A 57,671-nucleotide genomic window follows, 5' to 3' on the forward strand; every position below is an offset into this window, starting at 1 on the left:
TTCAGGGTCTTCCTCGGCAGTTACGGAAGATGCACCCGACGGTAAAAAGGTTACCGAACTTATCGCCAACAACTGTACAATCGGCAACTTCACATTGCCTGTGGTATATCCCGGCACCACAGCGACACCGTGGCGGGTAGTGGTGTCTGCCAAGAGCGTGGATGTAAACCCGGGCTTTAATTATACTGCTTCAGGTACCAGTGAGCTGGATCTGACTACTATAGAAACGTACACACGTAGCGCCACCAGCCGGCTGGCAGATGCTGCAGATACAGCTTCCAATACATCTGTTGCCGGTTCGGGTGCGGCACCTGGCTTTAAGCTGTACCCGAATCCAAGTCCGGACGGGGTGTTCTTCCTGGAGCTTCCTTCAGGAGAAAAAGACATTGTTTACACCGGTTCGGTAATGAGCGCGGATGGAAAACTGGTGCAGCGGCTGGATCACATGCAGAGTGGGGCGAAGGCAAGCTTCAACCTGTCTCAGCAACCACACGGTATGTATCTGCTGAATGTGCATGATCCGGAAGGCAGGCTGGTGTTTACAACGAAAATCACATGGTAATAAATTTTTCTGTTCCGCAACATTTATTTTATGAGAAATAATTACTCTTTCCGTTATCTCAGAATCACTTTTTGTTTCATGCTGGTATTACACGGTCGCAGTGTCTTTGCCCAGCTCCCTCCCTATTATATGTCTCCGAGATCCTGGCCCGATCTGTTCACGTTTTATGAAGACAATAATGCGAATATGCCTGCCGGATCGGACCTTGTCAGTAAGTCGGTTATTTTCATTCATGGTATCAATCCCGATTTGCCTAACCCGGACGGAGATGCAAGCTCCACGGCATTTGTTATCCGCACGTTCCGGGATGATGATCTTGTATGCGTCTGTATGACCGGCCACCAGGCGAAGATTTTCAACGGGCGGCAAACTCCAACTGTCCCAAGTGACATTGAAATTAAAAATCAGATATCCATGAATTATAAAGCGAGAGACGTCGTTAGTGCTACCGATGGCGAACATCGTGTTGGTCCTCACGAAGCAGTCACCAGCTATCTGGACGAGATGCAATTAGTTGCTTATTTCGGAGACCCTATAAATTTGGGAACTGGTAACGACGCTGCTTTATTCCTGGTTGATAAACGCAAACTGCCACTTGCGAGTTTTGGTGCTTTGGGATATGGATTCCGTGTAGTTTCACCTTCGGCCACCCAAAAATATTTCACCATCGGACACCCCTGGGGTTATCCGCAGCGCTTGTCGGATAGTCTTTTTTATGATGATGACGACAACAACTGGATGGATTTTTCTACACGAAAGCCATATTGCGTGGGACGAGGGAGTTCCGGATCTCCGTTAATCCGTTCCGGTAGCGTAATGGTAGATGGAATTCTGTCAACTTCGGTCAATGGTGTGGAAATTGATGACGTTTCGATTGATGGACGATTAAGAGGCTATTTGTATTCAACAGATGTGCGTTTTACGAGGATGGCGATTCTGGCACCGGCAATTAAACAGCATTGCTGGAAAAATGTGAGTGAAGCGCAGATGACAACTTCCCTTGTTTACACGCAATCTGTGGAGGTATCCAATCCGGCCGCGTCTTTACGGAATACAAACCAGAGTATCACCTCTGCAACAGGTATCAGCGGATCGTCTGCGGCATTTACCGAAACCGCGCTTAATGGTAAAAAAATCACACGGCTTACGGCCAACAACTGTACGTTTGGCAGCTTTGCATTACCGGTGGCATATCCCGGCACCACAGCAACACCCTGGCGCGTGGTAGTGTCTGCTAACCAGGTGGATGTAAATGCGGGCTTTAGCTACGCTGCTTCAGGAATCAGTGAAATGGACCTGACTACTATAGAGACGTACACACGTAGTGCCACCAGCCGGTTGGCAGATGCTGCTGCGGATACTGCTTCCAACTCATCTGACGGAAACTCCGGCGTTGTATCCGGCTTTAAGCTGTTTCCGAATCCGAGTCCGGATGGTATTTTCTTCCTGGAGTTGCCAGCAGCGGAAAAAGACGTTGTCTATACCGGCTCAATAATGAGCGCGGATGGGAAACTGGTGCAAGAGCTAAATCATATGCAGGGAGGCACAAAGACAAGCTTTAACCTTTCTCAGCAACCACGCGGTATGTACCTGTTGAGCGTTTATGCTCCGGGTGGAGTGAAGGTGTTTACGATGAAAATCACATTGCAGTAAATGGTATGCATCTGCCGCAAATATTTTCTATGAAAAACCGGTACGCTTTTCGGTGTGTGTTGGTCACGCTCAGCACTTTGCTGCTGATAAGCAGCACGAGTCTGCGGGCACAATTGCCTGCAGCTTCGATGCCTCGGAAATCGCGGCCTGATCTGTTCACATTTTATGAAGATAATAATGCCAATATGCCCGCCGGCTCTGACCTTGTCAGTAAGTCGGTTATTTACATGCGGGGGATCAATCCTGATTTGCCGAATAGAGACCCGGCGAGTGCCGGTACCACTGCATTTCTTATCCGTACATTCCGCGACGACAATTTTGTTTGCCTGTGTATGACCGGTCATCAGGCGAAGTCTTTTAACGGAGAACAAACGCCAGCCGTTCCCAAAGATATTGAGGTTAAAAACTTTATAACCATGAATTATAAAGCCAAAGACGTTGTCAGCAGTATCGATGGCGAGCATTGTGTCGGTCCTCACGAAGGAGTGTCGAGCTATCTGAGCGAGATGCGACTGGTTGCTTATTTTAATGATCCTCTGCCGGAAGGAACAGATGACGACGCGGCTTTATTTCTTATCGATAAAAGAAAGCTGCCACTTGCCAATTTTGGTGCTTTGGGATACGAGTTCAGTAAAGCCACACCGTCGGCCACACAAAAATATTTCAGCATCGGACATCCCTGGGGGTATCCGCAGCGCTTGTCGAATAACCTTCTATACGATGTGGATGTTTATAACTGGATAGATTTTAATACGCAAAAGCCATATGTTTCCGGACATGGTGCTTCCGGCGCTCCGTTGGTCCATTCGGGTACCTTATCTGCTGAGGGAATTATGGCGGCGGTGTGCAATGGCGTAACAATTGATGAAATGTCAATCGAATTTCGAACGTTGAATTATATGTATTCAACGGAAATGCGCTTTACCCGGATGTCGCTGCTGGAATCTGCCATTAAAGAGCACTGCTGGAAAAATGCAAATAAAGCACAGATACTGAGTTCCGGTATTTATAAACAATCAGTGGAGGTATCCAACGCGAATACGGCACTTTTACGGAATACAAATCAGAGTATCAGCTCTGCGGCTGATATCAGCGGATCATCCGCTGCATTCACCGAAGATGCGCTTAATGGTAAAAAAGTTACCCAGCTCACGGCCAACAACTGTACGATGGGCAGCTTCATATTGCCTGTGGCATATCCCGGTACTACAGCGACACCCTGGTGGGTGGTGGTGTCTGCCAACCAGGTGAATGTAAATGCGGGCTTTAGTTATACAGCTTCTGGCACCAGTGGGCTGGACCTGACTACTATAGAGACGTACACACGCAGCGCCAGCAGCAGGCTTGCTGATGCCGAGGATACAGCTTCCGCTTCATCTGACGCAAACTCCGGTGTTGCATCCGGCTTTAAGCTCTATCCAAACCCGAGTCCGGATGGTATTGTCTCCCTGGAGCTGCCTGCAGCCACCTGGCCAATGGTATACCGGGGCGCTGTTCTGAGCATAGATGGTAAGGTGGTGCAGCAACTGGATGATATGCAATCCGGAACGAAAGCAAGTTTTAATTTGTCTCAGCAGCCGCGCGGCGTATATCTGCTGAATGTATACGGTTCGGACGGGATGAAAGTGTTTACAACGAAAATCACACTGCAATAAGCTATTCTTTATCTGAAAGAAATAATTTTCTATGAAAAATTGTAACTCCGTTCATTACCGCACAGTCGCGTGTTGCGTAGCACTGTTATTAAACAGTACCTGTGTCAGGGCACAATTACCGCTGGGTATGTCGCCCGTTATGGCCCGTCCGGATCTGTTTACATTTTACGAAGATAATAATGCCAATATGCCTGCCGGGTCGGATCGTGTCAGCAAGTCGGTTATTTTGCTGCAGGGTGTTAATCCGGCTCAGTCCAATAGCGGGGACGGGCAGTCTACAGCATTTATCATCCGCACATTCCGGGACGATGATCTTATGTGTGTATGTATGGCCGGCCATCAGGTGAGGACATTCAATGGAAATCGTATACCACCAAGTGTTCCCTTTGATCTGGACATCAAAAATCTGATATCTATGGACTATAAAGCTAAAAACTATATCAGTCCCACAGATGGTGCAACGTACGTCGGGCCTCACGAGGCAGCTTCTTCTTATCTGAGTCAGGCGCAGGTGGTTGCTTATTTTTGGGATCCCCCTTCTTCAGGAACCGGTAACGATGCTGCTTTATTGCTGATCAATAAGCGCAAATTGCCTTCCGGGAATTTTGTCGCTTTAGGTTATGATTTTGGCGCGATCAATATGTTTAATTACCAGAATTATTTTACTATTGGTCATCCATGTGGGTATCCGCAACGTTTGGCGAAAGATCTTTTATATTACGACGATGGAAATAACTGGATCGAATTTGAGGTGGCCAAGCCTTATGCGACGGCACCGGGATCTTCCGGAGCGCCTTTGATCAACACTACCACGCTAGCTGTACAGGGTATCCATTCGTATATATCCAACCCGGTAACATTTTATGCAACTTCTGTTGCGGGATGGATAGCGCCCTATAGCTATGCATTGGTTTTGGGCTTCACCCGGATGTCGCTGCTGGAGTCTGCCATTAAAGAACACTGCTGGAAGAATGCCAACAAAGAACAGATACTGAGTTCCGGTATTTATAAGCAATCAGTGGAGGTGTCCAATCCTAAATTGAATCTTCTACGGAATACCAATCTGAGTATATCTTTTTCTGCGGATATACCCGGGTCCTCGTCTGCATTTACGGAAGATGCGCTTGACGGTAAAAAAGTTACCCAGCTTACGGCCAACAACTGTACAATCGGCAGTTTTACATTACCGGTGGCATATCCGGGGACCACAGCTACACCCTGGCGGGTGGTGGTGTCTGCCAACAAGGTAGATGTAAATGCGGGCTTTAATTATACTGCTTCCGGAACCAGTGAACTGGACCTGACAACGTTAGAAACATATACACGCAGTGCGACCAGCCGGTTGGCTGATGCTGCGGATACTGCTTCCAATTCATCCGTTGCAGGGTCTGGCAATACACCCGGCTTTAAGCTGTACCCGAATCCAAGTCCTGATGGTGTTTTCTTCCTGGAGCTGCCTGCCGCGGAAAAGGACATTGTTTATACCGGCTCAATAATGAGTGCAGATGGAAAGCTGGTGCAACAGCTGGATCATATGCCGGGCGGTCAGAAGGTTAGCTTTAATCTTTCACGCTTTCCCAAAGGGATGTATGTGCTGAATGTGCATGATCCGGAAGGAAAAAGAGTGTTTACCGTAAAAATAGTGCTGTAACGGAAACCCGAAAATAACATCTATATCATTATTTCTATATTCAATTTTTATGAAAAACAATTACTTATATCCATTCGTCGCAGTCGCGTACTGTGTAATGCTTTCATGCTGCAATACCAGACTATGGGCTCAGGCCCCGCCTGAAATGCCGGTAAAGGCAAGACCTAACCTTTTTACTTTTTACACTCAGGGGGCAGCAACTATGCCTTCCGGTTCGGATCTCACCAGTAAAGGCATTATTTATATAAATGGGGTGAGCCCGAGAATAAATCCCGACCGTGTAAATTCCGGCTCTACGGCATTTATACTCCGCACCTTCCGCGACGATAACATTATCTGTGTATGCATGACCGGCCACCAGGTGAGTGATTTAGTGGGTGGCCGAACAATGACGGTTCCTATGGCGATTCCGATCGGCAATAATGTTTCGATGAATTACCGGGGAGAAGACAACACGATTGAAGACGTTGATTACGTCAACGTTGTAAGTCGTTCCACCGCCTTTTTACCTTATGGGGTGTTGGCCGGATTGGCTTTTGATGAGTCGAATGGTAAGGACGCAGCTTTGTTGCTCATTAACAAACGCATGTTGCCATTGACAGATTTTGCAGCACTGGGATACGATTTTTCTGCCGACAATGCGCAAACGGGTGGTAGCTATTATAGCCTCAGTCATCCGTGGAACTATCCTATGCGATTATCGGATAATGGTACATATGCAAGCGGAGACAACGATTGCATGGACGTATCTTTCAGCCAGCCTTACGGTATGGGAGATGGAAGCTCAGGAGGGCCGGTATTCCGGAGACCGTCTTCGGCTTCAGATCTTTCACCGGTAAAAGGCATTGTGTCGCTGGCACGCGAACCCATCTCCTCCTATTGGGAGTTTACAGCAGGGGCATTGCAGGTCGCTCATCTTTATTCTACCCGGGAACGCATTTCGAGAATGTCTTTACTTGAACCGGCTATCAAAGAGCATTGCTGGAAGAATGCTGATAAAAATGCACTGATGCAATCAGGCGCCTACAAACAAACGGTAATGGTCTCTAATCCTAAACCCGAATTGACCGTGAACCAGATAATAAATGCCGCAACAGATGTGAGCGGCTCTTCTGCTGCATCTACCGAAACAACTTCGGACGGAAAGAAAGTTACGTACTTTATGGCCAACAACTGCACAGTTGGCAGCTTTACGATGCCAACCACCTACCCCGGCACCGCAACGACCTGGCAGGTGGTGGTGTCGGCGAAACAGATAGATGTAAATGCTGGCTTTAACTACTCCGCTTCGGGAAGCAGCGAGTTGGATCTTACTACTGTTTCGTCTTACAGCGTGAGTGCTACCAGCAGGCTCGACGGCGCATCCGATAATTCTTCCTCCACCTCTCCTGAAGCCGGATTCGATACTGCGGCCGGATTTAAACTGTATCCCAATCCAAGTTCCGACGGCATATTTTACCTGGAGCTACCAGCGGGTAAACAAACAATTACATACAGAGGTTCCGTTTTCAGCGTAGATGGTAAGCTTGTGCAGCAACTGGGAGATATGCCGGGCGGAGGAAAAATAAATTTCAGCCTTTCGCAGCAGCCGCGTGGTATCTATATACTTAATGTACAAACGGCGGAAGGGAACAATGTGTTTATCACGAGAATAACGCTTCAGTAAAACTGTCGCATAAAGTAATGGATGATGATGTTGTTTGTCGAAGTAAAATTCCGTTTGACTGTAGCAAACTTTTACAGGGTCTCCCGGTTAACTATGGTTTTGCATCTGTTTTGCATCTCTCAGGTTTGGGCACAACGTCCCGACAAAATGCCGGTAAGATCAAGATCCGAATTGTTTACGTTTTACAGCAATGATATTGCAAACAGGCCGCAGGGGGCGGATATTGCCAGCAAAGGTATTATCAACATCGCCGGTGTAAATCCGGAATTTACAAATAGTACAGACCTGGGCGGATCCACTGCATTTATCATACGTAGTTTCAGGAATGATGATCGCTTTTGTGTTTGTATGACGGGGCACCAGGTAAAGACATTGTCAGGCGGGATAATACCGCCGGTGCCAGGCTATATCTATTTGAACAACAATATCCGCATGGACTACCTTGGTGAAGACAGTGCGTCTCATGGAACGAATTACGTCAGAATTAATAATTACTCGTCTTCTTTCCTGAGCCACGCAGAATTGGTCGAGCATTATCTGGACATTCCGATCAACCAGGATGCCGCATTGTTGCTGATTGACAAAAGTTGGTTTCCTTCAGAAAATTTTGCTGCCCTGGGATACGACTTTAGTCCCGTTAATGAACAGGCCGGAGGCAATCATTACGTATTAAGTCACCCCTGGGACTATCCAATGCGTTTGTCTGATTATGGCATTTTCCAGGAAGGGGATGAGCATTCAGTGGATATATCGGCGAACCTTCCTTTTGCATGCGGGGCAGGGAGTTCAGGAGCCCCTTTGCTCTCGCGGCCTTCCGGCGCTACAGTAAACGCTTTAGTAAAAGGAATTCTCTCAAGTGGCGTTGATCCCGTATCCGTAAGAGAATACGCCGCGGACGGAGTACCGCGTTTCTATAGTTATTCGACAGAAGCACGATATACCCGTATATCGTTATTGGAATCTGCGATCCGGAAGCATTGCTGGAATAAACAGGATAGTGCTGAAATCTCCCGCTCCGGTATGTATAAGCAAACGGTACTGGTGTCGAATGCTAAACCTGCGCTTAAACAGAACCAGTCTTTGAACAACGTTGCCGACGTGAGCGGTTCGGCTGCAGCGAAAACGGAAAGCAGCACAGATAAAAGAGTAACGATTACAAAGATCAGTGCCAATAATTGTTCCGTCGGCGGCTTTACGCTGCCTGTTACATATCCCGGTGGAACAGCTACATGGCGGGTGGTGATAGCTGCTAACCAGGTGGATGTAAATGCGGGCTTTAGCTACGCAGCTTCAGGAACCAGTGAACTGGACCTGACTACTATAGAAACGTACACACGCAGCGCCACCAGCCGAACGGCAGATGCCGCAGATACGGCTTCCAATTTATCTGACTCAAGCTTCTTTGCTACACCCGGCTTTAAGCTGTACCCTAATCCGAGTCCGGATGGGGTTTTCTTCCTGGAACTGCCTGCAACGGAACAACCCATTACTTACACTGGTTCGATAATAAATGCAGACGGAAAGCTGGTGCAACAGCTGAATCGCATGCAGAGTGGTCAAAAAGTAAGTTTCAGACTTGCATGTGTGCCTCAAGGAATTTACTTCTTGAATTTATATGTTCCGGATGGGAGAATAGTGTTTACTGTAAAAATTTTTACCTAATACAAACCAACGCTTCAAACGATCAATTAGCAGCTTGTACGACTTTATTGGTGTCTTATAATTAAAAATATGAATCGTCACTTAAGCATACTTTTTTCCTGCATGCTGACATTGAACATAGTTCCAACACTGGCTCAGGATTTCTATAAAATGCCAGCCCGGTCCAGACCGGATTTGTTCACCTTTTACAGCAGTAATAACGTTAACAGACCGCCGGGATCGGATATCGCAGGTAAAAGTGTTATCCATATTGCGGGTGTAGATCCGACTTTGCCTATGGAATCATTTGGCTCTACAGCATTTATCATCCGCAGTTTCAGAAATGATGATCGCTTTTGCGTTTGCATGACTGGTCATCAGGCGGAAATCTTTAATGGAGGACAGTCTCCAACCGTTCCTGGCTATGTTTCTTTTAATAATAACATCCATATGGATTATCTGGGAGAGGATGATTACGCTAATGGAACAGGTTATGTAAGAATTAATAATTATTCGTCTGCCTATCTGAGCCACGGGGAGTTGGTCGAATATTTCAATGATCTTCCTGTCGGCAGAGACGCAGCTTTGTTCCTGGTAGACAAGAGTTGGTTTCCTTCTGAAAATTTTGCTGCGCTTGGGTACGACTTTACCCCAATTAATGAACAGTCGGGAGGGAATCATTATGTTTTAGGTCACGGCTGGGATCATCCACTTCGCTTATCTGATTACGGCGTTTTTCAGGGAGGCAACCAAAACTCAGTGGATATATTTACGAGTCTGCCTTTTGCATTCGGAAGCAGCAGTTCGGGCTCACCTTTACTGACAAGGACTTCCGGTACAACAGTAAACCCCTTAGTAAAAGGGATCCTTTCAATGGGTCTGACTCCCACATTTGTTAATGAATATGCGGTCGACGGTATACAGCGTTCGTATGCATACAGTTCCGGAGGCGTATTTACACGTATATCATTGCTGGAGTCTGCTATCCGCAAGCATTGCTGGAACAAGCAGGATAGTACAGCAATATCCGGTTCGGGCATCTATAAACAAACGGTAATGGTGTCGAATCTAAAGCCTCAGTTAAGTATAAATCAGACAGTAAGTGCAGCAACCGATATAAGCGGATCTTCTGCCGCTTTTACTAAAACTGCTGTAGACGGAAAAAACATTACTCAATTTATTGCAAATAATTGTGTAATGGGCGGTTTCATATTACCCGTGATATATCCCGGCACCACGGCGACGCCTTGGCGTGTAGTAGTTTCTGCTAACCGGGTGGATGTAAATGCCGGATTTAGTTATACAGCTTCAGGAACCAGTGAACTGGACCTGACCACTATAGAAACGTACACACGCAGCGCGACCAGCCGGCTGGCAGATGCTGCAGATACGGCTTCCAATACATCTGTTGCCGGTTCGGGTGCGGCACCTGGCTTTAAGCTGTACCCGAATCCGAGTCCGGATGGAGTTTTCTTCCTGGAGTTACCTGCAACGGAAAAAGACATTGTCTATACCGGATCAATAATGAGCGTGGATGGAAAGCTGGTGCAGCAGTTGGATCATATGCAGGGTGGTGCGAAGGCAAGCTTCAACCTTTCTCAGCAACCACGCGGTATGTACCTGTTGACTGTGCATAATGCGGAAGGCAGGCTGGTGTTTACAACGAAAATTACATGGCAGTAATTTATCTGAATCTGATTAAATGTCTTTCTATGCAAAAGCACTATTCCATTCGTTTCCCGGCAGTCTTTTTTTGCGCAATGCTATTATTGAGCAATTCAGGTCTTTGGGCACAGTTGCCTTCACCCAATATGCCCTTGAAATCGCGGCCCGATCTGTTTACTTTTTATGAGGATAATAACCCAGCCATGCCGTCCGGCGCAAACAGCGCAAGCAAAAGTCTCATTTATCTGCAAGGAGGTGATCCGAATATTCCGGGCAATGATGGAGCCGGTTCTACAGCATTTATTATCCGCACATTCCGCGACGACGACTCTGTCTGCGTTTGTATGACCGGCCATCAGATAAGTGATTTCACCGGAGGCCAGAGTCCGACCGTTCCTGGTGAAGTTACCCTTAATAATTACATATCCATGAATTTTAAGGGGACAGATCTGGTGGATCTGGATGATGGAGTTCATTACGTAGGCGCCAATGAAGGAGCATCCTCATATCTGCATACGCTTAGAGTGGTTGCTTATTATCAAGATCCGCTAAGCGCCGGAACGGGCATCGATGCCGCTCTGGTTCTGATCAGAAAGCGACAGCTGCCTTCCGCGAATTACACCGCTCTGGGGTACGACTTCAGCGCAATAAATGCACTTAACTACCAGAATTACTTTACAATGGGGCACCCCTGGTGCTATCCTCAGCGTTTAGTCACTAATCTTGTATTTGATAACGATGCAAATAATTACGTATGGTTAAGAACACAACTGCCATTTGCATCGGGGCCGGGTGCCTCCGGATCTCCGTTGATAAATTCTGTAACAACGGCTGCACAGGGAATTCTGGCATCCTCAAGACTTAATTCAGCCATAAACCCGGAGCGCACAGTAAGCGGACGTACGTTAGAGTATAAATACGCAACGAATATACGTTTTACCCGGATGTCTTTGCTGGAGTCGGCCATTAAGGAGCATTGCTGGAAAAATGCTAACAAAGAGCAGATTCTCAGTTCCGGCAGTTACAAGCAAACCGTGCAGGAGGCCAACCCCGGTGCCTCTTTTTTCCAGGAATATAGCCTGAGTGTATCGCAGGTTGCTAATATATTCAGTTACTCCCGGACATCTACCGGAGATGCAAATGGTAAGAAAGTCACAGACTTTGCTGCCAAAAATTGTACGTTCGGAAGTTTTACGCTTCCTGCTGTATATCCCGGAACCACATCCACTCCCTGGCAGGTGGTTGTGACAGCAAAGCAGGTAGATGTGACCGCCGGATTTAGCTATACGGCTTCCGGTAGCAGCGAACTGGATCTGAACACAGTGGCAATATATGGCTCGCAAAGTGCTGCCAGCAAACTTGCAGGCGCCACAGATACTGCTTTTGCTTCGTCTGTTGCGGGTACTGATGCCGCATCCTGTTTTAAACTATACCCGAACCCAAGTACCGACGGTACTTTTTATCTGGAATTGCCGCATTCGGAAAGAGCGGTTCGTTACAAGGGTACCATCCTGAGCATAGACGGGAAAGCCGTCCGGCAGCTGAATGATATGCAGAGCGGGCAGAAGGTGGATATCAGTCTTCCTCACTTACCGAAAGGCTTCTATCTCCTGAATGTGCAGAATGAAAAAGGAATACGTGTGTTCAGCACTCAATTGATTTATGAATAAAGGCAATATTAAATATGCTGAAAACTAAGAAAATGCTGCGAATTGTGACGGTATGCGTTTTACTGATCTTTATAGTGGGGAAACTGTTTGCGCAAGTACCGCTATCTATGCCGGTCAGGTCCAGGCCCGATTTATTTACGTTTTACACACCCGGAAATCCTTTTTTTCCTCCGGGGTCGGATCTCACGAGCAAGAGTGTTATTTTCCTGAGCGGTCAGGATCCAGAGGTCAACGTTAATAGTTTACACAATGGTTCAACGGCATTTGTAATCCGTACGTTCAGAGACGATGATTTTGTCTGCGTCTGCATGACAGGGCACCAGATAACAGCGCGGATGCCCCTGGTCATTCCCATACCTTCAACCATACATTTTAATACTACAATCGCGATGGATTATCTCGGTTCGAACAATACTGTTAACGGAACGGACTACGTACGGATCAATAATTTTCCGACCTCGTTTTTGAGCACAGGATTATTGGTTGGCTATTATGATGATCAAATAGCAGGAAAAGATGCCGCTTTAGTGCTTATTGATAGGCGCAGATTGCCGTCTGTCGATTTTGGCGCGCTTGGGTATGATTTTACTCAGATTACTGCTTTCACAGGCTGGAACTATTATAATATCAGTCATGCCTGGGCTTATCCTCAGCGTTTGTCGGATCATGGGATATACCAGAACAGCAGTGTCAATTCAGTTGATGTGGCATTTAATCTACCAATGGGCATAGGGGGGGGCAGTTCCGGATCTCCTGTTCTGAATATTGCATCTGCAAATGATATCAATTCTTCTGTAAAAGGAATAGCTTATTCCATATTGAATGCCGTGTTTTACCCGGAGGTAACTGCCGGAGGAAACTTAACCAATAACGCTTATTCCACAACCGTACGGTTCACCAGGATATCCGCTCTGGAATCGGCGATCCGGGAAAATTGCTGGAAGAATTCAAGCAGGGACGAAATATCGCGGTCGGGAATATATAAGCAAGCCGTCCGGGTACCGAATCCCAAGCCGGCTTTAGATATCAATCAGACCATAAGCACAGCCACCGATCTGCTTGGTTCTATCGCTGCATTTACCGAGACCACTACTGATGGTATGAAGGTCACGCAGCTCACAGCCAATAATTGTAATATCGGCAGTTTCACGCTGCCTGCAAGCTATCCTGCCTCGGCGACAAGCCCCTGGCAAGTGGTAGTGACAGCGAAACAGGTTGACGTAAACCCGGGATTCAGCTATACGGCTTCAGGAAGCAGTGAACTGGATCTTACTATAGTAGGAAATTATGGTACAGAGAGCGCCACGAGCAGATTAGCTGATACGGCCGGATCATCCGCTACCGATGCCACCACCGCCGGACAAATGCCTGGTTTCAAAGTGTATCCTAATCCGAGCCCTGATGGTCTCTTTTATCTGGAATTGCCGCAATCGGAACAGCCTGTTGTTTACAGGGGCGCTATTGTAAGCATAGACGGAAAGCTCTTACAGCAACTGACTGACATGCGGAGCGGCGGGAAGGTGAGCTTCAATTTGTCTCAATTGCCGCAGGGAATCTACATTCTGAAAGTGCAGACCTCAGAGGGTGCAATCGTATTCACGACGAAAATTACGCTGTAGCGTAGAAGCGGAATGGCATGTGTCCATTGATTGCGGTTACCGGTAACTGTTCAATTGCCGCAAGGGTAGCATGAGACCGACGTGGTTAATGTAAAATGCAGGTCGCGATGTATGAAAAGAGAGGAATGTCTGTATTCCTCTCTTTTTTTTTAAACTCATTGGCGGGAAAGGTACTGATCAATATAATCTTTCACTCCTTCTTCGAGTGAATAGAAAGGCTTATCGTAACCTGCATTCTTTATTTTCTGCATATCCGCTTCGGTAAAATACTGGTATTTATCGCGGATATCTTCCGGAGTGTCGCGGAATCGGATGTCTTCCGGAATGCCAAGCGCATGAAACACCGCTTTTGCCAGGTCGATGAACGTCCTTGCCTTACCTGTGCCCGCATTGTACAGCCCGCTCTCCGGTTGCGTTTCCATCAGCCATTCCACTATATTCAGAATGTCTTTTACGTAGATGAAATCGCGTAATTGCTCTCCGTCTTTGTATTTGGGATTATGCGACCGGAACAGGGTAATACTGCCTGTATTGCGGATCTGATGGTAAGCATGAAAGATCACTGAAGCCATACGCCCTTTATGGTACTCATTGGGACCATAAACATTGAAAAATTTCACCCCTGCCCAGAAAGGAGGATGGTGCTTTTGCTGCAGCGCCCAGATATCAAATTCGTTTTTGGAAATGCCATATGGATTGAGCGGCTGTAATTGTTCCACGATGTCGTGCGTGTCCTTATAGCCAAATGCGCCGTCGCCGTATGTGGCCGCAGAAGATGCATACACCAATGGCAGCTGCTGTTCGTAACAGATTTCCCAGAGGTTTTTGGTGTATTCGAGATTCAGGCGTTTATGAATCTCGTAATTCATTTCGGTGGTGTCCGTACGCGCGCCAAGGTGGAATATATACTGCACTTTCCCGGGATGTTCTCTGAGCCAGTTGAAAAACTGATCGCGGTGTATCTTCAGCGCATATTTCCGGCCTTTAAGATTAGGAGCTTTCTGTTCATTGCCAAAATCATCGACCAGTACCAGGTTCCCGAATCCTTTTTCGTTAAGATTTTCGGCGAGTTTGCTGCCGATAAATCCTGCTGCGCCGGTAATGGCAATCCAGCTGTCCTGTTGCATCATGTATAAGAGACTTTACTCAAAAATAAAAGCAATACCCGGTGGTATTGCTTTAAGATAATTTAAAATCGGTCATTGCCCGGTTATTAGTGGTGAGCTTCTTCTGCAGCAGGAGCTTCGTGTGCCGCTTCTGCTTCGTGATGCTCAGCCGCGTCTGCATGTTCTGCTTCGCCTGCTTCGTGCGACTCGTGCGTGGCTTCGATTGCATGGTGACCTGCGCCGTGGCCGCTTTCGTCGTGGCTAGTGGATTTTATAAAGCCAATTGCGCAGAGAAACAATCCCGCAAGAATAAATACGAAGTAAAAAGCAGATTTAAACGCAATCACCGGTTTATCCGCTTCCGCGTCATGATGGTGATGTCCGTGGCTGTTATGATCGTGTGACATATATCGTTTTCGAAATTTTTTATTACGCTGCGAAGATAATTGTTTCAGCTAAAAAATAAAGTAGGCCTCTCTAATTTATTTGCGCGGTGTAGGTGGTTCCATAACCGCACCGCACTTTTTACAGGTACGTTTATCCTCGTCTGCATAGAAACGCGCCATCAGCGGCGGGAGATCCTTCACTATATCTTTCACTCCGATGGGTTCTTCATAAAGTTTTTCGTGACAATTTTCGCAAAACCACATAAACGCATCCATCTCTCCTTCGTCACGCACTTTTTCCACCACAATGCCGATCGTATTCGGACCGCGCTGGGGAGAGTGGGGTACTTTACCGGGAAGCAGGAACATGTCGCCCTCTTTTATTTCGATGTCTCTGATCACACCCTCATCCTGTATACGTACCACAATATCGCCTTCCAGCTGCAGGAATAATTCTTCCGTACGGTTGTAGTGAAAGTCTTTACGGTTGTTCGGCCCGCCAACCACCATGACGATAAAATCGCCGGTGTTGTGGTACACAGATGCGTTGCCTACCGGAGGTTTCAGCAGGTGACGGTGTTCGTCGATCCATTTTTTTAGGTTGAAAGGAGCGGTAACTGCCATTAGTTGAAGAATTAAAACAGGTAAAAGAATTTGCTGTCAAACATACGATGGAACGATCAATCCATCACAATCATTTTTACGGTCTCGATACGCGTGTCGCTCACCAGTAACACCACAAACTGGTAATTGTCGATCAGTATCTTTTCATTTTGCCGCGGTATGGTTTCATGCCGGTCGATAATATAGCCCGAAAGCGTTTCTGCCTCGTCTTCCGGAAAATCAAACCCGTATTTTGCATTCAGGTAGTCCAGCTCCAGGCGACCCGAGAAAATATATTCATTGGAGGAGAGTTGCTGCTCCACATATTGCTCTACATCATATTCGTCATTGATGTCGCCGAATATTTCTTCCAGCACGTCTTCCATTGTAGCGATACCGGCAGTTCCGCCGAATTCATCGATCACCCAGGCAATGCTTTTGCGTTCGCGCGTAAACTGGTTCATCAGGTCCACTGCGCTCATTGCTTCCGGGACCGGTGAAATGGAGTGAAGTACAGACTGGATACCGGATGGATTTTTATGCAGATCGAGGTGATGCACGTAACCGAGCACATTGTCGATAGAGCCACTGTAGACAATGATCTTGGATAATTGTGTTTCGATAAATTTCTGACGCAGCACGGAAAGCGGTGTATGCAGCTCCACTGCTTCCACTTCGTTACGCGGAATCATAAACTTGCGCACTTTGATATTCACCAGTTCCAGTGCGTTTTCAAACAGTTCGGTATTCAGTTCGCCGGAGTCGCCCTGATGGCCGTGCAGACTCTGTTTGATGAACTGCTCCAGGTCTGTGCGGTTAAACACTTCCTTGCCGCTGCGGATACGCACATTAAGCAGGTAATGCAGGATGAACTCCGATACGCTCACAAAGAATTTTGCAAGCGGGTAGAATATCCAGTAGGTAAGCTGCATGGGTATCGCAAACAGCGTGAGGAGACGCTCCGAGTTGGATTTGAAAATAATCTTTGGCAGGAATTCGGCCACAAAAAGGATCACCAATGTTGCAAACGTGGTGTCTGCAATGAGGGATACATATTCAAATGCACTGTGACTGACGCCTTTTTTCAGGAAGCCGAATAACGCTTCCCACCAATGTTCCGTAAGACGGGTCATCAGTAATCCGTAAATCACGAGAAAAACATTTACGCCTATCAGGCTGGAGCCGATAAATTCTTCCGGGTGGGCCGAGAAATTTCCAAGGATTTTTCCGGTAAGTGAACCTCTTTTACGCTTAAGCTCAATATTCAGTTTGCTTGCAGAGATAAACGCAATCTCCGTACCCGCAAAAAAAGCGATCATGAGTACGCAAATCGATATATAAACTAATAAATGGCTGTGGTCCATACAACTCAAAAATAAGCGGAAACGCGGAATTTCAAATTTTTTATCTGCGGACTTCCGACCGTAAAATTCAATACCTGCGCACTTTTAAGGTGATTTTACCCACGATTATGGAAAACTTTAAAAGACTTTTGGGAAAATTCTAGGTAAATCAACGGATATTTGGCACGAGAATTGCTTAGGATAATCAAGAGACAATTTACTAAACATCGAATTATCAATGAATGAGCTCCCTTTACCGGATTATGCTGCTGCGCATCACAGGCTTGCACTGCCGGTTCTGAACGCGGAAGGTAATCCGATATCCGGAGCCTGGGGACTTATCCACTTTGAGTCGGACCAGGAAATTTCCGAATCGATGATCACCTTAAGCCTGCTTTATCCGGGTACTTTTAAAACAGCATTCTTTATTTTTTCAAATGATCAGGAATCGTTGATTCTGATCCCTTTTGATCAGGCGAAAAGGATACGTCAGAGCGCCGATGCAGAATATATGGGCAGGCATGCATATCATTTGCAGGAAGTGACCTACCATGCGGGTATTCTGTACAGTCCGGCAGCATAATGGTTTACCGACTCAGTTGCCGCTTTTACCGCCGTTTAACCTAAATTTCTTTAACACATCGCACGAATTACCTAGGTTTGCCTTGTTTTAAGCCCCATTTAAAATCCGGTAAATCGTAGGTATATGACTGCCACACGCGCCACCATCCTCCTGTTCAGGACCAATATCCGCAGCCTGCAGCAACAGTTGCGCCTTAAATTTCTGCTTGATCAGATGAAGCAGATAGAACGCTGGTGTATTGATACGGAAGACCGCGACCGTGTACTCAAGATCATTTCCCCTACGCTGAAACCCCAGGAAGTGATCCTCTCGGTACTCTCCCTGGGGTTTGAATGCAGCGAACTCGAATAATATGTCAGGCTTTTAGCAATTCTTCTTCAAGGTCTTTTTCAATCACCAGGTTTTCGATAATAAACGTCTGGCGCTGAGGTGTGTTTTTGCCCATAAAGTATTCCAGTAATTTCTGGATCTGTGTATCCTGGCTCAGCATTACGGGTACCTTACGCATATCTTCCCCGATAAATCCAGCGAATTCTTCCGGAGAAATCTCTCCAAGTCCTTTGAATCGCGTGATTTCCGGTTTGTTGCCCAATTGATGGATCGCGCGCTGACGTTCCTCATCGGTATAGCAATAAATCGTTTTCTGCTTGTTACGCACACGGAAGAGTGGTGTTTCAAGGATAAACACGTGACCGTTACGCACGAGATCCGGGAAAAACTGCAGGAAAAATGTCATGATCAGCAGGCGGATGTGCATACCATCCACGTCGGCATCGGTTGCGATCACAATATTGTTGTAACGCAGTGTGTCCATGCCTTCCTCAATATTCAGCGCATGCTGCAATAAATTAAACTCCTCATTTTCATATACCACCTTTTTAGTCAGGCCGAAACAGTTGAGCGGCTTACCGCGCAAACTGAATACTGCCTGCGTTTCCACATTGCGGCTTTTTGTGATGGATCCGCTTGCCGAATCCCCCTCAGTAATGAATATGGTCGATTCGTTCTGCTTCTGAACAAACTCTTCTTTAGTTTTTGCCGGAGGCTGATCGTTATAGTGAATACGGCAATCGCGCAGCTTTTTATTATGCAGGTTTGCTTTTTTCGCACGCTCATTGGCCAGCTTACGGATACCGGATAACTCTTTCCGCTCACGTTCACTTTGTTCTATACGCTTCTTAAGCGCTTCGGCAGTGGACGGATTTTTATGCAGGAAATTGTCCAGTTCTTTGGCCAGAAACTCCAGCACAAAAGATTTCATGCTTGCGCCACCTTCTGAAACCGTCTGTGAACCGAGTTTTGTTTTCGTCTGACTTTCAAATACCGGTTCCTGTACCCTTACGGCAATTGCGGCGCAGATACTCTGACGGATATCGGATGCATCGTAATCTTTCTTAAAGAAATCGCGGACCACCTTTACAAAAGCCTCGCGGAATGCGCCCTGGTGCGTACCACCCTGAGTGGTGTGCTGACCGTTTACAAACGAGTAGATATCCTCCCCGTAATCGCCGGTATGCGTAAGCGCGATCTCAATATCAGTACCCTTCATATGTATGATGGGGTAACGGATGGTTTCCGGATTGGTTTTACGCTGCAACAGGTCCAGTAACCCGTTTTTTGAGACAAAATTCTTCCCGTTGAAGTGGATCTGTAATCCGGCATTCAGGAAGCAGTAGTTCCATATCTGGTTTTCTACATATTCCAGTATGAATTTATAATGCTTGAAAATAGTGTCGTCGGGCGTGAAAATCACCAGAGTGCCATTTGCCTGATCGGTGCTTGCCTCTTTGTGTTCTTTCAGCAGTTGTCCGCGCTCGAAGTCGGCAGTTTTCATTTTGCCGTCTCGGAAAGAAGTGACGCTGAAGCGCGTGCTGAGCGCATTCACGGCTTTTGTACCCACACCGTTCAAACCCACCGATTTCTGAAAAGCTTTACTGTCGTACTTCGCACCGGTATTGATTTTGCTTACCACATCCACCACTTTTCCGAGCGGGATACCCCGTCCGTAGTCGCGGATAGTTGCGATTCCGTTTTCAAGTGTCAGCTCAATTTTTTTGCCATAGCCCATCATGTATTCGTCGATACAGTTGTCCATCACCTCTTTGAGCAGCACATAAATGCCGTCGTCCACACTGCTTCCGTCGCCGAGTTTCCCGATATACATACCGGGGCGCAGGCGGATGTGTTCCCGCCAGTCGAGCGACCGTATACTGTCTTCGTTATACACTACTTCTTGTTCTGCCATCTCTGCGTTGCCTTGGTTTTTCTTTTGCGCAAATGTAACTGGTTTTCATTTTTCCGGAACTCATTTTCCGGAAGCAACGGCTTTGAGCCGCAATGCCGCCTCTTTCAGCGTTTCCTCTTTTTTGGCAAAGCAAACCCGGAGTATCTTATGATCGGTGCCGTCGCTGTAAAATGCGCTTACAGGGATAGATGCGACACCGAATTGCTCCGTCAGGAAGCAGGCATAGTCTTTATCACTCATATCGGATAATCCTTCATAAGAATATAGCTGGAAGTAGCTGCCTGATGCCGGTGCCAGCATCCGGAACGGAGTGTGTTGCATAAGACTGTTGAAATAATCACGCTTTTGCTGTAGTAATGCTGCAGGCTTCGCCAGATTTCCCGAACCGATAAACTGTGCCAATGCCCATTGAGCCGGTGTGTTTACGCTGAAGCTCAGAAACTGATGCAGCCGGCGAAAAGCCTTACTCATAGCCGGAGGAGCAACCGCAAAGCCGATCTTCCAGCCGGTATTGTGAAACACTTTTCCAAACGAATAAAGCGCAAAACTGCGTTCGCGGAGACCGGGGTGCTGTAACACCGAATAATGCTGCCGCCCGTCGAATAATAATTGCTCATATACTTCGTCGGACAATACATATACAGGCCGATCTTTGAGCAGTTCCCATAAGGTATTCCAATCTTCCGCAGACCATACGCTTCCGGTAGGGTTATGAGGAGTGTTAACAATGATCGCTTTTGTGCGTTCGGTAATTGCAGCGGCAATTGCATTCCAGTCCGGACGGAAAGAGTGGGGGAGCAGCTTCACCGGTACGGGGATCGCTCCCGACATTTCAATATTCGGAATATAACTGTCGTACGCGGGTTCGAGTACAATCACTTCGTCACCAGCCTGCAGCAGGCTGGTGAAAGCCGTGTAAATGGCATAAGTGGCTCCCGGTGTGATGGTAATCTCGGTTTCCGGGTCAATTGCAACCCCGTAACGCGTGAGAAAATCGGCGGCAATGGCCTCTCTCAATGCGGGGAGACCCGGCATGGGAGCGTATTGATTCAGTCCGGAAACGGACGCTTCGTGCAGCAGCGTAGATAATTGTCCCTCAATCGGAAAGTCCGGAAAACCCTGCGAAAGGTTAATTGCATTATTTTTTTGAGCTAAAAGGCTCATCACGGAAAATATTGTTGTGTCTGCAGCGTTATGTTTAGCAGGTAGCTGTCCGGGAAACATGATTACGGATATGTCGGGTTGGGAGTTTGATGAATAAGAATGGCTGAAAATACAAAAGCCATGTGTTTTCCGTAACATTTTTTCCCCGGCAGCTGTCTTTTTTTGATCGGATTTTTTTGCTCAGCAACAGAAACAAGTGTTTATGAAAAAGACACACCAGGTCACATTAACGCCATTGACGAAGGACACCGCTCCGGAACCTGATTTTCAGGTCTGTAAAAAATGCGGCGAGAAAAAAGAGAAAGACGCGTTTCGCAAAGCCAATCTCTGGCGGGCGAAGGTGTGCATCGAATGCGATTATGCTACAAAAAAGGCGAAGACAGATGCGCTTCGTAAGGAAAAAGATATTTACGGATTTTTTTAAATACAAAAGGCGCTGATTGCAGCGCCTTTTGTATTAATATTTATATAGTTACACTGCTACATTAAAATCGCGCAGTGCATCGTTCAGACTTGTTTTGAGATTGGTGGATTCCTTGCGCTGGCCGATAATCAGGGCACAGTTCACATGGTAGGTGCCGGCGGGGAATTCCTTGGCATAAGAACCCGGGATCACCACGCTGCGTGCGGGAACACGACCTCTGTACTCAACGGGCTCCGCTCCGGATACGTCGATGATCTTTGTCGATTGTGTGAGTACTACATTCGCTCCGAGCACAGCTTCTTTTTCCACGTGCACACCTTCCACCACGATACAGCGGGAGCCGATAAAGCAACCGTCTTCGATAATCACCGGAGCCGCCTGTAATGGTTCCAGTACACCACCGATACCCACGCCCCCGCTCAGATGTACATGCTTTCCTATCTGAGCGCAGGAGCCCACGGTAGCCCATGTGTCGACCATCGTACCCTCATCGACATAAGCACCGATATTTACATAGGAAGGCATCAGCACCACACCGCGTGCAATGTATGCTCCGTAGCGCGCTACAGCGTGCGGCACCGCACGTACGCCGAGTGCTTCGTAATTCTTTTTAAGCAGCATTTTGTCATAAAACTCCATAGGGCCGGATTCCCAGGTCTGCATTTTCTGAACGCCGAAGTACATCAGGATCGCTTCCTTCACCCATTGGTTTACCTGCCAGGAGCCGTCTGCAGCAGGGGCTGCCACACGTAAAGTTCCTTTATCGATCAGTGCAATCGTATCATGAACAGCCTGTTCGTAGGCTGCGTCTTTCAGCAGTTCGCGGTTGTCGTAGGCTGCGCGAATCAGCCCCATCAGTTGGTCCATTATCAGTTGTTTCTTTGTGCGAAAATAGAGCCGAAAAACTTTTTTCTTAAAAAAATTTGGAGAATCCGAACCATCTTCTATCTTTGCACTCCCAAAGCGCTGAAAACGATGCGTGAAAGGGTAAAAGTTCTTAAAATCGGAAGCATAGCTCAGCTGGTTCAGAGCATCTGCCTTACAAGCAGAGGGTCCGCGGTTCGAATCCGTGTGCTTCCACTAAAGCTTCGCAATTATGCGAGGCTTTTTTATTTCGATTTCAGGAAGCATAGCTCAGCTGGTTCAGAGCATCTGCCTTACAAGCAGAGGGTCCGCGGTTCGAATCCGTGTGCTTCCACAGACAAAAGCCCCGCATCAGCGGGGCTTTTTTATTGTTTATTTTTTCAGACAGAAAGGCTATTCCTTGCAAAGCAGCACTCAGTTTTTTATAAAAGAAGCAGTTGCACGCTGATTGCCACCTTCCAGCCGTACAATATAATTCCCTGCAGGAAGCGATTCCGTATCAATGCTGACTTCACTGCTGTTTTTATCGAGGTGCAGCGCTTTTGTTTTCACTGCCGTGCCCTGCATATCGTATAACACAATCCTGTACAGGTCTTCCGTGGCATCTGAAATCAGCATATACACCTGGGAGCCTGCCGGATTGGGGTAAAGTTTTATGGCGAAATAGTCTGATGTGTCGGCCACATCTTCCATCCGGTATCCTCTGGTGCGGACAAAACTTGCAAACGGATCATGGAATGTGCAGGCGTTATTTTCGACGATCCATTTTTCATTTTTGGTAAACGCAACATGACCATCGTCCTGACAGTCGGCATAACCATCGCCTGCGAGTTCGTTGCCTATCTGGCGCAACAGGTTCCTTTTAAATAGTACGGCGTCCATATTTAAATCCGAAGGTTCTTTCGCAATTTTATACCCCTGGTACAATATGTTGCTGAAACAACTGTTTTTTGTAGCCGATAAGGCCAGAACGCCCGCCATATAATGGTCTACATGATCTCCGTTGTTTCTTGTTCCTGCGATATCCGGCATATTTATTTCCTTCAGGTCAGTGATGCCGGCGGTTTCCGTCCGGATGATTGAGGAGATCGTTTCAACTATATCCTGCCAGCCTGTATACTGGTTCTGGTTGTCTACCGAATTCAACGTAGTTATCTGGTTTTTATACAGCTTTTTCAACGCATGTTGTCCTTGTGCCTCGACGCCACCGTCCGGGAGCCGGAGATAATAAGATACCGTATTTTTATAGCGCCTGACAACGATACTGTGACTATTGACAGCTGTTATACTGTATGAATCACGGTTGCTGTCGGAAACTGACTGACAAAGAAAAATGGTGCTTTTCATTGCGGCAAATTCCCGTGCCATAAAATAGGGAATCTTACCCATGTCTCTGATGCTGTTGCCAGCCCCGGCATCGCCTGCTGTAACATAAATAAAAACCATCTTGCGCGATGGAATACCGGCTACTTCATTGGCATGCTTTCCCATGAACAATTGCCAGTCATCGGGATGTGCCACAACGAAGAAAGAAACGCTGTTGTAGCCGTCTGCATATAATGTGTACGGTGTTGTAAAAAATGCAAGGAACGCGAGGAGCGTTTGCAGTGATTTGGTCAGATGCCGGTGCGGGATCATAAGGTGGATCGGAAGGACTGCTTTCATTAACGCAAGCCGTAGTCGTCGCATTGTGTATCTGCCCGAAGTCAGGCGTACTTTTTTTCAGTTCTTCCGTCCTGCAAAGGTATACAGCACCTGTTTCCTATATATTAAATTTGAACTGGTAATGAAAAATTCGCTTTAGCGACTCATTATCAGTTTGAAAGATCCTTTTGATCGGGAGTTTCTGCGCTTTGCGTGCCGACCCGATCAGGTTTGCCTGACAACTTATCCAGAATGGCTTTTCTTTTCCGGAGCGCCGGTTCCTCAATAGCCGTAGTCATAATTACTGCAATCAGGAACGTGAGGGATATAAAGCATAAAAGGCCAATGGGAGTATTGCCGAATTGCGCTGTCAGGAACAATACAAACAACGGATGCCATAAATACCAGTTATAGCTGTAATAAGCGATAAACCGTAGCGCTTTCCATTTTGAAAAGTCCACATAATACAATCCCAGCAACATCAGGAAAAAGCATAACGGAACGATTGAATGGAAATAGACCCGGTTGAACAGCACACTGCCACAGTTTATGTTCGTGTAAAGGGCTGCAACGAAGAGTAATACGCCCAGGCCAAAAAACGGTAACTGTAATGTTGCCGACCGAAGTCTGTCTTTATAACGGGTGACCGCCATGTGCAGCAATACACCCCAGGCTAGTGCATCTATCCGATTATGCGTCGCAGAGTAGGTGTCTTTGCTGCGCGTAAAGAAGAACGAACAATATTTGAACAGCATGCCGGCTGCAATGGTAAGTATCACAAAAACGAGCAGCATTTTTTTGCGATGCTCCAGGGCCACAAAGCGCTGTAATACAATAAACATCAGAGGCAGCAATATATAAAAGTGTTCCTCGACACACAGTGACCAGACGTGATCAAAGCTCCAGTGGAACGGTTTGCCCGTATAATTCTGATAAAAAAATACATACCGTTTCAGATCCCACAATGGAATGATCTGCTCCGGGTGAGTATTGTGGTATAAAATCCATGCAATGCCATTACCTAACAGGAGGAAGACGTAATAAGAGGGCCAGATTTTAAAACCCCTTTGCAGAAAAAAGCGCCCGAAATGCACCGGTTCATTTCTTTCCAGCTGCCGGACGAGCATTCCTCCCACCAACAAACCGGAAATCAGGAAAAACAGGTCTACGCCCAGGTATCCGTAGGGCAGACTGAAATTGAAATGAAATAAAACAACGGTAATAATCGCGATACTTCTGAAAATATCTACGCTGGATATCCTGTCCTTACTGTTGATAATTTCTAGCGACTTAAATTTCATTAATTAATCTCCGGTGGAACAATGGTCCTTTAATTCCGACAAGATTGGCGTGCGCAAATGTAGCGCAAACGAAATAAGTAAATCAGGAGAACGGACATTATTTTATAATGGCAAGTGTAATTCGCATAAAATTGTGTGCTACAATATACTTTTGCCGCATGGGTAAATGCTGCAGTTATATTGTGCTGCTTATGAGTGTGCTGTTCTTCGTTGCGTGCAGGACAGCCCGTCCTGTTTCAAAAGAGGAAACTCATAACGGCGTAACCAAATTGCGCAGCAGGCATATGAAGCGACTGGTGGAATTTGCCGCTTTACAGTTGAACGCGCCTTACAAATGGGGAGGTTCTTCTCCAAAAGGATTCGACTGTTCGGGATTCACCTGGTATTGCTTTAATCATTCAGGGTTAACGCTTCCGCGTACAGCGCTGGAACAATCCACTTCCGGTAAGAAAGTACGGGGAAGAAAGGCAAAGACCGGGGACCTTATTTTTTTCAAAGGCCCCGATCACCAGCAAAAGAAAGTGGCCCACGTAGGTATTGTGGTTTCCGGCAGGAAGCAGAATATAAAATTTATCCATGCAGGCAGCAAAGGCATAACCATAAGCATGTTGCGGGAAGATTATTTCCGCAAACGCTTCAAGGGAATTCGCCGCGTGCGCAGGTGACTTCTTTCTAATTCGCGCTTATCTTGTCATCTTTTACCGGTGAATAATCGTGCTGTTTGTTCCCGTTTACGTTCAGGTTGTCAAAAAAGCACTTTATGCCGGTTGCGGTAGTCATATCTTCCATATTCTGAAGATGGAAGTGCAGATGCGGTTCTGAGGAGTTGCCGGAGTTGCCGCAGCGACCCAGCAATTGTCCGCGTTTAACTTTCTCACCTTGTTTTACCGAAATGGAATGCTGTTTAAAATGCGCGAAGAATACGTATTCGTTTGCCGCAGTACGTATAATAACGGTATTGCCCGGAACATAAACCGGGTTCAGCACTCCCGGCACGTTGTCTTTAATACCGTCGACAACTAATACCACTTCACCGTCACACGTAGCGAACAGTTCTTTTCCGAACGCATAATAATCCTCGTTTTTTGTACCGTCGTTTTTGTGTGAACTGCCGGAAGCGTCTGTAACGACAATATCAAAGGCATTTTTTTGAGCTTCGCTTTCCACATGATAATTGAGTTCTTTCGTGTCGCCGCCCCAGATCACCGTCCATTCACCTTTGAACGGCAACGCCATTTTCGTTGTATTGCGTTCCGGGCGGGCGATATTTATTTCCGTAAAGGGCTTTACAAGCAGACCATTGATTTGTCCGGCATCGTTAAGGGAGAGATTCACAGACAGGAGTGCGCGTTCAAATTGTGTTTTATACACCGCCATACTTTGGTCGTATCCGGCAAAGCTCTTTTTAATAATAGTACCTGCCTGCTCTTTTAATCCGTTCAGGAATGTACGCGTTTGTCCGACAGGCAGGTGCTCCTGCATTTCCGGGGAGAAGGACGCGTAAATTGCTTCGAATTGTCCGGTATTATAGCGGGCTTCAAAGCTATCAGCTGCAATTTTATAATGCGGTGGTTCCTGTTGGGAGCGTGCAGGTAATGCAATGATGCCGGCGCTTAAAAGGGAAAGTATTGTTTTCATGTCTTGTGTTTAACGCTGACCATTCAGCGAACACGAATGTAGTTAATTGTATAGCGAGCGATACCGTTACCGTTTATATTTCGGTAAGGAGGCGGTATACACCGCTAAAGTTTCGGTGAATGCAAATCAGAAAATCAAGCAGATTACATCCTGATCAACGTATACCCTTCAACGAGTCCGGCTACGCGTATTGTTACAATGTATGTTCCCGGTATCAGTGCTGAGAGGTCCATGGTAAATGAGCTGCATAACTGACTAAGCGTTAGTGTTGCTACGGCGATACCTTCCATGCTGTTTACTTCAATAAAGGCACTGCTTACCGGTTCATAAAATGTGCCTGTGACGAAGCCGGAGGTTGGATTCGGATTTAATCCGGATAGAAGTTTGTGTGTTTGCTGACCGGTATTGTCCCAGGGGGTGGGGTGCCGCATCACAATTGAAGGAACGCCTTATGCGGTTTCCTGCAGCATCGTATGCATAGGAAATGCGACAGTCTGAGGATTGTGCCGCCGCGTTGGTTAATGCCGTTACGGAACAGCACAGCAACAGGGATAATTTCGTAATTAAATTCATCTGTATGTCATTTGTCGTTTGATAATTTTTTATGGTACTGGTATTGATTCCCTGTTTAAAATGGCGATGCTTTTACGTCTGCGTCACCTTAATTTCAAACAGTAGTCATTATGCTGAATGCCTATACGTTCTAATATCCTGTAACCCGGTCGGAAATTGGCCTAGATATCTGCATTATTAATTTCGTATCTAATCAAGTGTATAGCTTTGCTTTATTTCCCCTATTCTGAGCCGTCTTTGCATTTATTAACTGTAAGGTGAACGGTTACATTTGTTGGTATTCCCTTATCCGACCCATCATCATAAACCGACTTGTAGGAGATTATATAAGTGTTGGGGTGGATGGCAGTGGTGACCGTTAGCGATTCGGGCGGTACTATTTTATATGGATTTTCGTTTGTTAGCAAATCGAACCCCTGAGTCTCATAGATTTTTTTAGCTTTTAGCCGCAATTCCTGCGTGCAGTACTTCCGGGCCAGGGAATCCAATTTTTTTCCGATGCTTTCTGGTGGTTCAAAAGTCCATACATAGCTTACAGCCCGGTAGAAATCTTTTAGCATAGTTTCTGCCTTAATCTGCGCATAGGTATTAGGGGAGCCATGGATATCAGTAATGCCATTCCCTGTATCGCAATATATTTCCTCACGAGAAGTTCTTTTCGTTTTTAGTGTTGTAGGCTTTGTTCATTAATGTTCCCGTCTGTCTCGTCTGACTTTGTTTTTCAAACTCCGGGACATGTCATTAAATCTCAGAATGCGGCTTTTGTGAACATAGCCTGTCAGCGCTTTTAGGTTTTCAGTCCTCGCGACCTGCCACCAGTCCGTATTGCCATTGGGGATATAGTAGAAGTAATCCCTGTCGGTTAAGGTGCCTGTAACTTTTGCGGTTGATGACGGACCGTTCCTGATATTGACATAACCGTCCTTATCGTTCACGCTACCAACAAGGAAAAGTTTTTCGTGAGGAACATTATTATTAATGATTGAATTCAGAGAAGTACCATCGTTAAGCCAGATGTATTCAATAATGGACGGACTATCACAACTTAGTTCGAAATAAATGGTGTTTGTCGCGGAAACATTTACAGGTATGATCAATCCAAACTCCAGCCCTTCTTCACTTACTTTGGCACTGTCAATAAGCTGAAACAGTTTTTTTTCGGGAAGGCCTGCGGAGAGCTCTGTACAAAAGGATTTCAGTTTTCCAAAGATATTAGTATCTCGTTGCGCATCCCAAAACACCTCTTTTAATAGGCCAATATCTGTTCGGGATGCGCATACAATAACGTAAAACTTCTTAATGAAACTTTTATAATAGTGCTCCTGCTGCTTCAACCATCGCTCGTGGGCATTGACTGTCGATTGTGCTCTTGCCGGAGATATGAAGCAGAAGCAAATTATTGCTGTCGCTGATAAGAGTTGTTTTTTGAACTTTTTCAAAATGTCGTATTCTTTCATCATATTCTTCAAGTCGCGTTATAGTCCCTTTGCTGCCTATTTATCTCGGAGGCTAATGCCGTTTACCTGCTTCGCTTTTTTAAAAAGTAGCTTTCTCGTGAGTGAGCGTTGATATTTACAACACATGCCTGATATGTTTCAATATCTAGGCGGATTTTGGTGCTGTTTTTTTTACAGTAGTAATCAGCGGAAAAATAATCGCCCCCATCCACTTCGTCCGGATCAGAAAACGACTCGTTATTACTGGACAGAACAGCAACTCCACTGATTTTATCAGACGGGTACTTGCCGGTAAGTATAAGTTCAAATTCCAGACTGTCAGGCATTTCTTTTCGATGAGCTAAAGACTGCTTTTTTATTGCGAGCTTTGCCATAGGTGAGCTGCCGGAACTACAATAATAAAATGAGTCAGGTAAATTGAAATTCCTTGTGGACGCTGCTGTTTCAGTAAGTATCGCTGGCTCAATATTTGTTTTTAACGCCTGTTTCTTTCCTGTGGAGCAGGACGCCAACGGGAGTATCATTAACAATCGCATCAATTGATTGCGTGACATAATTGTACGTTTAACACTATTCATTGTTTGCCGGAGAGATTTTATATAATGTGTAGTCCGAGTCTACACAAGATGGAATTTTAGAATGCCAGATCAATAGATGAAGCCTGTTGCCCGGACGTCTTTCAATGCCGAACGATAGTTCTACTGTTTCTGAATTGTAATCGTACGAGGAGTCACATATATAATCCTCACCGGTATTTTCGTCCAGAATAAGCGAGCTTTCCGGTACCCACGGATTACCGTTTTCATCATCCAGGACCAATAGTGATGCCTGGCCTTTGAACTTTATTGAATCTTCTGAGTGTGTTATTATACTCAATTGAAAATCTTTTTTATGTTCTGATGCGGAATATATTTTCAAATAGATAGTTAAGCCTGCCGTTTTTTTGGTGTAGGTAATCGTCGAATCCTGATGCGATCGGATATTCGCTGAAACCGACGCGGATTTCAACTTTCCGGCTGTCTGATACTCTTTGGTATCTGAATGGCAACCTGCCACCATTAATATTGTTGTAAGCAGTGCAATACGTTGTAATATTTTCATGTAATTAGGCTCATTTAACGTTAGACTGATGCGCATGCAATTTTCAAATTCCTATAATCGCATAATACTGTCCGCTACTTTATTTCGCTTATTCTGTAGCCGTCTTTGCACCTGACTACCACTACATGCAATGTTACTGCTGTCGGGATGCGTTTGCCTGATGCATCCTGGTCTATTGATTTGTATGACACGATGTATGAGTTGGGTCGTGTATCATTAATAACTATTAATGATTCCGGTGGCACTATTTCATAGGAATTTTCATTCATCAACAAGTCGAAACTGGTAGTTTCGTATGTTTTCTTCGCTTTTAATCTCAGCTCACGTGTGCAATATTTTTGTGCTAAAGAATCCAATTGGCGACCTACCATACTTATACTTACATCCGGTGTGGCGTTAGTCCATACATAGCTTACAGCCCGGTAGAAATCTTTTAGCATAGTGTGAATGTATATGCTTGATTGATTTGTTTGTGCCTTACATAAATTGCCGACGAGCACTAGTGAAATGATTACTGTTGTTTTTTTTAACATGTTTATATTTTTTAAAAGGTTGTCCATCTGAAAATTTGAAAACTTGGATTACATCTCCTGTAGTTGGCACCGGGCCAGAAAGGTTGATTTTGTTTAAAGTCAGAGATCCATTGTCGGCCATTATACATTTGTATGTGCCCGTAAGGTATGCCGGTTTTAGGATCAAACGCTCCTCCTGGTGGTCCTTTAATTACTGCAATGTCACCTTTCATGTAGAGGTTTGTATTGACAATTGAAAATCCTAATTTGGGGAGAAAAGCTCCATATTGCCACGCCGCTACCGGATGCCCATATGTATTAATGCCGCCAGCTTCTAAAGCTAATCTAACGTAGTATGCACATTTTCCTGTAGAATGGTTCAGCGCATTGTTATTTAGCCAATTTACTGAATTGTCAATATCGAATTTTCCGCGAGTTTTGTAATTAACTTCTAAAGAGGTATTAATTCTTGCTACTGATGTCGCATTTCGCGATTGTGTAAGCACAGATTTACCATAAATAACGAACTCCCTGGTCGTGTAAATATCATCATCATCTTCTCCGCCTCCCTCAACATCAATAGAGTAATCGTATACCAGTGCCTGTGAATAGGAAAAGGAAACCCCAAACCCGATTCCCTGCGAATTTATCCCAAAGGGACCAATGGTAGCGTACATTCCACCGTGTTCACTTACGCCGACTCCAATTCCGGTTACATTAGTGGAGAATCCATTGTATCCTCCCGGCCCCCAGCCAACATTCGCGAAAAATCCGCTTTTAGTTCCCCAGCCCGCATTGGCGGAAAATCCTCCACCTCCGATGCCCGCGGACGCATAAGTATTTCCACTGCTGAAGTCATGGCCCACTGTCAGGTTTAAACTTAATGGCGTATTCGGAATACCTACGCCCACGGTGAGCCCCACATTAGCCTTCCCATCATTACCCATACTGTAATTGGGCATGAAGTAAATGATGTCTCCGCTCGGATCTGTGTATTTGAGCGGATTGTTCCAGCAATAGGAATACCTGTTGTAACTCTGTGTGTTCCCGGGATCCTGAACATAGTTGTCTGGTCTGAGCATTCTCCCATTTAAAGGATCGTACAGCCTGCCGTTCATGTTAATGAGACCATATTCCGGAAACATTTCATGGCTGGTGTAACCACGGAACAGCCAGTCCGGCTTTTTATAGGCACTAGCAGTATAATCCCATGTGTCAGGGTTGCGTTCTCTTCCCCATGGATCAAAAGCCTGCCGGTGAACCACATTACCCGTTTCGTCTGTAATCGCTACAATTGACCCCAGATGATCGGTGTAAATGCCATAATAGTCAAAGCGTCCTGAGACACCGTCAGCCACTACCACGCCGCAGATGTTTCCATCAGAAGAATAGATATAATGAAGCATTTGCAGACTTTTTCCGGTAATTCGCTGCGCCTCGAATTCATTGAAGTAAACTCTTTGTCTGGAAAGGGCGCCTCCCTGCTTTTGCTCACTGTAAGCCCTTTGTTCATCCGGACCGTAATAAAAGTCTTCTTCGTAAGGAATTGAGGTAATGGTTTCTGTAATCTTTTCCACTTTGTTGAACCCGGTATACGATATGTTCTGTGTTTCATGGCTGACGAGGCGGCCGGGATCAGATATGCTTGTTACAGCGTTACGAATAGCCCCTCCGTACTTAAAATTGCCGGCATCGGTCTTACTGATAATCTGCCCGAAACTGCCATAGAAGCGCGTATCGTAACTTACGTCAATTGATGGATGGGATCCTGCGGGCAGACTTCCTCCAGGGGTAATTGCGGCGGCAGAACTGGTTAGTCGTTCCGCTCCGTCATAACTGAAGGATTCTCTTGTATTACTTATCTTATCACTTCTGTCAGTCAGATTTCCGTTTGCATAATTATAATTCATAGAAAGAGATAACACTCCCAATGCATCGATAGAAGTTGGGTGTCCATTAGTGTAATCATATCTTGAATTGATTCCATCTACTCGTTTAAACGCCGTAAGTTGGTCATCTCCGTTTGCGGATGACGCTTCAAACAGTGTTTTTTCTTTAAGCCCCCCGGAAAGATAAGTCGTAACCTTTTTCAGGTAGCCATTTACGTCATAATAGTTAAGGGTTTTAAAGCCGCTGTTTAAATAGCTGGATACAAGCGGGCGTCCGTAGTTATCGTAGGTGTAAGACTTTTCAAAAATGCCTATCGGCGTAGTTCGGGTATGTCGCGTCAGTCCGCTACCGGTCGTATAGTCAAATTCATCCGTTATAGAAACACCTCCATGGCTGCTGGTAACCTTTTTTAAGCGATAATCCTTATCAATACCATAATACTCATAAAACGTTGTGCTATAACCTGAGATGTTCTTTGAAACCGCACGCCCAAGCAAATCATATTCGAACGTTGTCACTTTGCCATTAGGGTCTTTCTCGGACATTAGTTGACCATACACGTTATAGTCGTAAGCAATGGTTCCGGCGTCGGGGTCAATCATTTTTTTCAAATTGCCCCAGTTATCATATTCTCTTCTTATGAGTGTCGCGTAGGGTGCGCTTATGGTGCCCATTCCACTCGATATTTCATTGCCCCGGCTATCATATTCAAAGTGAATGGTACCTGTTATGTTGTCGGAAATTTTAATTGTCTTGCCGGTACCATCTGTTACATTTGATTTAACTCTGCCGTCGGGATAATTTACGGTTGTAGTCGCCAGGCCGTCTCCCTGAGTGTACGTATATGTTGTTGTACCACTGAAATCTGTTACTGAAGCAAGTCTGTTCAGCGCATCGTAAGTCTTTGTAGTTATCCTCGGCGTCTCTGTATTATAGAACTCGTTAGTTGCGGTACTTGTATTTCCTCTCGCATCAAAAGTTTGAACTGATTGTTTCCATCCGGAAAAGCCTTCAGTTTCCCTTCGCAAAGTCCTGCCCAAAATATCATAGTACGTTTTTGAATCCGGAGCCGCCGGATGACTTTCTGAAGTATAATAAACCTCATTTCCCGAACCTCCGAAACCTCTGGAATAATTAATGGTATAATAGATTCCCGGTGCAGTATATATGCGCTTGGATATAAGAACTCCAAACTGATCGTAAGTAAACCATGTTTCCAATCCGTTAGCCGCAATTGTTCTTGTCGGTTTGCCCCAAAAACTGTGCCATTGAGTTTTGGTGTAGCCGCCAAGAGGGTCAGTTTCCTTAATGCAAAAGCGATGATAACTTGTTTCATATTCAAATTGCTGGACGATCGTTTTGGCTGGATACGATCCCATTTTTATCTTTTTGATTATGTTCCCATAAGCATCATATTCGCAGGAGTCTTTTGAAAACAAACCCGATGATCCGTCAAAAGCTTTGTGAGATACCAAAGCTCCATTACTGTTATAGCCAAAGCGGTCCGTTTGAGTAAACGGAGGAAGTGATCCGCGTGTAACGGTTTGGGTCACCTCTATTGGCAGGTGCGGAATTGCTGAAACACCAGCTTTGGTAAACGTAGTTTTTGTGGATGAGTGTGATAATGGCGCAGACCCTATAATAGTAGTTTTATTAAGCTCGGATTCTGTCGTTATGATATTGCCGTAGCTGTCAAACGTATTGGATGTTGTAGTAATTAACTGCATTAAAGGATCTTCCTCGCTTGTCGAATTTAATTCGCACTTGAAACGGTAAGAAGGGCCGCTGACTCCGGAAAATGAGTAGTTATACTGAGTCTCTGATATCTTAAGACTTGGAAAATGCTGATACGAAATTCTTCTTCGTATGTAAGGTCTGATGTAAGTTTCATCAAGCCCATATTGCGTCTCCACACGTACGTTCAGACTGAAATCAATTGCCTGAATGATTTTGAAGCCTAATACGCCTTTAGCTGCGCGGTGCATCAGCAGATTTGAATAGATATACTTAGTTCGATTCTCTCCGCCGATGCCATTGGGCTGACTGGCCTCCGTCACTACATAAATGGGTAAACTGGAATAGTTATAGGGATATACCGGAGACGGATCTTTAGTATAGAATGATCCGTCCGATTGAGACAATGGTTTATAGTTAAAGCTGGTCACATGCCCCATTCCATTTCGTATTCTGGAGAGAAATCGACTCTGGTCATTTTTTTTAAAGAAGAACTGACGCATTTTATCCTTATCGAATGCCTTCAGGGAAATCTCTGATTGTCCATCGCCGTTTACATCGCTGAGTACGGGAGCAATAACTTCTGAAATTGCATATGGTACGGTATACTGATGTTTGTCGATCAGGTTTGTTTTTTCAGTATGCCCCTTGAAATTGTAAAAGACAAAGTCCGCGTTGTTGAAATATTCCGCTTCGTTGGTGCAATATTTCCTGGCATGCCAGATGTCGCTTTTGCCATCTCCGTCGTAATCTCCTACATACAGGAAATCAGCTATGTCGGATACTGATTTTCCACCGCTTCCTGTAACGACGCACCTTTTATTAAATTGCGGGCTCATTACAAAGGGGATTTCTTTAAAATCGGTGCCGGTGGAGTAAGCAATTGCCGTATTGAGATAGCCGGGTTTTTGAGCTATAACAAGGTCACTTTTTCCATCACCGTTGAAGTCCCCTATGCCCAATACTTCATGGTAATTTTGCAAGGGATAACCGCCACTGTAGAGTTCTTTAAATACATATGTCCCCGATAGCTTAATGATAGTTCCGATCCACGCAAAATGCGCCGACGATAAAGTAGAAGGTACGTAGGTTAGAATGTCGGTTCGTCCGTCCCCGTCGAAATCCAGCGTGGATGCCGGTTGCTCATTCATCCACGCAGCTTCCCTCGCAGAGGCTGTCGTGCCCGGCGTCCAGCTTGCTTTAACTCTTTGGTTAAATAGCCCATACCGGGGAAACGAAACATAAAAATTGTAGGAAACAATCCCGCTGGACGGGTTTGTATTTTGCGTAAGGTAGGCAAACTCACTAATCCCGTCCCCATCAAAATCGCCGATAAAAACTGAATTCTTATCCGCTAACTTGTGCCCTCCGGCAATTGCATCAGGGGCATAGTTCTCAACGGTAAAGCCTGAGCTCCCTTTTCCCATTTTGGAATAGTAGATCGTCACCCCATTGTATGTATTTCCGCTTCCTACATTCATAAAAAGAAGATCGTCTTTACCATCTCCGTTGAAGTCGGCCTGAAGAAAGTGGTTGCCTTTTTTATCGGTATTTTTCTGATAGCCTATCAAATATTTTGAATTGGAGGATGATGATGGGAATGTAACGGAACTACCGGGTATGGCTGTATACGATCCTGAGGCGTTTTGTGAAAACAACTCAAAACCTAAATAATTTCGATCCCAACGATACGACCCACCTGTATAATCAAAACTGGCTTTTAAAATTTCACTTTTTCCGTCGCCATCAAAATCACCTGACATAATATCATAGTTAACTGAAGTAGGGGAACTTGCTGAGTATGGGATGCTTAAATCTGTTTCTGTTTCCTCGAATTCACGTCCGTTTTCTCCATACAAAAAGCGCGTTTCATTGATTGAAGAAGATCCTGAACCTTGCAGCTGAGCAATGCTTTTCAAATAAGATGCCTCAGCATTCCTGCCATAGGTCAGACGGAATTCAGTATAAATATAATTTTCGTCTTTTGAAGATATTCCTGTCAGTAAATACGATGAGTTACGCGTTCCTCCCCGGTGATAAATGATGTTTTTATCAGACCGTTCCTCATAATAGAATCTAATTCGACTATAAGGGGTCATCCCGGTTACATCATTTCCTGTGTAGTTAATTTCTGCAATTCTGAAATCTCCGCCTGTATTGGTATACACAAACTCTATATAATTGCCGTTTACGTCTCTTATCTTACTCAGGTACCACTCCATTACCACTGAATTGTCATCGTTCATCATTCGGGAATCTGAAGAGCTCCCATACTCCATAATTGTGCCGTCTTTGCTGACAACTTTGAAGGATTCCGGCCCACCCCCAATATTGCCGTAGGAGGTTGTCAAAGAATAATTCTCTTCTTCACTCACATAAGTGGTTCCATGATCTCCATTATTGCCGGTTTGAGGGATAAGTCTCTGGCCTTGTAATACAAAATGGTCGTAGTTAGAATAAGTTACCACGCTGTTGTCTCCCTCATGAAAATTATCATCCCCGGTTCTGTTTATTGCGGAAATGCCATTGATACTCCATCCTCTACCCATAAGTCCGTCTCCATGCTGAGAACTATACTCAAGGGAAATGGCAGGGGCCATCCCGGATGTACCTGGTGCGCATGGAACAGGAATTGAATATACTGCGGCTCCGCAAAGATTGACCGTAGCATTTCCGGTAATACTGCCCACAGGCTTAGTTACATCAACGCCACTGTTAAAGGAAGTCTCCGTATGAAGAGGCGCGTAAAGTTGTGACTTCGCATTATAGTTACAAGTCAGCATGAAAGATAAAAGTAGGAATCGTCTGAGCATATCAATAATTCGTCTGTTTGGTCAATTGTTCTTCTGAAAGTCTTCATTTGTCGGTTTTGAGTGGTAAGCGCCAGGCAATACATAGCCATCACCACGATCTGATTTCGTGGCGCGGTGTTCCTTCCGGAAACAGGAAGGGAATTCTGCAGTACTGAATGATTAAAACCCATGCTCGCTTAAAGGAACACGGTTTATTGGAGAGATGTCAGATATTCTGTAGCGGCTATTCCGGTACAAATGATCTTTGAAAAATGTTTCGTCTTAAGGACGGGATTGGCGGGAGAAATATTTGTCGGCGATGAATGGATACCGCTTTACCGCACAAAAATAGCTTTTTGTATCTTATATGCAGTACTTTCCTGTGGTGCATTTTTTGTAATAAGTACTTAAATCCGTAAGTCTGAAATGCTTCGGATCAGAAATTTTTTTTAAAGTGGGAGTACTGCTCGGGAAGCAGTTATGACTAAATGAAATTTACAGAAACGATCAGAAAAGACGTCCTTTCGTACAGCTGCAAGGATGTTGTTTCGCGAATGCATCACTCACGCAGGCGCTTGTCTCCCGGCAGCTCCAACCGTACATGCCGTCGATAAATAACAGTCGCGGATAACAGCTTGCTTCCCCCTCACAGATAAAAAAGGTACTCATCAGCGAAAATGCTTTTCCCTCGGCTTGTCCGAAGTCCAGCCTGCCATTCGTATTACGCAGCCATTTCACCAGTGTGCGGTTGGATGTATGTGTGGTACACTCCAGGTAATGCCAGGTGTGATTGTTCACAACCGCAGTGCGCAAATGCACCGCATCAAATTCGGCCTCCTTGTTCGGGAATTCCCGGTTGATTGCCCGTAATAATTTGTCCGGGTCAATGATCAGTGACGCCGTATGCTTATCCGAGACTTCTGCGATCACGAGCTGTTCGCTCAATTGTAAGGTGTCGCTGTTCTTTTGCGCACGGCATATGACGCTGCACAGCATGATGAGGATAAAATACGCGCGTTTCATAGAGTCGGTTTCCTCTTTAACGTTTCGTAAGCCCGTTCATTGTCCGAGCCAGACGTTATCTACAATTTATTCATGTAGTAGACCACCCCTTCGTTTTCGATCACGAGTTCATTAGGCTGGCAATTGATCACCCGGAAATTGCGTTCGTCCTTACCGGCAGTGTAGAGCATTCCTTTTTCATATTGCTGAACGATCCAGGAGGGTTTTGCTTCCGGATCGTTGAATCCGTATATCTTACCGGTAATAGTTTCCGGTGTTTCCTCAATGGACACCAGACGAATGATTCGGTACTTCCCCGCTGTGTCTAAAGGCTTATTACTGGTGCGCTTGTAGCATTTCCAAATCCCGACCAATGGTTCGATACGGTCGGGAACAGTGCCGTTTTTCGGACTGATAGCGGGCCGGAAAGTCACGTTATTGCCATTGCGCAGACTTGCGGGCCTTTTATTGTACCGTTGCATGATCAGCTCCACGCCGTCCTGACCGGCCAGGTGCATACGGTCTCCTTCAAGCTCCAGTATGTCAAATTCATTGGGCCCTATCTCCAGTGTGGTGCCGGTAAGCTTTGCTTTCAGCCGGGGAGCCGAAGGGGTGGTTTTACCCCATACGCACATGGTGCCGGAAAGGAATTCGAAATACAAAGTGTCGCGGAACTTTACAGGCTGGCCCGCCTGTATACGGACGGTTTCCCGCCAGGGACCTTTCAGACTTTTAGGATCAATGAGCTTTGCCTGCACAAGAGTACCGGCAAACAGCAGATAGCAAAAAAAGAAGAAAGATCTTTTCATAAGTCTGTTTTATATAAAGGTGGAGCAGAATGCCTGCACCCAAATATATTAAGTAAATGGCATGAATTTACGTGCTGCACCGGATGTGCAACACGTAAAACCTGATTGGCATGTGAGCTAGGCTATCCTTTTGCGGATTTGGTAGTTTTCGCGGGCCCGGTTGGTGAACCTGGCAACCACTTCCTCATACTTTCTCAGATCCGATGGTTTGGTCACGAAACCTGAAGCTCCGTAAGCTTTAAACTCGGAAATGATATCAGGATTATTCGTAGTGGAAAATCCCATCAGTTCTGTGGTAAAATCCGCAAGACGGGGATATGTTTTTTTAAGAAACTCAACGCCGTTCATCAGCGGCATGTTCATATCCAGTAAGATGAGATCAAAAGGGGGAGGACATGTGTGCTCCAGCAGCGTTAAAGATTCGAGACCGTTAGAACAAAAATGTAATTGGATTTTCTCCGGCAAACCTAACTCCTCGACCGTTTCTGCAAAAAGACCTTGCTCATCGGCATCGTCATCAATCATTAATATTCTCGGCATCGGCATAGTTAACAAATGTAACCAATTCACGCTCCAAAACCTAGCATTACATAAATATCACGGTGAATTAATGCTTTATATGACAAATCGCTTACAATTCAGCAGTGTCAAATGTATTTCCCTGGTTGATGTCGCCGGTTTCATATCCTTTCTTAAACCAACGGATTCGTTGCTCCGATGTGCCGTGTGTAAATGCGTCCGGTACCACAAATCCCTGCGATTGTTTTTGCAGATTGTCATCTCCAATTGCGTTGGCGGCATTCAGTGCATCGTCGATTTCCCCGGGTAGTAGGATGTGCTGTTCGTTTTGCGCATAGTGTGCCCAGACGCCGGCCAGAAAATCTGCCTGCAATTCCAGCTTAACAGACAAACGGTTTGCCTCAGCCTCACTCATATTGGCCCGCTGCTCTTCAAATTTCCGGGTGATACCCAGCAAATTCTGTACATGATGTCCCACTTCGTGTGCAATAACGTATGCCATAGCCGATTCGCCGGGTGCATTGAATTTTTCCGATAGTTCGCGAAAAAAAGAAACATCAATATACACGTCACTGTCGGCCGGACAGTAGAATGGCCCTGAAGCGGCATGCCCCTGTCCGCAGGCAGTCGGACAAGATCCGCAGAAGGATTTCAGTTTGGGCTTTTCATAAACAAGCTGCATTTTACTGAATTGCTCAGACCAGATATCTTCTGTCGATGCGAGGGTGCGGCTCGTAAAACTTTGCAATTGCTGGTTTTTGCTGTCAGTATTGTCGCAGGTGCCGGCGGCAACTGTCGGATTTACGCTCTGGATCGCGTTCAGAACAGATTGCGGATTTTTGCCGGTAAGCAATGCCACGACGATTGCGATGATCACTGCAATGCCGCCACCGATCAGCTTGCGCCCGCCACCGGTGCTCCCGGTGATATCTTCAAAGTTGTCGCTTTCGCGTCTTCCTCTCCAGTCCATATATGGTTAATTTGATTCAAAAATAAGCCCGGATGTGCATAACCCGTTTTTTTTGCACATGATCTTTTAAAACCAAAGCGTTGATTATTTTTGCGGACTAACCCGATACGACAATGGAAAATTCAAGACTTCAGGACGATTTGCTCAGGGAATTCCGGGAGGAAAAAGAGATGATAGCCACCCAGCTCGATAAGCTGGTGCCTTTAGGTGTGGCGCTGCGTAAGCCGGTAGCTGCACGGGTATTGAATAAAATTGTATTGCTGGTAACCGAACTGCTTTGCTATTGTGCTTCGCTGGGAAGCATTGTCTTTGCTGTATTCAGAGACCGCATTTATCCGTTTTATATTCTGTCCCGCCTGCGTCTGCATCCGGAAACGTCGGGCTTCTCAAAGGTGGAAGTGGAATACCTGTATTGGTCCACTGCGGTAATGGCAGCTCTCGTCGCATTTCTTTTTATCGTTATTGGCCGTTGTCTGAACCGGATACGTCGCAAAAATGCAATCCTGCAAATGGCTGGTAATGATGTAAAGACGATTGTGGGCGAACATCTGAAACGAAAAGCTGCGCTTGACGCCATCGATCAGCGCCATTTCGGTATCCTCGATCCTTTACCGGCGCCGGATGTCGTGGCAGTGATGAATCAGGGTTACTAAATAAATAATCAACTTTTGTGTCTGAGGCGTATCTGAAAAGTTTTCAATCTTATCTGAGTCTCGAACGCTCAATGTCTCCGCACACAGTGGAGGCCTACCTGCACGACGTACGTTTTCTGTTTGCCTACCTGAATGAACGCGAACTTTCTTTCAGGCAGGTGCAGCTTCCGGATCTGCAGGAGTTCCTGGTGTCTTTTGCGGCAACGGGTTTGTCGGCCAATTCCCAGGCACGGGTACTCAGCGGCGTTAAGTCGTTCTTTCGTTTCCTGTTGCTGGAGCGCGAAATAGATGATGATCCCACGCAATTACTTGAATCCCCCAAATTAACCCGGCCCTTGCCGGTAGTGCTTTCCGTTGAGGAAATTGACAGCATGATCGCATGTATCGATCATAGTAAACCTGAAGGCCAGCGCAACCGTGCTATCATTGAAGTGATGTACAGTTGCGGATTACGGGTATCTGAGCTCACCGGTTTACAGCTTTCCGGTTTGTTCCTGGATATAGACCTGATCCGTGTAAGGGGAAAAGGGGATAAAGAGCGGCTTATCCCGATAGGGACTTCGGCCATCCGGCAGATAGAACTGTACCGCGATGCTGTCCGCTGCCATGTGCCCGTGCAGCCTTCCTGTTCGGATGTGCTGTTTCTGAACCGACGCGGCGGCTCTCTCAGTCGTGTGTCTGTGTTTAATATCATTAAAGATCTGGCGCTTAAGGCAGGTATCAGAAAGAACATACACCCGCACACCCTGCGTCATTCTTTTGCGACGCACCTGGTTACGAATGGGGCCGACCTGAGGGCGGTGCAGGAAATGCTCGGCCACAAAAGCATTACCACCACGGAGATATACACGCACCTGGATAAGGCCTACCTGCGTACTGTGCTGGAGCAATTTCATCCCCGTTATCATGGATAGTTTATACTACATTTGAGACGCTACAATATGGCCAGAGAAAGAAACAATAAACGCAGTATTGAAAACAGCGGCTTCGGCTCCAATACCAGTGCCGAAGGACGCCGGCTTGTGAATAAGGATGGAACACTGAACCTCAGGAAGACCGGTGCGGGAATACTCGAGAGGATAAGCTGGTATCACGTATTGCTGCGTCTTTCACGTGCGCGCTTCCTGGTTGTGGTCTTCTGTTTTTATACGGTCATTAATCTGTTGTTTGCCTGCATTTACCTGGCCATTGGTCCGCAATGCCTTAAGGGTTCCTCCGAAGTAAGCGGTCTTTCTGCGCGTTTTCAGCAGGCATTTTTCTTCAGTTCACAAACGCTTACAACCGTGGGGTACGGACACATCAGTCCGGACGGACTCACGGCAAATGTGGTTGCGTCGCTCGAGTCGTTTATGGGTATCATGTCGTTTGCATTGGTAACAGGACTGTTCTTTGCCCGTTTTTCGCGCCCGCGCGCCTACCTCGTATTCAGTCACAACGTGCTTGTGAGCCCGTATAAAACGGGTAAGGCTTTGATGCTCAGGGTGGCATCGCAGCGTAACAATCACCTTACGGATGCCGAGGCACAGGTAACCACCGCATTTCATGTAATTGAAAACGGACAGCGTGTTACGAAATTCTATCAGTTGCCTCTGGAGATTGCGCAGATCAATTCGCTGGCGCTCAGCTGGACACTCGTGCATGTATTGGATGAAGAAAGTCCGTTTTACAACATGAGCGAACAGGCGCTTCGCGACTCAAGGCTGGAGCTGATGGTAACGGTTAAAGCTTTTGACGACCATTATTCCAATACCGTACAGCAACGCACCTCTTATACTGCTGAAGAGCTGATTTACGGAGCGCGGTTCAATCCGGCATTCCGCCGCTCGGAAGATGGTGGCACAACCCTGCTGGAACTAGATAAAATAAATGATTACGAAAGAGTGGCAGTATAACCTTCTTTATTGCAGTACTGCCATTTTCGCGCATTGGCGTATAAGCTGTGTGTTTCCTTTTTTCAAAAGCGTTTCTTAGCCCCAACACCCTGTTTTCGGGCTTTATTGATTATTTTCGTGGCCCAATTTTTCCAGATATGCTTACCCAACAAATAAAAAGCGCTGCTTTGGAAGCGCTGCAACATTTTTTTCCTGATCAGAGCTTCGACCTGGGGCTTATCAGTGTGAATGAGACGAAATCAGAATTTACGGGCGATTACACCGTGGTATTATTTCCTTTCGTAAAAATGCTGCGCCAGAAGCCCGACGAACTGGGTAACACACTCGGGGTATGGCTCACTGAGCAACATCCGGAACTGTTCACCGCATTCCAGGTAGTAAGCGGCTTTCTGAATCTTACCGTAAATGATCGCTTTTTCCTGGATATGCTGTCCCGCAACTGGAACAACCAGTGTTACGGAACAGCTGCCGCCAGCGGCAAAAAAGTGATGATCGAATATTCTTCGCCCAACACGAACAAACCGCTGCATTTCGGTCACCTCCGGAATAACTTTCTGGGTTATGCCGTAGGCAATATACTCAAGGTGAACGGTGATACGGTAGTCAAAGCGAACCTCGTAAACGACCGTGGTATTCATATCTGTAAGTCTATGGTGGCCTGGCAGCATTTTGCCCAGGGTGCCACTCCGGAATCTTCAGGTATAAAAGGCGATCATCTTGTAGGCGACTATTACGTCCGTTTCAATGACGAATATAAAGCCCAGGTAAAAGAGCTGATGGCTTCGGGTATGTCGGAAGAGCTTGCAGAAAAGGAAGCACCGATCATGAAAGAGGCACAGCAGATGCTGCGCGCATGGGAGGCCGGGGACGAGGCTGTGGTGTCGCTCTGGAAACAGATGAATGCATGGGTGTATGCAGGATTTGATATCACCTATAAAAACCTTGGGATCGATTTCGACAAATTCTATTACGAAAGCAATACTTACCTGCTTGGGAAAGCCATTGTGGAAAAAGGACTGGAGAAAGGAGTACTGTTCCGCAAGGAAGATAATTCCGTATGGATAGATCTTACGGCAGACGGACTCGATCAGAAGTTGCTGCTGCGCGGAGACGGCACTTCTGTGTATATGACACAGGATCTGGGTACTGCTGTGCTTAAATACAATGATTTCGGACTGGACCGTTCGGTATATGTGATCGCGGATGAGCAGAATTACCACATGCAGGTGCTGCAGCTGATTTTGAAAAAGCTCGGTGAACCCTGCGCCGATGGTATCTTTCACCTCTCTTACGGTATGGTGGAATTGCCTTCAGGGCGTATGAAAAGCCGGGAAGGAACCGTAGTGGATGCGGATGATATGATCGAGGAAATGATCAGCATGGCTGAACAGCAGACGAAAGAAAACGGTAAGGCAGACGGATTTTCCGGGGAAGAACAAAAGCAGCTTTACCGAATGATCGGACTGGGGGCTCTGAAATTTTACCTGCTGCGCGTAGATCCGAAGAAGAAAATGATTTTCAATCCGCAGGAGTCAATAGACCTGCATGGCTTTACTGCGACATTTATCCAGTATGCCCATGCACGTATTTGTTCGGTATTACGTAAAGAGCAACTGCCGGTGATGCCTGCTGCGGATGTTTTTGCAGGTAAATCTATCGGCGAAGGATTGTTTGAGGCTGAAAAGCATATTCTGAAGATGCTCGAGCAATATCCGGTTGCAGTAGAGACTGCTGCAAAAGAAATGAGTCCGAGCGTACTATGTAACTATTGCTTCTCGCTGGCGCAGGCTTTCAATACTTTTTATGACCGGCACAGCATTGCAAAAGCAGAATCTGAAGAGAAAAAGCAGATGCGGCTGATGACGGTGGTGATGATCGCGCGTACGCTGCGTCACGCAATGTCTATGCTGGGTATTGAGCTGCCGGAAAAAATGTAAGCCGCAGGTTTCGACTCAGACCGGCAGCCCGAGAATTTTACACCGTAATAAAATACAAACAGCCAGGCAATACCTTTCAACAGGAAGAAAAGAAAACCCAGTATGCCGAGTCGCCGCAGCCAGTTTTTCTTGTTGGCCGGCTTTTCCGGTCCGGGTTGCGATTCAAAGTTGTTCACGGGACAAATAATTTGAATTGCAAAAGAAACAATTCTGTGACAATTCTGTTTCAATAATCGGGAATTGCATTTATAAAAAGCGAAACAAGCCGTCTAGAGGACGGCTTGTTTCGTTTGGATAACGTATCAAACAAAAACGCCCCGTACCCAAAGGTGCGGAGCGTTTTTCGACAGGTTTATTTGCTTAATCAGCTTTTATAGCGGCAATACCCGGAAGGGTTTTGCCTTCAAAAAACTCCAGCATTGCACCACCACCGGTAGACACGTAACTTACCTTGTCTGCGTAACCGAATTTATTGACAGCCGCAACAGAATCGCCGCCGCCAACAAGTGAGAATGCCCCTTTTTCGGTAGCAGCCACTACAGCTTCCGCAATGGTACGGGTGCCGTTCTGGAATTTTTCCATTTCAAACACGCCCATAGGACCGTTCCACAGGATCGTTTTACTACGGCCAATTACTTCTGAGAAGGCGGTACATGCTTTAGGCCCGATGTCCAATCCCATCCATCCGTCAGGGATTTCAGTATTGTTTGCCAGGTCTGTGTTGGCATCAGCAGCAAATTTGTCTGCAGTAATGCTGTCTTCCGGCAGGTGGATATTTACGCCTTTTGCTTTGGCTTTTTTCAGCAGATCATTGGCCAGTTCCAGGCGATCGTCTTCACAAAGAGAAGAACCGATTTTGCCGCCCTGCGCTTTGAAAAAAGTATACGCCATACCGCCACCGATGATAATGTCTGTAGCCTTATCCAGCAGGTTCTCGATGATCAGTATTTTGTCGGAAACTTTTGCGCCACCGATAATTGCCGTAAACGGCTTTTCTGCATGATGGAGCACCTGTTCAGCAGAACTTACTTCTCCCTCCATCAGCAAACCGAACATTTTATTATCCGCGCTGAAATGCTCAGCCATAACAGCTGTGGAAGCGTGCGCACGGTGAGCAGTTCCGAATGCATCGTTTACATATACATCGCCGTAGGAGGCCAGCTTTTTCGCGAATTCAGCGCCGCCTTTCTCTTCTTCTTTATAATAACGAAGGTTCTCGAGCAGCAATACCTGGCCGGGCTGCAATGCAGCTACTTTTTGTTCTGTAGCCTCGCCCATACAGTCGTCAGCAAATTGCACCGGAGTGCCCAGCAGTTCGCTCAGGCGGTCTACGATACGGCTCAGGGAAAAGTCCGCTTTGGTGAGTTCCGGCTTTTTCTCCATGTCTTTTATCGGACGTCCCCAATGGCTCAGCAGAACCACAGATCCGCCATCGGCAAGTACTTTCTTTATTGTTGGTAAAGCAGCGCGGATACGGGTGTCGTCACCTATCACATTATTTTTGATCGGAACGTTGAAGTCTACGCGGATTACTGCTTTTTTATCCTTGAAGTTAAACGAGGAGAATCTGGACATATGTCGGGAATTTAATTCGGGTTATCAAATATGGAGCGCAAAAGTAAGGAAGATTTGCGGCTTACACCATTTGCCTCGATTTCAGCTCCAGGTATTTGTTGATCACATTGACGGTGAGATCTTTCGGTTTGCTCAGCACGGCAAGTATCCCATGCTTGCGTAATTCCCTGACGATCTGGCGTTTTTCGTAGTCGAAACGGGCCGCAATTGTTTGTGTGTAAATCTGTTTGAGGGTTCTGGCGTCCTGGCGGCTCAGCTGATGTACTGCGGTGTTTTCGAAAAAGATCACGCACAGCAGGTGCCTGCGGGCCATCTGGCGCAGGTAGGGTAGTTGCCTTTCCAGCGAAGCCATGGTCTCAAAATTGGTGAACAGCAATAACAGGCTGCGTTGATTGATTTTTCGCGCCACCTGCTGCTGTAATTGCTCGAAATCACTTTCACGGAAATCTGTCTCCTGCCGGTACAGGGCTTCACGGAGCACTACAAATTGTTTGTTACGGCGGTCTGCGGGCACCACCTCTACCTGGTCCCCGGAAAACGTGATCAGTCCCGCGTTGTCCTGTTTGTGCAGGGTTACGTAGGATAAGGCCAGCGATGCATTGATCGCGTAATCGAGCAGGCTCAGCCCGTCGAAAGGCATTTTCATGGTCCTGCCTTTATCAATGATGCAATAAATCTGCTGCTGACGGGTATCCGTATAGGTATTGAGCATGGCCGTTCCGCGCCGGGCAGTGGCTTTCCAGTTCATGCTGCGGATATCATCGCCCGCAACATATTCTTTTATCTGTTCAAACTCCAGGCTATGCCCGAGTCTCCGCATTTTTTTGGCTCCTGCGGCATTGCTGTCGCTCAGGGCCATCAGCTGATATTGCCGCAACTTCAGAAAGGAGGGATACACTTTTATATCTGTCTGTTCTCCGCAGACGAAGCGCCGGCGTAACAGATGCAGCGGGCTCTCCGCATACACCAGTATGTGTCCGAACGAATAGAGGCCCCGGCTTTGCGGACGAAGCTGATAGGTATGACGAAAGATCGTTCCCGCAGGCACATTAAACTGCATACGGAAATCACGGTTCTGAAATTGTACCGGTAATTCGTCGATAACCTGCAGACTGCCTGCAAACGGAAAGTCGTTCCGCAGTTCGATGCTCATTTCGTTCTCGTCTCCCAGGCTGAAGGCCTGCACATTGCTGCGCTGAGCACTGATTCCGCGCGATCTGCCAAACAGCAATATCAGATCACAAAGTGTGAACAGTATCCACAACACCATCAGCGCATAAGCCGGAGTGACCAGCACCGGAAAGAAATAGGCGGCAAGAAACAGTACGGCATTGCCGAGCACGATAATATACCAGCGCGGGCTGATAAAAATATCCTTGAAGAAACGAATCGGAGCTGCTTTCATGTTTGTCGCTTACAGACTGGTGACCCATCCGAGTAATATCCAGCCCATCACGATAAAGGGGGCGGGTATCTTGGTAAATTGCAAGATACAGAAAGTAATGCCTGCTATCACAATATTCACGATTTCCACGTTGGCGCTTGGAGACCGGAACAGGATCAGCCCGGAAGCCCATACCATTCCTACGATTGCAGCGTTGATACCCTCGATGGAACGGTAGATGATCACATAGTTTTTGAGGCTCTGGTACAGCGGGAACAGGAACAGCATCATCAGTGTGCTCGGCAGGAATATTCCGACGGTGGCCGTAACGCAGCCGAGTATCTGCCATAAAGGCCCTTCCGAACTCATCGCAATACCACCCACAAACGTACATATGGAAAACACCGGTCCCGGTACTGCCTGCAACATACCATATCCCGTCATAAGCTGACTCTGGGTGAGCAGGGGCGTCTGTGCCAGGTGTTGCCTGCGGGTAACGAACTGGTACAGCATCATCGGTATTAACGCTTGTCCGCCACCGAATACAATGCTTCCGAAACGGTAGAAGTTTTCAAACAGATTGAAGATGCGCCGGTGCTGCCAATGTTCGATCCTTGCCCATTCTGAAAGAAAACCGGCGACAAGGAATACGCCGACGAACACCCACAGCACATCCCAGTTGACCTTGAAGCTGGTGGGATTCTGGCCCGGTATCCGCTTATCGCTGAAATTGCTGATGAATCCCGCGGAAAGAATGATCAGCGGGAATACCCAGGGTGATTTGATAAAAATGGTGACAAGCGCACTTCCGATCATAATACCCCAGGTGGCAGGATGCTTCACGCTCTTGTTCATCATCTTAATGGCGGCATAGGCGATAAACCCCAGCGCCATAGGCTGCATAAAGCGGAATAATTGCGTTTGCAATGTATTCGAGTCGAGGTACAGCAGCAGAAACGACAGCAGGGTCATGATCAGCGTTGCCGGAAGAATCCAGATCAGCAGCGTCAGCAGAGCAAGCGGTACCCCTCCGCGGCGGTAAGCGATCAGGAAAACCGTCTGAGAAGACGAAGGACCAGGCAGTATCTGGCAAAAGGCGTTGTATTCGAGGATCTCTTCTTCCGTCACATCTTTTCGCTTTTGGGAAAAGGTCCGGATCATCATAGCCATATGCACCTGCGGTCCGCCGAATGCGGTGCAGGCGTACATCAGTACGGCTTTGAGAAACGGAATATGACGTAGCAGCATCAACGGGCGTGCAAATTTGCGGGAAAAGTAGCTACAATCCCCAGTAAATACAAGGCAAGTGCGTTTTTTGGGGTGAAGGGCTGGAAAATTGAAATAACGGTCGTACCTTGCCGGCAAATTTAACAAATCCGTTTTATGATCGCTAACCCAATAGTTCTGAACGCTCTGTATGATGCCGGTAACAAAGTAGGTGTTGCTATGTGCTGGGTTACCAGCCTGATTCTCACTGCCGAACTGGCGTACGTAATGTTCAAATACGTGTTTGCTAAAAGCAAATAATAACCTTGTCTTCGATAGCCGATATACGTACAGATTATCAGTTGGCCACCCTGGATGAACAAGCTGTGGGTGATGACCCACTTGTGTTTTTCTCCCGCTGGTTCTCCGAAGCGCTCGCCGCGCAGGTGATCGAGGTAAATGCAATGACCCTCGCAACTGTAGATGCCCGGCAAAGACCGCACGCGCGTATTGTCCTTCTCAAGGGAGTCGAGCAGGGAGGCTTCGTTTTCTTTACAAATTATAACAGCGACAAAGGAAAAGAAATCGCGGATCATGCACATGCTGCGCTTGTTTTCTTCTGGCCGGAGCTGCAACGTCAGGTAAGGGTGGAGGGACGTGTGCAAAAAGTCTCCTCCGATGCCAGCGATGCTTATTTCCGGAGCCGACCGGCTGCAAGCCGTATAGGCGCCTGGGCTTCTCCGCAAAGTGCCGAAATCCATGGTCGCGAAGTGATCGAACAGAACGAACAGCAATACAGCGAACGTTTTGCAGACGGTGATATTCCAAGACCTGAACACTGGGGAGGCTATGCTGTAATTCCTGATCGTATCGAATTCTGGCAAGGGCGTGCAAGCCGTCTTCATGATCGCATCTGTTTCGAACCGGATAACGCCGGTAGCTGGCGCAAATTCCGTCTGGCTCCTTAGCGTATCGCGCAATCACTAATCCTTTAGCTGATGAGCCGCTTCTTCTCACTCTTTACCGATAAGCACTTAAGCGATCTGCTTACCCTGCGTGCAGGGGAAACGCGTCTGGGTCAATGTGTGCATGTGCCGGTGACCGGTACTGCCGTCGAAGATGCGATACAGCTGAGCAATGCAAAGTTTGTGCTGCTTGGTATCCCCGAAGACATAGGCGTACGCGCCAATATGGGCATCGGCGGAGCTGCGTCTGCCTGGCCGCTTGCGCTCAGATCGCTGCTGCATATTCAATCGACTCCTGCCTTCTCAGGCGCAGAACTGCTGATCCTGGGACATTTTGATTTTTCGGAATGGATGGTGGAATCCCGCCAGGCGGATACAGATGCATTAAGAAAGCTCACTGCCCGTATAGATGAAGAGGTGGCGCCCGTAATCAGCACAATTGTTGCGGCCGGGAAAATTCCTATTGTGATCGGTGGTGGCCACAATAATGCTTATCCGCTGCTGAAAGGCGTCTCGGATGCATTGGGGCATCCGGTTCACTGCATCAACCTGGATGCTCATTCCGACTACCGTCGTATGGAAGGCCGTCACAGTGGTAACGGATTCCGCTACGCCCGTGAGCATGGTTATCTGGACCGTTATGCAATCGTCGGGCTGCATGAATCATACAACGCTGCGGATATTGTAGCTACCATCAGCAAAGAAACCTACCTGCACGCTTCGTTTTTTGAAGATATTTTTATCCGCCATAAATTTTCCTTCGCCGAAGCGCTTTCCGGAGCGGCAGCTCATTTAAAGGGTGGTATATCCGGAATAGAACTGGATATGGATGCTATAGAAGGCGTATTGTCCAGCGCGCAAACTCCCAGTGGTATCAGTACACGCGAAGCAAGGCAGTATATTCATTTCTGTACACACGCGCTGATACCCTGCTACCTGCATTTGCCCGAGGCCGCAGCTGTATTGAATGGCCGTACAGACGAGGCGCCGCTTACCGGAAAATTACTGGCGTACCTTATTGCAGACTTTATCAAGGGAATGGCAGCACGCCATCATTAGGATATCGATTTCCTGCGGACAAACTCCCAGACCACAATTCCCAGACTAACTGTAATGTTCAGCGAATGTTTGCTGCCGTATTGAGGTATCTCGATACATGCATCGCTGGCTGCCAAAGCCGTATCGCTGACGCCGCTCACCTCGTTTCCGAAAATCAGCGCCGTGGGCCTTTCGAGAAATTCTGCCGCTGCGGTATTCAGTCCGATACTGTTGTGCGCCTGTTCCACCGATACCACCTGGTATCCCTCGTCTCTGGCAGCGGCGATCGCTTCCGCAACACCGGAAAAATGTTTCCAGGTAACGGTTTCGGTTGCTCCCAGCGCCGTTTTATGAATATCGCGGTGCGGAGGTTGCGGCGTATAACCGCACAGGTACAGCGCCGTAACGGCGAACGCATCTGCAGTACGGAAGGCGGAACCTACGTTCTGCATACTGCGCACATCGTCGAGTATCAGGATCAGCGGAAACTTGGGAGCATTCTGGTTCTCAGCAGCGGCAATACGCTGAAGGTCATCCATCGATTTACGGGTAAACAAAGCAGGATTTTTTATTAATACTAGCGCGCAAGTTTACTGTTTTTTCGGCCGTAGGCCAAATAGATCATCATCCCTATCGCCAGCCATACAATAAAACGTACCCAGTTTACCACACCCAGCGTTGATAAGAGGTAGAGGCAGGATAATACGCCCAGCAAAGGAATCAGTGAATAGCGGCGCACAAACGCCAGTCCGCATGCAATGGCAAAACAAACATAAAACAGCCAGGACGGGATCAGGTGTTTCCAGACTTCATAGCCACCTTCCATAGTGAAAATGCCAGAGGCGATGTTCTTACCCTCAGCATCTTCGCGGAATAAAAGCCACAATACGCCCAACACAATAACCGGCGCACCTATACGGGCATTGATATAAGGAACTTTGAATTTCGGATCGGGAAGATCTTTCCGCTTTTGCAACACCATAATACCGGCACAAACAAGGGTAAAGGCAAATAAAGTGCCGATAGAACACATGTCTGTTACGAAAGCTGCGTCCATAAACAGTGCGGGAATACCTACGAGAAATCCCGTGAGGATCGTGGCAAATTTCGGTGTTTTAAAACGCGGGTGGATTTCGGCAAACTTTGCAGGTAACAATCCGTCCCTGCTCATGCTCATCCAGATACGGGGCTGACCGATCTGGAAAACCAACAGCACGCTGGCCGTCGCGATCAATGCACTGAATGCGATCACGCCGCCAATCCAGTTGATGCCTCTCTGGAGAAAAGCATTTGCGAGGAATGCCTCATTGCCCAAAGAGGTGTATTTGACCATGCCGGTAAGAATCAGCGCAGCACATATGTATATGAGCGTTGCAACCAGCAACGAGTACAGCATACCTCGCGGAAGATCCCGCTGCGGATTGCGGCACTCTTCTGCAGTTGTAGACAGCGCATCGAAACCTATATAGGCAAAGAATACGGCACTCGTTCCTTTCAGCACGCCTTCCATTCCGTTTGGCGCAAAGGGTGTCCAGTTTTCCGGTTGCACGTAAAAAGCGCCGATAATCACTACGATCAGCACCACCAGCACTTTAAAGATCACCATGCCGTTGCTTACTGCCCGGCTTTCCTTGATGCCTATATACACCAGCGCCGTAATGATGAACGTAATCACGAAGGCGGGCAGATTCAGAATCAGCGGAAGACTGCCTATATGAGGCGCGCTGTTCCAGAGCTGCTCGGCAGCGCGTTGTGCTTCGGTTGCAATTTTGCCATCGGTAAGCGAAGAAAGATAACCCAGATGCCCGTTACGGATTTCGAGGAAACTGCGGGTGAGATAATCAGGAAGATGGATACCGATCTGCCTCAGGAATGTGGTAAAATTGCCGCTCCACGAAATGGCTACGGTGACATTGCCAATGGCGTATTCCATGATCAGGTCCCAGCCGATGATCCAGGCAATGAGTTCCCCGAACGTAGTATAACTGTATGTGTAAGCACTTCCCGAAACGGGTATGCGTGAAGCCATTTCTGCATAGCAAAGGGCAGAAAAGCCGCAGGTAAGCGCAATGCCGATAAACAGGAAAATGACCGCGGGTCCGCCGTCGAAACAGGCCGTACCGATAGTGCTGAAAATACCGGCGCCGATAATGGCAGCCATCCCGAACAAAGTGAGGTCGCGTACGGAAAGTACCTTGTGCAGTCCCGTATGCTCTGCATCGCCGAAACCGGCCTGGGCATCTGCGACGATGCGTTGAATTGATTTTTTCCGGAAAAAGGAAGCAAACATGAGCGAAAGATAGTTTGATTTTTTATGAATGCCGGTAAAGCCCTTGTTTTTCCTGTTTAAAATGATCAGCAATATTCTATTAAGCAATAGCTAAAGCATCTCGAACAGGTTTATGGCTTCCCGCGCTGCCGCAACGTCATGCACCCGCAATAAAGTACTTCCCTGTTGCAGTGCCACCATATGAAGGGCTGTCGTGCCGTTCAGCGCCTCTTCCGCCGTATTGCCCAATGTTTTGTAGATGATCGATTTGCGGGAGATACCGGTAAGGACAGGTCTGCCCATCCCGCGTAAAGCCGAAAGATGATTCATCAGATCATAGTTCTCTTGCAGGGTTTTGGAAAAGCCGAATCCCGGATCCAGGATCACATCTTTAATGCCGGCATCTGTGCAGCGTCGCAAAGCCTGTCGCAGATCTTCATATACTCCTTCCGTTACATTGGCGTATCCGGAGGGCTGGTGCATAGTTTCCGGTGTGCCGCGTAAGTGCATGAGTATATAAGGTACGCCCATTTCTGCAACGGCAGAAAGCATTGTATCATCGAACAAACCGCCGCTGATGTCATTTACGATATGTGCGCCGGCGGCTACAGCCTGCCGGGCTACAGACGACCGGTACGTATCCACCGAAAGCCAGGTTTCCGGGAAATGCCGGTTTAGCAGCTCGATCGCTGGTATTATACGGTCGGTTTCTTCCTGTTCACTCACATTATCAGCGCCCGGCCTGGTAGACACGCCGCCGATATCCAGTATAACGGCAGTCTGCCGGATCATTTCCTCAGCACGTTGCAGCATTTCTTCGGTACCGCGCTTGCGGCTGCCTGCAAAAAAGCTGTCCGGGGTAGCATTGATAATGCCCATGATCTGTGGCCGGGACAGGTCCAGCAACTTTCCTTTACTTTGCAGCAGTGTGGCAACGGGCAAATATGTATTTTTGAAGCTCATAAATCAGATCCTAAGCAGGAAGCACAAAAATAAAATGACTACAGCAAGTAATACACTGAATCAGTACGAAAATATTATTCATTCCTGCCGGGACCTGTACCTTAAAAAAGCTGCGGACTACGGAACGTCCTGGCGTGTATTGCGTCCGGTATCTATCGTCGACCAGATTTATATCAAAGCATGGCGTATCCGGCAGATACAGGAAAACACTGTACAACTGATCGAAGACTCCGTGGAAAGCGAGTTCATCGGCATCGTTAACTACGGCATCATTGCATTGATACAGCAGCAATTAGGGGCGGACGAACAGATCGATCTTTCGGTTGAGGAGGCCCGTACGTATTACGACCTGCATGCGAACGCCGTAAAGGAACTGATGCTGAAAAAGAACCACGATTATGGCGAGGCATGGCGCGCGATGTCCCAGGCATCCTTCGTGGACCTGATTCTGGTAAAGTTGCTGCGCATCCGCCAGATCATCGCCAACGACGGCCGTGTTCAGGTATCCGAAGGCGCAGACGCGAACTTTGCGGACATCGTTAATTACGCTTTGTTTGCGCTGATCCGTATCGGTGAGGAACGTAACAATTGATATACCATGGACAATACCGCAGATAAATCCAAACCTATGATGGTGATGATCTCCGGTCCTTACACACACGGGTCGGCAGACCCTGCAGTATGGAGCCGCAATCATGCTTACCTGAATGAGTTGGCGCTCGCAGTGTTTCGGAAAGGGCATGTTCCGGTGCTGGGTGTGAACGCATTTCTGCCGGTTATTGAAGCTGCCGGTACCGACATATATGCAATGATGCCCCTGTGCCTGCATCTCGCTGATCGTTGCGACGCTGTATTGCGTATGGGAGGTGCTTCTGCCGGCGCGGATCAGGAAGTGGCGGTGTTTGTCGCCAAAGGCCTGCCGGTTTTTTACAGCTTGGAAGAACTCCCTGCCTGTGCGCCCGGTATCTAGCCGGTACCGCTTTTCACAAATGCGCAACACGGTCCTTTAAAACTTTCCCTATTTTTGAAAGACCTTAACTAACGAAACACTATGAAATATCTGCTTTGGCTGCTGCGCATCATTGTCGGTGTGCTGTTTATATTCTCCGGACTCATTAAAGCGAACGACCCTTACGGGCTGAGCTACAAAATGAATGAATTTTTTGAAGTCTGGGGCATGCATGGTCTGATGCCTTATTCCCTCGCCTTTTCCGTGGCTATGATCGGCTTTGAGATCATCGCAGGGGTGGCGGTTTTGCTGGGCGTTGCGTTCCGCATATTTTCATTTCTGTTACTGTTGCTCACCGGTTTCTTTACCTTTCTTACGGCTTACGTTTACCTTACCGACAAGATCAAAGAATGTGGCTGCTTTGGTGATTGTATCAAGATATCGAATGCAGAAACATTCTGGAAAGATGTGATCCTGCTGGCTTTTGTGCTGATCCTGTTCGCTTTTCGTAAGAGGGTCCCGCAAATGTTCAATAATCGTATTACAGGCGTATTGATGACAATTACGGTAATACTGGCTTTCGGTATTCAATGGCGAACGCTGAACTACCTCCCTTACTTCGATTGTCTTGCTTACAAAAAGGGAACGCATATCTGGACGAAGATGCAGGCCCCTCCCGGATCGAAACCGGATGTTTACAAGACGATCATGATATATGAGAAAGACGGCAAGCAACAGGAGTTCGATGAAAACAATTTTCCCTGGGAAGATTCTACCTGGAAATTTGTGGATAGCAAAAGTATCCTTATTCAGAAAGGAAACGCTGATCCTGAGATCAAGGATTTTGTGCTGAGTGATTATGAAGGAAATGAACAGACCGAGGCGATCTTAAAACAACCGGGATACACCTTCTTTTTATTTATCCGTGATGTAAATAAAGCCAGTACGGAAAATATCGACCGCATCCATAACCTGATCCGGCAATCGGTGCAACTGAATGTGCCATTCTACGTACTCACATCCTCAGGGCGTAATGATGCAAACCGTTTCTCTGAGCAATACAAATTACAGGGAGCGCAATGGCTGGTGATGGATGTAACCGTTAGCAAAACAGCCATGCGTACCAACCCGGGACTGATGTTGCTGCAGGATGGCACTATCCGCGGAAAATGGTCGTTCAAGACGTATCCGAAAGGAATCACACTCACCGGAAATACGCTTTCTTACCAATAAGCTATGTTGCGAAGGCTCGGTTACAGTTTACTCGTACTCTGGGGAGTGGTGAGCCTCGTGTTTGTGCTGTTCAATGTGCTGCCTGCCGATCCGGCCCGGCTAACACTGGGACAGCGCAGCGATCTCAGTTCTCTCGAAAATGTGCGCAGGGAACTGAACCTCGATAAGCCGCTTGGTGAGCGATACCTGCTGTACCTGAACGACCTTGCGCCTTTGTCCGTTTATAAGCACAGTCCGGAAAATGCGTTGAAATATAACTACCATGTATTATTTCACTCCGGCACTAAAGAAGTTGTCTTAAAGCGGCCCTATCTGGGGCGTTCGTACCGCACCAAACGGAATGTAGCTGAAGTGTTGGGAGAAGCATTACCCGGAACACTCGTGCTGGCAGTTACTGCAATGCTGATAGCAATGCTGCTGGGTATTGCGCTGGGGATGCTGTCTGCTTACTATAAAGGTACCTGGATCGATACTTCAGCTGTTGCCGCATCGGTGGCGGGTATATCGCTGCCTTCTTTTTTTGCCGGGCTTCTGGTAGCATATGTTTTTGCGTACGTACTTCAGCGGTACACCGGTCTGGAAATGACCGGCAGTCTCTGGGAATATAACCCGCTTACCGGTCAGAAAGTGCTCGCGCTGCGACACCTGGTCCTGCCGGCATTTGCTTTAGGCGTAAGACCACTGGCGATCATCACACAGCTCACACGCAGTTCGCTGCTGGATACGATTCATAAAGATTTTATACGGACCGGGTATGCAAAAGGGTTGTCCCGGTTTCAGGTGTATATGCGCCATGCATTGCCCAATGCATTGAATCCGGTGGTGACGGCTATTTCCGGCTGGACAGCAGAGCTGCTGGCAGGTTCGTTTTTTGTGGAATATATTTTCGGATGGAAGGGCCTGGGTAAACTCACGGTAGATGCGTTGGACCGCTTCGATTTTCCGTTGGTGATGGGTTCGGTGCTGCTTTCCGCAACGATATTTGTTGTGGTAAACCTGCTTACAGACCTTATTTATACCCGGCTCGATCCACGGGTGCGTATCTGATATTATGGCAACAAAAGCGCAATATGTATTTTTCCGGGAATCGCTGATGCGGTGGCACCGCGAGCAAAACGATCGTTCGTTACCCTGGAAAGGAGAGCGCAACGCATACAGGATATGG

The 57,671-nt window shown here is 46.9% G+C and carries 50 protein-coding genes and 2 tRNA genes (1 of these 52 running past the window's edge); 27 read left to right on the top strand and 25 right to left on the bottom strand.

Features of this window, described 5'->3' with window-relative positions; all coding sequences use genetic code 11:
* The 9 genes from ABD846_RS13835 to ABD846_RS13875 all read left to right on the top strand — a co-directional run.
* Positions 1-562 (top strand): T9SS type A sorting domain-containing protein (locus ABD846_RS13835; protein WP_344828261.1); only part of this gene is annotated, 562 nt, incomplete at its 5' end.
* 30 nt (positions 563-592) lie between these two features.
* Positions 593-2,215, top strand: coding sequence for a T9SS type A sorting domain-containing protein (locus ABD846_RS13840; protein WP_344828264.1), 1,623 nt, complete (start codon positions 593-595; stop codon positions 2,213-2,215).
* A gap of 29 nt (positions 2,216-2,244) precedes the next feature.
* Complete coding sequence (locus tag ABD846_RS13845; protein ID WP_344828267.1) at positions 2,245-3,870, top strand: T9SS type A sorting domain-containing protein; 1,626 nt, start codon at positions 2,245-2,247, stop codon at positions 3,868-3,870.
* Between the two features lie 31 nt (positions 3,871-3,901).
* Positions 3,902-5,521, top strand: coding sequence for a T9SS type A sorting domain-containing protein (locus ABD846_RS13850; RefSeq protein WP_344828270.1), 1,620 nt, complete (start codon positions 3,902-3,904; stop codon positions 5,519-5,521).
* Positions 5,522-5,570: 49 nt separating this feature from the next.
* On the top strand, positions 5,571-7,187 hold the full coding sequence (locus tag ABD846_RS13855; protein ID WP_344828273.1) for a T9SS type A sorting domain-containing protein: 1,617 nt from the start codon (positions 5,571-5,573) through the stop codon (positions 7,185-7,187).
* Between the two features lie 99 nt (positions 7,188-7,286).
* Positions 7,287-8,849, top strand: coding sequence for a T9SS type A sorting domain-containing protein (locus tag ABD846_RS13860; protein ID WP_344828275.1), 1,563 nt, complete (start codon positions 7,287-7,289; stop codon positions 8,847-8,849).
* A 69-nt stretch (positions 8,850-8,918) separates the two neighbouring features.
* Positions 8,919-10,511 (top strand): T9SS type A sorting domain-containing protein, encoded by a 1,593-nt coding sequence (locus ABD846_RS13865; protein ID WP_344828278.1) that lies wholly within the window; start codon positions 8,919-8,921, stop codon positions 10,509-10,511.
* Positions 10,512-10,540: 29 nt separating this feature from the next.
* Positions 10,541-12,163 carry a T9SS type A sorting domain-containing protein gene (locus ABD846_RS13870; protein ID WP_344828280.1) on the top strand — a complete coding sequence of 541 codons (1,623 nt, stop codon included), beginning with the start codon at positions 10,541-10,543 and terminating at the stop codon, positions 12,161-12,163.
* Between the two features lie 335 nt (positions 12,164-12,498).
* Positions 12,499-13,782: a T9SS type A sorting domain-containing protein gene (locus tag ABD846_RS13875; RefSeq protein ID WP_344828283.1), complete on the top strand. Its 1,284-nt coding sequence runs from the start codon at positions 12,499-12,501 to the stop codon at positions 13,780-13,782.
* 155 nt (positions 13,783-13,937) lie between these two features.
* Here the strand turns inward: ABD846_RS13875 and rfaD are convergent, their stop codons facing one another.
* The 4 genes from rfaD to ABD846_RS13895 form a co-directional block, all read right to left on the bottom strand.
* Positions 13,938-14,912: an ADP-glyceromanno-heptose 6-epimerase gene (gene rfaD / locus ABD846_RS13880; protein ID WP_344828285.1), complete on the bottom strand. Its 975-nt coding sequence runs from the start codon at positions 14,910-14,912 to the stop codon at positions 13,938-13,940.
* An 83-nt stretch (positions 14,913-14,995) separates the two neighbouring features.
* On the bottom strand, positions 14,996-15,295 hold the full coding sequence (locus ABD846_RS13885; protein ID WP_344828287.1) for a hypothetical protein: 300 nt from the start codon (positions 15,293-15,295) through the stop codon (positions 14,996-14,998).
* A gap of 75 nt (positions 15,296-15,370) precedes the next feature.
* Positions 15,371-15,898 carry a 3-hydroxyanthranilate 3,4-dioxygenase gene (locus tag ABD846_RS13890; RefSeq protein ID WP_344828289.1) on the bottom strand — a complete coding sequence of 176 codons (528 nt, stop codon included), beginning with the start codon at positions 15,896-15,898 and terminating at the stop codon, positions 15,371-15,373.
* Positions 15,899-15,954: 56 nt separating this feature from the next.
* Entirely contained in the window at positions 15,955-17,196 is a 1,242-nt protein-coding gene (locus tag ABD846_RS13895; RefSeq protein ID WP_486374925.1) for a hemolysin family protein, read from the bottom strand.
* Positions 17,197-17,458: 262 nt separating this feature from the next.
* Between ABD846_RS13895 and ABD846_RS13900 the strand changes: the two genes are divergently transcribed.
* Both ABD846_RS13900 and ABD846_RS13905 read left to right on the top strand, forming a co-directional pair.
* On the top strand, positions 17,459-17,803 hold the full coding sequence (locus ABD846_RS13900; protein WP_344828293.1) for a hypothetical protein: 345 nt from the start codon (positions 17,459-17,461) through the stop codon (positions 17,801-17,803).
* Between the two features lie 123 nt (positions 17,804-17,926).
* Positions 17,927-18,154: a hypothetical protein gene (locus ABD846_RS13905; protein ID WP_344828295.1), complete on the top strand. Its 228-nt coding sequence runs from the start codon at positions 17,927-17,929 to the stop codon at positions 18,152-18,154.
* 4 nt (positions 18,155-18,158) lie between these two features.
* Here the strand turns inward: ABD846_RS13905 and ABD846_RS13910 are convergent, their stop codons facing one another.
* Together ABD846_RS13910 and ABD846_RS13915 are read right to left on the bottom strand one after the other, a co-directional pair.
* Positions 18,159-20,048, bottom strand: a complete 1,890-nt coding sequence (locus ABD846_RS13910) for a DNA topoisomerase IV subunit B (RefSeq protein ID WP_344828297.1) — start codon at positions 20,046-20,048, stop codon at positions 18,159-18,161.
* Positions 20,049-20,108: 60 nt separating this feature from the next.
* Positions 20,109-21,272 (bottom strand): methionine aminotransferase, encoded by a 1,164-nt coding sequence (locus ABD846_RS13915; RefSeq protein WP_425568048.1) that lies wholly within the window; start codon positions 21,270-21,272, stop codon positions 20,109-20,111.
* 142 nt (positions 21,273-21,414) lie between these two features.
* Here ABD846_RS13915 and ABD846_RS13920 point away from each other — a divergent pair, with 142 nt between their 5' ends.
* Positions 21,415-21,636: a hypothetical protein gene (locus ABD846_RS13920; RefSeq protein ID WP_344828302.1), complete on the top strand. Its 222-nt coding sequence runs from the start codon at positions 21,415-21,417 to the stop codon at positions 21,634-21,636.
* Between the two features lie 48 nt (positions 21,637-21,684).
* On the opposite strand, the gene ABD846_RS13925 is transcribed toward ABD846_RS13920, so the two are convergent.
* Complete coding sequence (locus ABD846_RS13925; RefSeq protein WP_344828304.1) at positions 21,685-22,503, bottom strand: 2,3,4,5-tetrahydropyridine-2,6-dicarboxylate N-succinyltransferase; 819 nt, start codon at positions 22,501-22,503, stop codon at positions 21,685-21,687.
* Positions 22,504-22,641: 138 nt separating this feature from the next.
* Between ABD846_RS13925 and ABD846_RS13930 the strand changes: the two genes are divergently transcribed.
* A tRNA-Val gene (locus tag ABD846_RS13930) sits at positions 22,642-22,716 on the top strand.
* Between the two features lie 43 nt (positions 22,717-22,759).
* Positions 22,760-22,834 (top strand) — tRNA-Val (locus ABD846_RS13935).
* Between the two features lie 80 nt (positions 22,835-22,914).
* Here ABD846_RS13935 and ABD846_RS13940 read toward each other — a convergent pair.
* On the bottom strand, positions 22,915-24,165 hold the full coding sequence (locus ABD846_RS13940; RefSeq protein ID WP_344828306.1) for a T9SS type A sorting domain-containing protein: 1,251 nt from the start codon (positions 24,163-24,165) through the stop codon (positions 22,915-22,917).
* A gap of 149 nt (positions 24,166-24,314) precedes the next feature.
* Positions 24,315-25,445 carry an acyltransferase family protein gene (locus tag ABD846_RS13945; RefSeq protein WP_344828308.1) on the bottom strand — a complete coding sequence of 377 codons (1,131 nt, stop codon included), beginning with the start codon at positions 25,443-25,445 and terminating at the stop codon, positions 24,315-24,317.
* Between the two features lie 158 nt (positions 25,446-25,603).
* On the opposite strand from ABD846_RS13945, the gene ABD846_RS13950 reads away from it, so the two are divergent.
* Positions 25,604-26,110 carry a C40 family peptidase gene (locus ABD846_RS13950; RefSeq protein ID WP_344828310.1) on the top strand — a complete coding sequence of 169 codons (507 nt, stop codon included), beginning with the start codon at positions 25,604-25,606 and terminating at the stop codon, positions 26,108-26,110.
* Between the two features lie 7 nt (positions 26,111-26,117).
* Here ABD846_RS13950 and ABD846_RS13955 read toward each other — a convergent pair whose 3' ends face one another.
* From ABD846_RS13955 to ypfJ, 10 genes are all read right to left on the bottom strand, one after another.
* The gene (locus tag ABD846_RS13955) at positions 26,118-27,083 is read right to left on the bottom strand and encodes a peptidoglycan DD-metalloendopeptidase family protein (protein ID WP_344828312.1); all 966 of its coding nucleotides are present in this window, start codon (positions 27,081-27,083) and stop codon (positions 26,118-26,120) included.
* Positions 27,084-27,226: 143 nt separating this feature from the next.
* Positions 27,227-27,514, bottom strand: coding sequence for a T9SS type A sorting domain-containing protein (locus tag ABD846_RS13960; protein WP_344828315.1), 288 nt, complete (start codon positions 27,512-27,514; stop codon positions 27,227-27,229).
* A gap of 828 nt (positions 27,515-28,342) precedes the next feature.
* Complete coding sequence (locus ABD846_RS13965) at positions 28,343-29,116, bottom strand: SH3 domain-containing protein (protein ID WP_344828318.1); 774 nt, start codon at positions 29,114-29,116, stop codon at positions 28,343-28,345.
* A gap of 59 nt (positions 29,117-29,175) precedes the next feature.
* Positions 29,176-29,667 carry a hypothetical protein gene (locus ABD846_RS13970; RefSeq protein WP_344828320.1) on the bottom strand — a complete coding sequence of 164 codons (492 nt, stop codon included), beginning with the start codon at positions 29,665-29,667 and terminating at the stop codon, positions 29,176-29,178.
* A 16-nt stretch (positions 29,668-29,683) separates the two neighbouring features.
* On the bottom strand, positions 29,684-30,214 hold the full coding sequence (locus tag ABD846_RS13975) for a hypothetical protein (protein ID WP_344828323.1): 531 nt from the start codon (positions 30,212-30,214) through the stop codon (positions 29,684-29,686).
* 544 nt (positions 30,215-30,758) lie between these two features.
* On the bottom strand, positions 30,759-37,163 hold the full coding sequence (locus ABD846_RS13980) for a SpvB/TcaC N-terminal domain-containing protein (RefSeq protein ID WP_344828326.1): 6,405 nt from the start codon (positions 37,161-37,163) through the stop codon (positions 30,759-30,761).
* Between the two features lie 486 nt (positions 37,164-37,649).
* Complete coding sequence (locus tag ABD846_RS13985) at positions 37,650-38,165, bottom strand: hypothetical protein (RefSeq protein WP_344828329.1); 516 nt, start codon at positions 38,163-38,165, stop codon at positions 37,650-37,652.
* A gap of 59 nt (positions 38,166-38,224) precedes the next feature.
* Positions 38,225-38,953, bottom strand: a complete 729-nt coding sequence (locus ABD846_RS13990) for a hypothetical protein (RefSeq protein ID WP_344828331.1) — start codon at positions 38,951-38,953, stop codon at positions 38,225-38,227.
* Between the two features lie 117 nt (positions 38,954-39,070).
* Positions 39,071-39,493: a response regulator gene (locus tag ABD846_RS13995; protein ID WP_344828334.1), complete on the bottom strand. Its 423-nt coding sequence runs from the start codon at positions 39,491-39,493 to the stop codon at positions 39,071-39,073.
* A gap of 91 nt (positions 39,494-39,584) precedes the next feature.
* Entirely contained in the window at positions 39,585-40,442 is an 858-nt protein-coding gene (gene ypfJ / locus ABD846_RS14000) for a KPN_02809 family neutral zinc metallopeptidase (RefSeq protein ID WP_344828336.1), read from the bottom strand.
* Positions 40,443-40,555: 113 nt separating this feature from the next.
* On the opposite strand from ypfJ, the gene ABD846_RS14005 reads away from it, so the two are divergent.
* From ABD846_RS14005 to argS, 4 genes are all read left to right on the top strand, one after another.
* On the top strand, positions 40,556-41,095 hold the full coding sequence (locus tag ABD846_RS14005) for a hypothetical protein (RefSeq protein ID WP_344828339.1): 540 nt from the start codon (positions 40,556-40,558) through the stop codon (positions 41,093-41,095).
* A gap of 17 nt (positions 41,096-41,112) precedes the next feature.
* Positions 41,113-42,009: a site-specific tyrosine recombinase XerD gene (gene xerD / locus ABD846_RS14010; protein WP_344828343.1), complete on the top strand. Its 897-nt coding sequence runs from the start codon at positions 41,113-41,115 to the stop codon at positions 42,007-42,009.
* 27 nt (positions 42,010-42,036) lie between these two features.
* Entirely contained in the window at positions 42,037-42,987 is a 951-nt protein-coding gene (locus ABD846_RS14015) for an ion channel (RefSeq protein ID WP_344828346.1), read from the top strand.
* 137 nt (positions 42,988-43,124) lie between these two features.
* Positions 43,125-44,924: an arginine--tRNA ligase gene (gene argS, locus ABD846_RS14020; protein WP_344828349.1), complete on the top strand. Its 1,800-nt coding sequence runs from the start codon at positions 43,125-43,127 to the stop codon at positions 44,922-44,924.
* A 360-nt stretch (positions 44,925-45,284) separates the two neighbouring features.
* Here the strand turns inward: argS and ABD846_RS14025 are convergent, their stop codons facing one another.
* The 3 genes from ABD846_RS14025 to chrA form a co-directional block, all read right to left on the bottom strand.
* A complete protein-coding gene (locus ABD846_RS14025; protein ID WP_344828352.1) occupies positions 45,285-46,499 on the bottom strand; it encodes a phosphoglycerate kinase in 1,215 nt (404 codons plus the stop codon).
* A 61-nt stretch (positions 46,500-46,560) separates the two neighbouring features.
* Positions 46,561-47,904 (bottom strand): DUF58 domain-containing protein, encoded by a 1,344-nt coding sequence (locus ABD846_RS14030; protein ID WP_344828355.1) that lies wholly within the window; start codon positions 47,902-47,904, stop codon positions 46,561-46,563.
* Positions 47,905-47,913: 9 nt separating this feature from the next.
* The gene (gene chrA / locus ABD846_RS14035) at positions 47,914-49,131 is read right to left on the bottom strand and encodes a chromate efflux transporter (protein WP_344828358.1); all 1,218 of its coding nucleotides are present in this window, start codon (positions 49,129-49,131) and stop codon (positions 47,914-47,916) included.
* A gap of 135 nt (positions 49,132-49,266) precedes the next feature.
* Between chrA and ABD846_RS14040 the strand changes: the two genes are divergently transcribed.
* The 3 genes from ABD846_RS14040 to ABD846_RS14050 are packed head-to-tail and all read left to right on the top strand — an operon-like array spanning position 49,267 to position 51,113.
* Positions 49,267-49,410, top strand: coding sequence for a hypothetical protein (locus ABD846_RS14040; RefSeq protein ID WP_344828361.1), 144 nt, complete (start codon positions 49,267-49,269; stop codon positions 49,408-49,410).
* 5 nt (positions 49,411-49,415) lie between these two features.
* Positions 49,416-50,057 carry a pyridoxamine 5'-phosphate oxidase gene (pdxH, locus tag ABD846_RS14045; protein WP_344828364.1) on the top strand — a complete coding sequence of 214 codons (642 nt, stop codon included), beginning with the start codon at positions 49,416-49,418 and terminating at the stop codon, positions 50,055-50,057.
* A gap of 30 nt (positions 50,058-50,087) precedes the next feature.
* Positions 50,088-51,113 carry a formimidoylglutamase gene (locus ABD846_RS14050; RefSeq protein ID WP_344828367.1) on the top strand — a complete coding sequence of 342 codons (1,026 nt, stop codon included), beginning with the start codon at positions 50,088-50,090 and terminating at the stop codon, positions 51,111-51,113.
* Here ABD846_RS14050 and ABD846_RS14055 read toward each other — a convergent pair.
* From ABD846_RS14055 to folP, 3 genes are all read right to left on the bottom strand, one after another.
* Positions 51,110-51,649: an RNA methyltransferase gene (locus tag ABD846_RS14055; RefSeq protein WP_344828370.1), complete on the bottom strand. Its 540-nt coding sequence runs from the start codon at positions 51,647-51,649 to the stop codon at positions 51,110-51,112. The two genes, ABD846_RS14050 and ABD846_RS14055, sit on opposite strands and share 4 nt — an antisense overlap.
* A gap of 20 nt (positions 51,650-51,669) precedes the next feature.
* Positions 51,670-53,382, bottom strand: a complete 1,713-nt coding sequence (locus tag ABD846_RS14060) for an amino acid permease (RefSeq protein ID WP_344828374.1) — start codon at positions 53,380-53,382, stop codon at positions 51,670-51,672.
* A gap of 90 nt (positions 53,383-53,472) precedes the next feature.
* Positions 53,473-54,324, bottom strand: coding sequence for a dihydropteroate synthase (gene folP, locus ABD846_RS14065; RefSeq protein ID WP_344828377.1), 852 nt, complete (start codon positions 54,322-54,324; stop codon positions 53,473-53,475).
* Positions 54,325-54,358: 34 nt separating this feature from the next.
* On the opposite strand from folP, the gene ABD846_RS14070 reads away from it, so the two are divergent.
* From ABD846_RS14070 to mutY, 5 genes are all read left to right on the top strand, one after another.
* A complete protein-coding gene (locus ABD846_RS14070; RefSeq protein ID WP_344828380.1) occupies positions 54,359-54,916 on the top strand; it encodes a DUF1599 domain-containing protein in 558 nt (185 codons plus the stop codon).
* A 6-nt stretch (positions 54,917-54,922) separates the two neighbouring features.
* Positions 54,923-55,294, top strand: a complete 372-nt coding sequence (locus ABD846_RS14075) for a hypothetical protein (protein WP_344828383.1) — start codon at positions 54,923-54,925, stop codon at positions 55,292-55,294.
* An 81-nt stretch (positions 55,295-55,375) separates the two neighbouring features.
* Positions 55,376-56,506, top strand: coding sequence for a BT_3928 family protein (locus ABD846_RS14080; RefSeq protein WP_344828386.1), 1,131 nt, complete (start codon positions 55,376-55,378; stop codon positions 56,504-56,506).
* Positions 56,507-56,509: 3 nt separating this feature from the next.
* Positions 56,510-57,553 carry an ABC transporter permease gene (locus tag ABD846_RS14085; protein WP_344828389.1) on the top strand — a complete coding sequence of 348 codons (1,044 nt, stop codon included), beginning with the start codon at positions 56,510-56,512 and terminating at the stop codon, positions 57,551-57,553.
* 4 nt (positions 57,554-57,557) lie between these two features.
* A protein-coding gene (gene mutY, locus ABD846_RS14090; protein ID WP_344828392.1) for an A/G-specific adenine glycosylase crosses the window boundary here: on the top strand, positions 57,558-57,671 show its 5' end (the start). Its footprint extends 954 nt past the window's final position; the window shows 114 of its 1,068 coding nt (coding positions 1-114); the start codon lies at positions 57,558-57,560; its stop codon lies off the right edge, out of view.

Origin of the sequence: Rurimicrobium arvi (assembly GCF_039540495.1) — a bacterium.
In the GTDB taxonomy this organism is placed as follows: domain Bacteria; phylum Bacteroidota; class Bacteroidia; order Chitinophagales; family Chitinophagaceae; genus Rurimicrobium; species Rurimicrobium arvi.

Excerpts from the sequence above, each read along its gene's own strand:
- ABD846_RS13855 (WP_344828273.1), top strand. The coding sequence starts at position 5,571 with ATGAAAAACAATTACTTATATCCATTCGTCGCAGTCGCGTACTGTGTA.
- ABD846_RS13905 (WP_344828295.1), top strand. The coding sequence starts at position 17,927 with ATGACTGCCACACGCGCCACCATCCTCCTGTTCAGGACCAATATCCGC.
- ABD846_RS13945 (WP_344828308.1), bottom strand. The coding sequence starts at position 25,445 with ATGAAATTTAAGTCGCTAGAAATTATCAACAGTAAGGACAGGATATCC.
- ABD846_RS13875 (WP_344828283.1), top strand. The coding sequence starts at position 12,499 with ATGCCCCTGGTCATTCCCATACCTTCAACCATACATTTTAATACTACA.
- ABD846_RS14040 (WP_344828361.1), top strand. The coding sequence starts at position 49,267 with ATGATCGCTAACCCAATAGTTCTGAACGCTCTGTATGATGCCGGTAAC.
- ABD846_RS13985 (WP_344828329.1), bottom strand. The coding sequence starts at position 38,165 with ATGAAACGCGCGTATTTTATCCTCATCATGCTGTGCAGCGTCATATGC.
- ABD846_RS13950 (WP_344828310.1), top strand. The coding sequence starts at position 25,604 with ATGGGTAAATGCTGCAGTTATATTGTGCTGCTTATGAGTGTGCTGTTC.
- ABD846_RS13940 (WP_344828306.1), bottom strand. The coding sequence starts at position 24,165 with ATGAAAGCAGTCCTTCCGATCCACCTTATGATCCCGCACCGGCATCTG.
- ABD846_RS13850 (WP_344828270.1), top strand. The coding sequence starts at position 3,902 with ATGAAAAATTGTAACTCCGTTCATTACCGCACAGTCGCGTGTTGCGTA.
- ABD846_RS14070 (WP_344828380.1), top strand. The coding sequence starts at position 54,359 with ATGACTACAGCAAGTAATACACTGAATCAGTACGAAAATATTATTCAT.
- ABD846_RS14080 (WP_344828386.1), top strand. The coding sequence starts at position 55,376 with ATGAAATATCTGCTTTGGCTGCTGCGCATCATTGTCGGTGTGCTGTTT.
- rfaD (WP_344828285.1), bottom strand. The coding sequence starts at position 14,912 with ATGATGCAACAGGACAGCTGGATTGCCATTACCGGCGCAGCAGGATTT.
- chrA (WP_344828358.1), bottom strand. The coding sequence starts at position 49,131 with ATGCTGCTACGTCATATTCCGTTTCTCAAAGCCGTACTGATGTACGCC.
- ABD846_RS13890 (WP_344828289.1), bottom strand. The coding sequence starts at position 15,898 with ATGGCAGTTACCGCTCCTTTCAACCTAAAAAAATGGATCGACGAACAC.
- ABD846_RS14005 (WP_344828339.1), top strand. The coding sequence starts at position 40,556 with ATGGAAAATTCAAGACTTCAGGACGATTTGCTCAGGGAATTCCGGGAG.
- ABD846_RS14085 (WP_344828389.1), top strand. The coding sequence starts at position 56,510 with ATGTTGCGAAGGCTCGGTTACAGTTTACTCGTACTCTGGGGAGTGGTG.
- ABD846_RS13995 (WP_344828334.1), bottom strand. The coding sequence starts at position 39,493 with ATGCCGAGAATATTAATGATTGATGACGATGCCGATGAGCAAGGTCTT.
- ABD846_RS13900 (WP_344828293.1), top strand. The coding sequence starts at position 17,459 with ATGAATGAGCTCCCTTTACCGGATTATGCTGCTGCGCATCACAGGCTT.
- ABD846_RS13840 (WP_344828264.1), top strand. The coding sequence starts at position 593 with ATGAGAAATAATTACTCTTTCCGTTATCTCAGAATCACTTTTTGTTTC.
- argS (WP_344828349.1), top strand. The coding sequence starts at position 43,125 with ATGCTTACCCAACAAATAAAAAGCGCTGCTTTGGAAGCGCTGCAACAT.
- ABD846_RS13895 (WP_486374925.1), bottom strand. The coding sequence starts at position 17,196 with ATGATCGCTTTTTTTGCGGGTACGGAGATTGCGTTTATCTCTGCAAGC.
- ABD846_RS13955 (WP_344828312.1), bottom strand. The coding sequence starts at position 27,083 with ATGAAAACAATACTTTCCCTTTTAAGCGCCGGCATCATTGCATTACCT.
- ABD846_RS13990 (WP_344828331.1), bottom strand. The coding sequence starts at position 38,953 with ATGAAAAGATCTTTCTTCTTTTTTTGCTATCTGCTGTTTGCCGGTACT.
- ABD846_RS13915 (WP_425568048.1), bottom strand. The coding sequence starts at position 21,272 with ATGTTTCCCGGACAGCTACCTGCTAAACATAACGCTGCAGACACAACA.
- ABD846_RS13845 (WP_344828267.1), top strand. The coding sequence starts at position 2,245 with ATGAAAAACCGGTACGCTTTTCGGTGTGTGTTGGTCACGCTCAGCACT.
- ABD846_RS14075 (WP_344828383.1), top strand. The coding sequence starts at position 54,923 with ATGGACAATACCGCAGATAAATCCAAACCTATGATGGTGATGATCTCC.
- ypfJ (WP_344828336.1), bottom strand. The coding sequence starts at position 40,442 with ATGGACTGGAGAGGAAGACGCGAAAGCGACAACTTTGAAGATATCACC.
- ABD846_RS13960 (WP_344828315.1), bottom strand. The coding sequence starts at position 27,514 with ATGCGGCACCCCACCCCCTGGGACAATACCGGTCAGCAAACACACAAA.
- ABD846_RS14050 (WP_344828367.1), top strand. The coding sequence starts at position 50,088 with ATGAGCCGCTTCTTCTCACTCTTTACCGATAAGCACTTAAGCGATCTG.
- ABD846_RS13870 (WP_344828280.1), top strand. The coding sequence starts at position 10,541 with ATGCAAAAGCACTATTCCATTCGTTTCCCGGCAGTCTTTTTTTGCGCA.
- ABD846_RS13920 (WP_344828302.1), top strand. The coding sequence starts at position 21,415 with ATGAAAAAGACACACCAGGTCACATTAACGCCATTGACGAAGGACACC.
- ABD846_RS14060 (WP_344828374.1), bottom strand. The coding sequence starts at position 53,382 with ATGTTTGCTTCCTTTTTCCGGAAAAAATCAATTCAACGCATCGTCGCA.
- ABD846_RS13975 (WP_344828323.1), bottom strand. The coding sequence starts at position 30,214 with ATGAAAATATTACAACGTATTGCACTGCTTACAACAATATTAATGGTG.
- ABD846_RS13885 (WP_344828287.1), bottom strand. The coding sequence starts at position 15,295 with ATGTCACACGATCATAACAGCCACGGACATCACCATCATGACGCGGAA.
- ABD846_RS14015 (WP_344828346.1), top strand. The coding sequence starts at position 42,037 with ATGGCCAGAGAAAGAAACAATAAACGCAGTATTGAAAACAGCGGCTTC.
- ABD846_RS13980 (WP_344828326.1), bottom strand. The coding sequence starts at position 37,163 with ATGCTCAGACGATTCCTACTTTTATCTTTCATGCTGACTTGTAACTAT.
- ABD846_RS13910 (WP_344828297.1), bottom strand. The coding sequence starts at position 20,048 with ATGGCAGAACAAGAAGTAGTGTATAACGAAGACAGTATACGGTCGCTC.
- ABD846_RS13965 (WP_344828318.1), bottom strand. The coding sequence starts at position 29,116 with ATGATGAAAGAATACGACATTTTGAAAAAGTTCAAAAAACAACTCTTA.
- folP (WP_344828377.1), bottom strand. The coding sequence starts at position 54,324 with ATGAGCTTCAAAAATACATATTTGCCCGTTGCCACACTGCTGCAAAGT.
- ABD846_RS13865 (WP_344828278.1), top strand. The coding sequence starts at position 8,919 with ATGAATCGTCACTTAAGCATACTTTTTTCCTGCATGCTGACATTGAAC.
- ABD846_RS14030 (WP_344828355.1), bottom strand. The coding sequence starts at position 47,904 with ATGAAAGCAGCTCCGATTCGTTTCTTCAAGGATATTTTTATCAGCCCG.
- ABD846_RS13970 (WP_344828320.1), bottom strand. The coding sequence starts at position 29,667 with ATGTCACGCAATCAATTGATGCGATTGTTAATGATACTCCCGTTGGCG.
- ABD846_RS13925 (WP_344828304.1), bottom strand. The coding sequence starts at position 22,503 with ATGGACCAACTGATGGGGCTGATTCGCGCAGCCTACGACAACCGCGAA.
- ABD846_RS14025 (WP_344828352.1), bottom strand. The coding sequence starts at position 46,499 with ATGTCCAGATTCTCCTCGTTTAACTTCAAGGATAAAAAAGCAGTAATC.